General features: G+C 41.2%; 63 protein-coding genes and 2 tRNA genes (2 of these 65 running past the window's edge). 60 read left to right on the forward strand and 5 right to left on the reverse strand.

The features are described 5' to 3' along the window. The 45 genes from WC788_03295 to WC788_03515 form a co-directional block, all read left to right on the forward strand. Positions 1–170: the end of a fibronectin type III domain-containing protein gene (locus tag WC788_03295; GenBank protein MFA6096624.1), read on the forward strand. 2665 nt of this gene lie to the left of the window's left edge; only the last 170 of its 2835 coding nucleotides appear in the window; its start codon lies beyond the left edge, outside the window; its stop codon occupies positions 168–170. 339 nt (positions 171–509) lie between these two features. Further along, on the forward strand, positions 510–1685 hold the full coding sequence (locus WC788_03300; protein MFA6096625.1) for an NADP-dependent malic enzyme: 1176 nt from the start codon (positions 510–512) through the stop codon (positions 1683–1685). A gap of 193 nt (positions 1686–1878) precedes the next feature. Continuing rightward, positions 1879–2820 (forward strand): PstS family phosphate ABC transporter substrate-binding protein, encoded by a 942-nt coding sequence (locus WC788_03305; GenBank protein MFA6096626.1) that lies wholly within the window; start codon positions 1879–1881, stop codon positions 2818–2820. A gap of 1 nt (position 2821) precedes the next feature. Next, entirely contained in the window at positions 2822–3709 is an 888-nt protein-coding gene (gene pstC, locus WC788_03310) for a phosphate ABC transporter permease subunit PstC (protein ID MFA6096627.1), read from the forward strand. Next, the gene (gene pstA, locus WC788_03315; GenBank protein MFA6096628.1) at positions 3706–4563 is read left to right on the forward strand and encodes a phosphate ABC transporter permease PstA; all 858 of its coding nucleotides are present in this window, start codon (positions 3706–3708) and stop codon (positions 4561–4563) included. The genes pstC and pstA overlap by 4 nt, the downstream gene beginning before the upstream one ends. A gap of 9 nt (positions 4564–4572) precedes the next feature. Next, on the forward strand, positions 4573–5397 hold the full coding sequence (locus tag WC788_03320) for a phosphate ABC transporter ATP-binding protein (GenBank protein ID MFA6096629.1): 825 nt from the start codon (positions 4573–4575) through the stop codon (positions 5395–5397). Next, a complete protein-coding gene (locus tag WC788_03325) occupies positions 5394–5564 on the forward strand; it encodes a hypothetical protein (GenBank protein MFA6096630.1) in 171 nt (56 codons plus the stop codon). The genes WC788_03320 and WC788_03325 overlap by 4 nt, the downstream gene beginning before the upstream one ends. A gap of 37 nt (positions 5565–5601) precedes the next feature. Continuing rightward, positions 5602–6171 carry a sigma-70 family RNA polymerase sigma factor gene (locus WC788_03330; GenBank protein MFA6096631.1) on the forward strand — a complete coding sequence of 190 codons (570 nt, stop codon included), beginning with the start codon at positions 5602–5604 and terminating at the stop codon, positions 6169–6171. Further along, positions 6158–6910 (forward strand): hypothetical protein, encoded by a 753-nt coding sequence (locus WC788_03335; protein MFA6096632.1) that lies wholly within the window; start codon positions 6158–6160, stop codon positions 6908–6910. Before WC788_03330 ends, WC788_03335 begins: the two co-directional genes overlap by 14 nt. 19 nt (positions 6911–6929) lie before the next feature. After that, positions 6930–7778 (forward strand): hypothetical protein, encoded by an 849-nt coding sequence (locus WC788_03340; GenBank protein MFA6096633.1) that lies wholly within the window; start codon positions 6930–6932, stop codon positions 7776–7778. 97 nt (positions 7779–7875) lie between these two features. Then, positions 7876–9438: an exodeoxyribonuclease VII large subunit gene (gene xseA / locus WC788_03345; GenBank protein MFA6096634.1), complete on the forward strand. Its 1563-nt coding sequence runs from the start codon at positions 7876–7878 to the stop codon at positions 9436–9438. 16 nt (positions 9439–9454) lie between these two features. Then, positions 9455–9667, forward strand: a complete 213-nt coding sequence (locus WC788_03350; GenBank protein ID MFA6096635.1) for an exodeoxyribonuclease VII small subunit — start codon at positions 9455–9457, stop codon at positions 9665–9667. A 22-nt stretch (positions 9668–9689) separates the two neighbouring features. Further along, positions 9690–10871: a glycoside hydrolase family 1 protein gene (locus WC788_03355; GenBank protein MFA6096636.1), complete on the forward strand. Its 1182-nt coding sequence runs from the start codon at positions 9690–9692 to the stop codon at positions 10869–10871. Between the two features lie 62 nt (positions 10872–10933). Then, on the forward strand, positions 10934–11839 hold the full coding sequence (locus WC788_03360; protein MFA6096637.1) for an EamA family transporter: 906 nt from the start codon (positions 10934–10936) through the stop codon (positions 11837–11839). Positions 11840–11844: 5 nt separating this feature from the next. Then, positions 11845–12858, forward strand: coding sequence for a cellulase family glycosylhydrolase (locus WC788_03365; GenBank protein MFA6096638.1), 1014 nt, complete (start codon positions 11845–11847; stop codon positions 12856–12858). Next, the gene (locus tag WC788_03370; GenBank protein MFA6096639.1) at positions 12855–13775 is read left to right on the forward strand and encodes a magnesium transporter CorA family protein; all 921 of its coding nucleotides are present in this window, start codon (positions 12855–12857) and stop codon (positions 13773–13775) included. The genes WC788_03365 and WC788_03370 overlap by 4 nt, the downstream gene beginning before the upstream one ends. A 138-nt stretch (positions 13776–13913) precedes the next feature. After that, positions 13914–14108: a preprotein translocase subunit SecE gene (gene secE / locus WC788_03375; protein ID MFA6096640.1), complete on the forward strand. Its 195-nt coding sequence runs from the start codon at positions 13914–13916 to the stop codon at positions 14106–14108. Between the two features lie 31 nt (positions 14109–14139). Next, positions 14140–14685 (forward strand): transcription termination/antitermination protein NusG, encoded by a 546-nt coding sequence (gene nusG, locus WC788_03380; protein MFA6096641.1) that lies wholly within the window; start codon positions 14140–14142, stop codon positions 14683–14685. Positions 14686–14719: 34 nt separating this feature from the next. Continuing rightward, positions 14720–15145, forward strand: coding sequence for a 50S ribosomal protein L11 (rplK, locus tag WC788_03385; protein MFA6096642.1), 426 nt, complete (start codon positions 14720–14722; stop codon positions 15143–15145). Positions 15146–15162: 17 nt separating this feature from the next. After that, positions 15163–15558: a DUF4430 domain-containing protein gene (locus WC788_03390; protein ID MFA6096643.1), complete on the forward strand. Its 396-nt coding sequence runs from the start codon at positions 15163–15165 to the stop codon at positions 15556–15558. A gap of 20 nt (positions 15559–15578) precedes the next feature. Further along, positions 15579–16142, forward strand: coding sequence for a DUF6580 family putative transport protein (locus tag WC788_03395; GenBank protein ID MFA6096644.1), 564 nt, complete (start codon positions 15579–15581; stop codon positions 16140–16142). Positions 16143–16542: 400 nt separating this feature from the next. Further along, positions 16543–17220 (forward strand): 50S ribosomal protein L1, encoded by a 678-nt coding sequence (gene rplA / locus WC788_03400; GenBank protein ID MFA6096645.1) that lies wholly within the window; start codon positions 16543–16545, stop codon positions 17218–17220. A gap of 118 nt (positions 17221–17338) precedes the next feature. Continuing rightward, positions 17339–18463, forward strand: coding sequence for a 2'-deoxycytidine 5'-triphosphate deaminase (locus tag WC788_03405; protein MFA6096646.1), 1125 nt, complete (start codon positions 17339–17341; stop codon positions 18461–18463). Between the two features lie 53 nt (positions 18464–18516). Next, positions 18517–20019, forward strand: a complete 1503-nt coding sequence (locus tag WC788_03410; protein ID MFA6096647.1) for a thymidylate synthase — start codon at positions 18517–18519, stop codon at positions 20017–20019. Positions 20020–20466: 447 nt separating this feature from the next. Further along, positions 20467–21159: a deoxynucleoside kinase gene (locus tag WC788_03415; GenBank protein ID MFA6096648.1), complete on the forward strand. Its 693-nt coding sequence runs from the start codon at positions 20467–20469 to the stop codon at positions 21157–21159. Between the two features lie 10 nt (positions 21160–21169). Further along, positions 21170–21601 carry a dUTP diphosphatase gene (dut, locus tag WC788_03420; protein ID MFA6096649.1) on the forward strand — a complete coding sequence of 144 codons (432 nt, stop codon included), beginning with the start codon at positions 21170–21172 and terminating at the stop codon, positions 21599–21601. A gap of 143 nt (positions 21602–21744) precedes the next feature. Further along, entirely contained in the window at positions 21745–22977 is a 1233-nt protein-coding gene (locus WC788_03425; GenBank protein ID MFA6096650.1) for a glycosyltransferase family 4 protein, read from the forward strand. Between the two features lie 11 nt (positions 22978–22988). Further along, on the forward strand, positions 22989–24194 hold the full coding sequence (locus WC788_03430; GenBank protein MFA6096651.1) for a glycoside hydrolase family 57 protein: 1206 nt from the start codon (positions 22989–22991) through the stop codon (positions 24192–24194). 20 nt (positions 24195–24214) lie between these two features. Next, positions 24215–24502, forward strand: a complete 288-nt coding sequence (locus tag WC788_03435; protein MFA6096652.1) for a hypothetical protein — start codon at positions 24215–24217, stop codon at positions 24500–24502. 59 nt (positions 24503–24561) lie between these two features. Next, positions 24562–24942, forward strand: coding sequence for a response regulator (locus WC788_03440; GenBank protein MFA6096653.1), 381 nt, complete (start codon positions 24562–24564; stop codon positions 24940–24942). A gap of 478 nt (positions 24943–25420) precedes the next feature. Beyond that, positions 25421–26755, forward strand: coding sequence for an ABC transporter ATP-binding protein (locus WC788_03445; protein ID MFA6096654.1), 1335 nt, complete (start codon positions 25421–25423; stop codon positions 26753–26755). A gap of 19 nt (positions 26756–26774) precedes the next feature. Further along, positions 26775–27989 carry an FtsX-like permease family protein gene (locus WC788_03450; protein MFA6096655.1) on the forward strand — a complete coding sequence of 405 codons (1215 nt, stop codon included), beginning with the start codon at positions 26775–26777 and terminating at the stop codon, positions 27987–27989. A gap of 24 nt (positions 27990–28013) precedes the next feature. After that, positions 28014–28415 carry a response regulator gene (locus WC788_03455; GenBank protein MFA6096656.1) on the forward strand — a complete coding sequence of 134 codons (402 nt, stop codon included), beginning with the start codon at positions 28014–28016 and terminating at the stop codon, positions 28413–28415. Positions 28416–28461: 46 nt separating this feature from the next. Then, the gene (locus WC788_03460) at positions 28462–29097 is read left to right on the forward strand and encodes a tetratricopeptide repeat protein (GenBank protein ID MFA6096657.1); all 636 of its coding nucleotides are present in this window, start codon (positions 28462–28464) and stop codon (positions 29095–29097) included. A gap of 144 nt (positions 29098–29241) precedes the next feature. Beyond that, positions 29242–31047 (forward strand): glycogen/starch synthase, encoded by a 1806-nt coding sequence (locus WC788_03465; GenBank protein MFA6096658.1) that lies wholly within the window; start codon positions 29242–29244, stop codon positions 31045–31047. Positions 31048–31061: 14 nt separating this feature from the next. Next, positions 31062–32003, forward strand: coding sequence for a DUF4931 domain-containing protein (locus WC788_03470; GenBank protein MFA6096659.1), 942 nt, complete (start codon positions 31062–31064; stop codon positions 32001–32003). 4 nt (positions 32004–32007) lie between these two features. Continuing rightward, positions 32008–33027, forward strand: a complete 1020-nt coding sequence (locus WC788_03475; protein MFA6096660.1) for a Gmad2 immunoglobulin-like domain-containing protein — start codon at positions 32008–32010, stop codon at positions 33025–33027. Between the two features lie 18 nt (positions 33028–33045). Beyond that, positions 33046–34878: an amylo-alpha-1,6-glucosidase gene (locus tag WC788_03480; GenBank protein ID MFA6096661.1), complete on the forward strand. Its 1833-nt coding sequence runs from the start codon at positions 33046–33048 to the stop codon at positions 34876–34878. Between the two features lie 55 nt (positions 34879–34933). Then, positions 34934–36109, forward strand: a complete 1176-nt coding sequence (gene porA / locus WC788_03485; GenBank protein ID MFA6096662.1) for a pyruvate ferredoxin oxidoreductase — start codon at positions 34934–34936, stop codon at positions 36107–36109. An 8-nt stretch (positions 36110–36117) separates the two neighbouring features. Continuing rightward, entirely contained in the window at positions 36118–37080 is a 963-nt protein-coding gene (locus tag WC788_03490) for a hypothetical protein (protein ID MFA6096663.1), read from the forward strand. A 65-nt stretch (positions 37081–37145) separates the two neighbouring features. Then, on the forward strand, positions 37146–37829 hold the full coding sequence (gene pyrH / locus WC788_03495) for a UMP kinase (protein MFA6096664.1): 684 nt from the start codon (positions 37146–37148) through the stop codon (positions 37827–37829). A 74-nt stretch (positions 37830–37903) separates the two neighbouring features. Continuing rightward, a complete protein-coding gene (locus WC788_03500; GenBank protein ID MFA6096665.1) occupies positions 37904–38554 on the forward strand; it encodes an L-threonylcarbamoyladenylate synthase in 651 nt (216 codons plus the stop codon). A gap of 5 nt (positions 38555–38559) precedes the next feature. Further along, the gene (locus WC788_03505; protein MFA6096666.1) at positions 38560–39750 is read left to right on the forward strand and encodes an MFS transporter; all 1191 of its coding nucleotides are present in this window, start codon (positions 38560–38562) and stop codon (positions 39748–39750) included. Further along, entirely contained in the window at positions 39747–40553 is an 807-nt protein-coding gene (locus WC788_03510; protein ID MFA6096667.1) for an undecaprenyl-diphosphate phosphatase, read from the forward strand. The genes WC788_03505 and WC788_03510 overlap by 4 nt, the downstream gene beginning before the upstream one ends. After that, the gene (locus tag WC788_03515) at positions 40550–40810 is read left to right on the forward strand and encodes a SemiSWEET family transporter (protein MFA6096668.1); all 261 of its coding nucleotides are present in this window, start codon (positions 40550–40552) and stop codon (positions 40808–40810) included. Before WC788_03510 ends, WC788_03515 begins: the two co-directional genes overlap by 4 nt. A 78-nt stretch (positions 40811–40888) precedes the next feature. Here the strand turns inward: WC788_03515 and WC788_03520 are convergent, their stop codons facing one another. The 3 genes from WC788_03520 to WC788_03530 all read right to left on the reverse strand — a co-directional run bounded on the left by WC788_03520 (position 40889) and on the right by WC788_03530 (position 42596). Continuing rightward, positions 40889–41284, reverse strand: a complete 396-nt coding sequence (locus WC788_03520) for a hypothetical protein (GenBank protein ID MFA6096669.1) — start codon at positions 41282–41284, stop codon at positions 40889–40891. Between the two features lie 95 nt (positions 41285–41379). After that, entirely contained in the window at positions 41380–41862 is a 483-nt protein-coding gene (locus WC788_03525; protein ID MFA6096670.1) for a hypothetical protein, read from the reverse strand. Positions 41863–42104: 242 nt separating this feature from the next. Continuing rightward, complete coding sequence (locus tag WC788_03530) at positions 42105–42596, reverse strand: hypothetical protein (GenBank protein ID MFA6096671.1); 492 nt, start codon at positions 42594–42596, stop codon at positions 42105–42107. Between the two features lie 185 nt (positions 42597–42781). Between WC788_03530 and WC788_03535 the strand changes: the two genes are divergently transcribed. After that, complete coding sequence (locus tag WC788_03535) at positions 42782–43162, forward strand: hypothetical protein (protein MFA6096672.1); 381 nt, start codon at positions 42782–42784, stop codon at positions 43160–43162. Between the two features lie 75 nt (positions 43163–43237). Then, positions 43238–43636: a hypothetical protein gene (locus WC788_03540; protein MFA6096673.1), complete on the forward strand. Its 399-nt coding sequence runs from the start codon at positions 43238–43240 to the stop codon at positions 43634–43636. 38 nt (positions 43637–43674) lie between these two features. On the opposite strand, the gene WC788_03545 is transcribed toward WC788_03540, so the two are convergent. Then, a tRNA-Leu gene (locus tag WC788_03545) sits at positions 43675–43758 on the reverse strand. A 255-nt stretch (positions 43759–44013) separates the two neighbouring features. Here WC788_03545 and WC788_03550 point away from each other — a divergent pair. The 8 genes from WC788_03550 to serS all read left to right on the forward strand — a co-directional run bounded on the left by WC788_03550 (position 44014) and on the right by serS (position 51527). Beyond that, entirely contained in the window at positions 44014–44775 is a 762-nt protein-coding gene (locus tag WC788_03550) for a ParA family protein (protein ID MFA6096674.1), read from the forward strand. A gap of 11 nt (positions 44776–44786) precedes the next feature. Continuing rightward, positions 44787–45665: a ParB/RepB/Spo0J family partition protein gene (locus tag WC788_03555; GenBank protein ID MFA6096675.1), complete on the forward strand. Its 879-nt coding sequence runs from the start codon at positions 44787–44789 to the stop codon at positions 45663–45665. 83 nt (positions 45666–45748) lie between these two features. Beyond that, positions 45749–45819, forward strand: a tRNA-Pro gene (locus tag WC788_03560). Between the two features lie 37 nt (positions 45820–45856). Beyond that, entirely contained in the window at positions 45857–46900 is a 1044-nt protein-coding gene (gene rlmN / locus WC788_03565; GenBank protein ID MFA6096676.1) for a 23S rRNA (adenine(2503)-C(2))-methyltransferase RlmN, read from the forward strand. Between the two features lie 136 nt (positions 46901–47036). After that, positions 47037–47498, forward strand: a complete 462-nt coding sequence (gene greA, locus WC788_03570; protein MFA6096677.1) for a transcription elongation factor GreA — start codon at positions 47037–47039, stop codon at positions 47496–47498. Positions 47499–47633: 135 nt separating this feature from the next. After that, positions 47634–47990: a hypothetical protein gene (locus WC788_03575; protein ID MFA6096678.1), complete on the forward strand. Its 357-nt coding sequence runs from the start codon at positions 47634–47636 to the stop codon at positions 47988–47990. A 117-nt stretch (positions 47991–48107) separates the two neighbouring features. Further along, positions 48108–50195 (forward strand): lysine--tRNA ligase, encoded by a 2088-nt coding sequence (lysS, locus tag WC788_03580; GenBank protein ID MFA6096679.1) that lies wholly within the window; start codon positions 48108–48110, stop codon positions 50193–50195. 24 nt (positions 50196–50219) lie between these two features. Further along, the gene (gene serS, locus WC788_03585; GenBank protein MFA6096680.1) at positions 50220–51527 is read left to right on the forward strand and encodes a serine--tRNA ligase; all 1308 of its coding nucleotides are present in this window, start codon (positions 50220–50222) and stop codon (positions 51525–51527) included. Between the two features lie 18 nt (positions 51528–51545). Here serS and WC788_03590 read toward each other — a convergent pair whose 3' ends face one another. Next, a complete protein-coding gene (locus WC788_03590; GenBank protein ID MFA6096681.1) occupies positions 51546–51887 on the reverse strand; it encodes a hypothetical protein in 342 nt (113 codons plus the stop codon). Between the two features lie 41 nt (positions 51888–51928). Here WC788_03590 and WC788_03595 point away from each other — a divergent pair, with 41 nt between their 5' ends. From WC788_03595 to WC788_03615, 5 genes are all read left to right on the forward strand, one after another. Continuing rightward, on the forward strand, positions 51929–52876 hold the full coding sequence (locus WC788_03595) for an alpha/beta hydrolase (GenBank protein ID MFA6096682.1): 948 nt from the start codon (positions 51929–51931) through the stop codon (positions 52874–52876). 148 nt (positions 52877–53024) lie between these two features. Next, positions 53025–54581 carry a UDP-N-acetylmuramoyl-tripeptide--D-alanyl-D-alanine ligase gene (murF, locus tag WC788_03600; GenBank protein ID MFA6096683.1) on the forward strand — a complete coding sequence of 519 codons (1557 nt, stop codon included), beginning with the start codon at positions 53025–53027 and terminating at the stop codon, positions 54579–54581. A 79-nt stretch (positions 54582–54660) separates the two neighbouring features. Beyond that, positions 54661–55917 carry a DegT/DnrJ/EryC1/StrS family aminotransferase gene (locus tag WC788_03605; protein ID MFA6096684.1) on the forward strand — a complete coding sequence of 419 codons (1257 nt, stop codon included), beginning with the start codon at positions 54661–54663 and terminating at the stop codon, positions 55915–55917. 6 nt (positions 55918–55923) lie between these two features. Continuing rightward, positions 55924–56952: a peptidoglycan bridge formation glycyltransferase FemA/FemB family protein gene (locus tag WC788_03610; GenBank protein ID MFA6096685.1), complete on the forward strand. Its 1029-nt coding sequence runs from the start codon at positions 55924–55926 to the stop codon at positions 56950–56952. A 16-nt stretch (positions 56953–56968) separates the two neighbouring features. Beyond that, positions 56969–57671, forward strand: the 5' portion of a protein-coding gene (locus WC788_03615) for a hypothetical protein (GenBank protein ID MFA6096686.1). Its footprint extends 290 nt past the window's final position; the window shows 703 of its 993 coding nt (coding positions 1–703); its start codon is at positions 56969–56971; its stop codon lies beyond the right edge, outside the window.

Here is a 57671-nt window from a genome sequence, read left to right on the forward strand (position 1 = left end):
CCGAGAACGGAAGCGACGGAAATATCAGTAATGAAACGGCAAAAAACAACGAGATCGAAACGAAGGTGGCGGGATATCAGACATATCTGAATTATATTCTGATTTTTGCCATAATTGCATCGGCAATATATGGATATGGCTATTATCGAAAAGGTAAACGGGAAGAATAAAACTCCAGAATCTCAACGTCTTTAAGTGGAATAGATGCCTTCAGATGCTATAAATGCTCCGCAGGAGAAGCGGAGTGTTTATTGTGATGCCAGAACCTGCCTTTCGGACAAGCAGTCGGCATGGTTGAGTTTATTGTGATATTTTGCTTCCGCATAAGAGAACCGTTTAATTCACCGTGACAGGAAGCGTCTATGGAGTTCAAATTTCAAACAAATATATGATCCGTTCCAACACTCGATTGCCCGGGGAGAAATAACTGTTTTGCTAATTGCTATTTATATTATTTGATTTATTTGATATAATTAAAAAATAGCGCAATTTATATTTTAACAACTTTTATGAAACAATCAGATTACAAAAAATCATTGGCATTGCACAAAAAACATGGCGGGAAACTTGAGATCAGAAGCAAGTTCAAACTGGACAACAAAGACGACCTTTGCCTCGCTTACACTCCTTGCGTAGCTGAAGTCTCAAGGGAGATCGCAAAAAACAAAGAACTTGCAAAAATTTATACATTGAAGAAAAATACGGTCGCTATAGTTTCCGACGGAAGCGCTGTGCTTGGGCTTGGAAACATCGGCCCCGAGGCCGCGATCCCTGTCATGGAGGGGAAAGCCGTGCTTATCAAGAAGCTCGCGGGAATCGATGGTTTTCCGATCTGCCTGGACACTCAAGATCCGGAAGAAATAATCAAAACAGTACGAATGATCGCTCCGGTGTTCGGTGGAATAAATCTCGAGGATATTTCCGCGCCAAAATGTTTTTATATAGAGAGCCAATTGCAGGACGTAGGGATTCCCATCTTCCATGATGACCAGCATGGAACTTCAATTGTGGTCACAGCAGCTTTGATAAACTCGGCAAAGGCGCTCAAAAGAAAAATATCAGACATGAAAATAGTCATCTGCGGCGCGGGAGCTTCAGGAACAGCCATAACAAAAATGATCCATGCGACTTTGCAGCCGAAAGATATCGTCGTCTGCGACAGCCAGGGGATAATCAGCCGGAGCAGAAGCGACCTGAATCCCGTCAAAATGAAGCTGCTTGAGATCACGAACAAACAGAACATTTCGGGATCGCTGCAAGATGCTCTTCCTGATGCAGATGTTTTTATCGGAGTATCCGTCGGAGGGATACTGAAACCGGAAATGATCACTCTTATGAACGCCGATCCGATCATCTTTGCGATGGCAAATCCGGTGCCGGAGATCATGCCTGATTTGGCGATCAAAGCCGGCGCTTCGATCGTGGGGACCGGAAGAGGAGATTTTCCCAATCAGATCAACAACGTGCTTTCTTATCCCGGCGTTTTCAAAGGACTGCTGTCATCCGGACTCACAAAGCTTACCGACGACATCAAATTAACAGCTGCGAAAGCTATCGCCGATTGCGTGAATAAGCCCAATAAGAACAAGATCCTTCCGAGCGCTCTCGACAAAAGGGTGCCTAATGAAATCGCGAAATCAATATACGCATATAAAAAAACAAAGCATAGGATCGATAGCAAGTAAAGGTCTGCCCCCGCCTCAAGAGACGAAGAACTGTCTTTGTGCTAAAAAGCATTTCTTATTATCAAGCCCTGGTTTTAAAATAGTTTTTATGCTTAAGATGACGACTGATTTTTTTGACGTTTCGACTTTTTAAATGTATAATAAATTCATATAGCTTGAACTGTTTAATATAACGCTGTTAATTTTAAAAACAATGAATAAATTAAATCTGATAGTGTTAATCTTTTTAATAAGCTGTGTCATGGCTTATATTTTTTTTGGCAATAATGCGAACGATATTAATAATCCGCAAAATACTCAGAATGAAAGTTTGGCGATGAAAGGATCCGATACTGAAGTTCAACTGGTTTCTAATCTCGCCGAAGCATTTACTGTGAAAAATTCCAATGCCGATATTTCTGTAACTGGCGGAGGAAGCGGAGTAGGCATAGCCGCCTTGATCAACGGCGAAATAGATTTGGCAAATTCATCGCGGGCAATGAAGCAGGATGAGATATCTCAATCTGCGAACCGTGGTCTTGATGTTCAGGAGTTTATCCTGGCAATTGACGGTCTAACTGTTATTACTCACTCTGAAAATCCTATCAATCAACTCTCCATAGACCAACTTGGAAAAATATACAAAGGGGAGATTAAAAATTGGAAAGAAGTGGGTGGAAATGACACTCCAATCGTTCTTTATGGGAGACAGAGCACCTCGGGAACCTATAACTTTTTTCGAGATTCGGTTGTTAACAGCGATTATTCTTCAGAGATGAAAACCATGGAAGGCAATCAGGCTATTGTCGAAGCAGTCAAGCAGGATACAAATGGCATTGGATATGTTGGTGTTGGTTATGCTAAAAATGACAAAGGAGAACCACGACAAGATATTAAGATTATATTACTCCATGGAGTTGGAGAGCCCCCCGTTTCTCCGCTTGATGAACTTGCTGTCAAAGATGGCCGATATCCGATCGCTCGACCAATATTTCAATATATACCGCGTCTTCCCCTGAAAAATTCTATCCTGGAAAGATATCTCCAATTTGAGGCGTCAAATGAAGGGCAAATAATAATTGAAAATGCCGGTTTTTACTCACTCAATGACGAATATCGCAATAAAAATCAACAATTGTTCAATAAGATCAAATAAAGTGAACTCTAATCATAGTTCGATCAATATTTCAGAAAATCTTCCCAAGTGGGCCTTTGGTTTTATGGCCACTCTTACAGTTGTGATTTTGTTCGGGATCTTTATATTTTTGCTCATAAGCGGTCTGGGAACATTCAGGGAGATCGGGTTAGGCGAATTTTTTTTGGGAACCGATTGGAATCCGACCGCATTCAATGCTCCGTCCTGGGGGATTCTGTCTTTAGTCGCTGGCACAGTTATGATCAGTTTGCTGGCAATTTCGATTGCCATTCCTTTTGGTTTGTCAATCGCGATATATCTTTCCGAAATAGCTTCTCCTAAAACAAGAGAGATTCTAAAGCCGCTTGTGGAAATGATCGCCAGCATCCCATCGGTAGTACTGGGTTTTCTGGGACTGCTGTTCGTGGCTCCCCTTATCGCAGGGATATTTCATTTAACGAATGGACTGAATGCATTGACCGCTTCCATTCTGGTTGCAATCGCAGCTTTGCCGACCATTGCCAGTATCTGCGAAGATGCTCTGTCGAATGTCAATCAGAGGTTCAGGGAAGCGAGTCTGGCCCTGGGAGCCACCAAATGGACAACAATAAAAAGAATAGTTATCCCTGCGGCGAGTTCCGGTTTGATCGCAGCTTGTATGCTTGGCCTGGGAAGGGTCATTGGTGAGACAATGATCGTACTCATGGTTGCCGGCAACAATCGGGCATTTCCACATTCTTTTTTAGATGCAGTGAATCCTATGACGGCTAATGTCGCCATTGAAATAAAAGAAGTTGTGGTAGGGAGTCTTCATTGGCAGAGCCTATTTATGATCGGATTTGTTCTTTTTATGATGACTTTTGTGATAAATTTCATAGCAGATTTATTGATTTACAAAAAATCATTATGAAAATAAAAAACATTACATCGGAGTCAATATATTTTTCTATATTTCACGCCATGACACTTATAGGAATAGGGTTGCTCATTTTGACTCTGATTCTGCTGCTTTTGTCCGGATACTCCGTGATCGATCAGGATTTTCTGACAAGGAACTGGCAGCATAGGGACATTACCCAAGGGGGCATATTTCCTGCTATTTTGGGATCTTTATATTTGGGACTTGGCGTAATAGTGATAAGTTTTCCCCTGGGAATAAGTACTGCGATATTCCTTACCGAATATTCGAAAAATAATCTATTGAACAGAATAATTCAGCTGGCTATCAGAAACCTGTCCGGCGTGCCCTCTGTAGTATACGGCCTGTTTGGACTCGTGGTTTTTGTAAACATTTTATCCTTCGGCTCTTCTCTCCTTTCGGGGGTTTTAACGTTATCACTCATGACCATACCGTGGATCATTACGGCTTCAGTGGAGTCTTTCCAATCCGTACCGCAAAAATTCCGCGAAGCAAGCCTTGCGCTCGGAGCAACCCAATGGCAAACGATCAGAAAAGTAGTGCTTCCATCAGCTATTACCGGATGCATAACCGGAGGAATTATAGGCGTAGCTCGAGCGCTTGGTGAAACAGCTCCGCTTATTATGGTCGGAGCTACTTTTTATCTTTCAAAGCTTCCTTCTTCTCCCCTTGATAAATTTATGGCTCTTCCTTATCATACATTCATTTTAGCAACCCAGCATTCCAGTCCGTATGCCAATAGTTATGCGGCGGGCACGGCATTCGTATTGATAATGCTGACTTTTTTGTTGAGTTTGGGCGCGATCATTCTGCGCTTTCATTTTAGAAGTAAAAAAGATTGGTAAACCAAATTTATGCACAAAACAGTCATTTCAGTTCGCAGTCTTAATATCTGGTACAGTGATTTTCATGCAATCAAAAATGTCAATATGGATCTTCCTGAAAATCAAATAACTGCTCTCATCGGAGCGTCTGGCAGTGGAAAATCAACATTCTTACGATCCCTGAACAGGATGCTCGATATCATCCCTAGCGCGAAAATAGAAGGGGATGTGATTTTTAAGGGAGAAAATATTCTTGATCAGGATTCTGATGTAGTCTCACTGCGCAGAAAAATCGGCATGGTATTCCAAAATTCAACGCCTTTTCCTAAGTCAATTTTTGAAAATATCGCGTATGGCCTTGAATTACAGGGTATCAAAAAAGAATCCCGCGGATTTTGGAAAATGTTCAGTAATCAGAAATATGACTCACTTGAACTGGAAAAAAGCAGCCATCCTCTGGACAAAGCAGTTGTTAAGAGCCTTAAGGAGGCAGCGCTTTGGAAAGAAGTCAAGGACAGACTGCATCAGTCGGCATTCCGGTTATCCGGCGGACAGCAGCAGCGTCTATGCATCGCCAGGTCCTTGGCAGTGAAACCGGAAGTGTTGTTATTGGACGAACCTTGCTCGGAGCTTGACCCTATCTCAACCAGAAAAATCGAGGAGCTTCTCACTTTATTGAAAGAGAAATATACTATTGTCATCGTTACCCATAATCTATATCAAGCAAAACGAATTTCGGATCATGTCGGTTTTTTTCACATGGGAGAATTGATGGAGTTTGGAAGTGCTAAAGATATTTTTGAACATCCTAATCAACCCATTACAAAGGAATATGTATGCGGAGGTTTTGGATGAAAAATCGGCAATATATCATAAAGCTCAGCGACTGCAATGAGATCAGTGCGCTGAAAAGAACTTCTCATGCATACAAAGTCGGAAGCAAAGTTTCAATCACCTTCTATCCGGACAATATACTGATATTCGATAAGCCGGTAAATCTCGATTCGGAAATGTCTGTTTAGAAAGTCACATTCAGCACTCTCATTCGTTATTATCAGTATGGAAAAAATCACAGAATACAACACGAAGCTTTTGATGAATTTGGCAAAAAATGGCGACAGTGAAGCATTTGAAGCCGTTTATTGCAGATATTTTACACCCATATACAGATACATCCTGTGCGGCGTCAGAAACAGGGAGATCGCAGAAGACATAGCTCAAACGGTATTCCTGAAAGCATTCAAGATGATAGAGAACTACAAAGACAACGGATCTGATCCTGCGCCATACTTTTACACAATTGCGAAAAATGCGGTTATCGACCACTGGAAAAAGAAAAAAGACATTCTTTACGGCGACGATCCGGAAAGAGTAAACACTATTTCCGATGTTTCGAAAAACCCCCTTGAAAAGATCGAGGACAACGAAAAGGCGCAAGAACTGATGGAATGCGTTGGAAAACTGTCCGAAGACCAAAAAGAGATCATTACCCTGAAATTCATTTGCGATCTTTCTAATCGCGAGATATCCGCTTATACGGGAAAAAACGAAGATGCCATAAGACAGCTTCAATGCAGAGCTCTGAGGTCGCTAAAAAATATATTAAAAACAACGCATGAAAATAAATAACGAGAGCGACGTTCAAATAAACAAAGCCATCACGCTCAGGGAATCCGGAAAGAGCGATGAGGATATATTCAGGATGTTTCCCTCGCTGAAAGATGAAATATCCGAAATTTTCGAGATCATCGATATGCTGTCACAAAACGGAAAAAAAATGCTTCCCCCAAAAAATCTTTTGAAAAAGGTGCTTGTGAACGTACCCAGACAAAACAAGACTGAAAGCATTCTAAAGCAGGGGGACAGGACGTTTCCACGGCATGCAAACAACAAGCCTTTCGATGAGGAACCGTATCAGCAGAAAAGTCGAGCATACTTTAACATATTAAATCTAATTTCAAACACCATGAACAAAAAAACTGCTATGGGCATGGGAATTGTCATTCTCATGCTGGTTTTTGCAGTCGGCGCTTCAGTTGCACTGAAGGGCAAACGGGCAAAGAACTTAAACGATCAAAATATCGCCATAGAAAATGAGATCAATGCCGAAAAAGATTCTTTTGAACAGGACAGCGCGGACCTTGACGAACTGGCCAGCGACAATTCAGCTGAAGAAATAGGAACGGGACTTGCGGATATTGATAAAGAGGTCGAGACCGCATCCATAACCTCGGCTGCCGAACTGGAATTATTCGAGAAAGAACTTGCCTATGACCTCGACGCTTTTTCATCGGACCTGGACAGCACTTCCGGGATCGAAAATGACAATTCGCTAAACACACTATCTGCCGATCTTGGCGGAGTATAATAAATAATTATTTAAAAATATGAACAAACAATTATCAAAATTACTTCTCGTGGCGATGTTGTCGCTTGTTATAACTCCAAGCGTACATGCCGGAACCCTGAAAGATATCGACGATAGAGCAAAAGTAAATTATGAGCAAGCCAGACAGACATATCTTAGCGAAGTCGCAGCCTACAAACAGGCACGGCTGGACCTTCAAACAGCGAAACTAAAATTGGCAAGATTTAAAACAGTTGAGAACAAGGCCGCCTACAAAAGCTCCGTGCAGAAGTTCCTTTCAAACTCTGTTTCTGCGCTCATCAAATATCTCGAAGCATTGGAAAATAAGGCGTCAAACGTCCGAGGAATATCAGAGACCGAAAGAGCGGACATAATCGCTTATATCGATGTTGATATAAATTGGCTCAAGGAGAGGCAAACTGCCCTTTCCGGAACGCTTACGGACGAGCAGCTGAAAAGCGAAGCGATTTTGATCCGCGATTATTGGAAAAATATAAAAACCACTTTCAAAAAAGGAGTTGCGGATATCTGGATCGCACGAGTTAATTATGTCATTTCAAGAGCCGAAGAATTATCGACGAAGGTATCGGATAAGATCGAAGAGCTCAAAGCCGAAGGAACAGATACGGCCGAATTAGAGGGATGGCTGGCCGACCTGAATTCAAGCATAGCATCAGCAAAGGATAAAGTTGCGCTCGCAAAGGAAAAAAGACAGAACATCAGCGATGTTAATTTCGATCAGATGGTGGCGGAAATACACAGATTCGTCAAAGATGCGAATCAATATATAGTAAAATCCCATGCCAGCCTCGTAGAGATCGTCCAGGAAATGAAAAAAATATCTGGAACGGGAGAAGCCAATCAATAGATGTCACGAAAAACAAAGCACTTCAAATATGCTTTGTTTTTTATTGAATTTAGGTTATAATTTAAAATATATGAGAGGCTGCCTGATAAGTTCATACATGAATATAAATATACTAAAAAAACTGAAACAATGGAGAGATGAGACTGCAAAGAAAGAAGGCGTTGAAAATTACCGCGTGATCCCCAACAGCGCCATCGAGGAAATTGCAAGGTTGCTGCCAAGGTCCAAAGAAGAGCTCACCAACATAAAAGGCATCAAGGATAAAAAGTTCTATAAATACGGCCGCGACATATTCGACATAATCGGAGATTCAAAAGACGGACTCGGTAATTCAAGGGACGCTTCCGGAAATATATTCTCAAAATTCCTATCCGATAATTCAGTTTCCGCAGATCGTTCGACAACTGATCAGGAAAAAATATATTCCGTAAGCAATTATCTTGATTTTCTGAACGAAAAACTTTTCATGTCGGGACGCATCAGGATCAGAGGAGAGATTACGAGCGTCGATATCAGAGAAAAGGTTGTCTACTTCAGCTTGAAGGACGCAAAAGACGAAAGCGTTATAAACTGCCTAATATTCAAGTATAACTACAAGATTTCCGGAATATCACTTGAGCCCGGAGCTGAGGTTGTTATCACCTCGATCCCGGAGATATATAAACCTATGGGAAGACTGAGCCTGAAAACCAGTCTTATCGAAATAGCAGGCGAGGGGACTCTCAAAAGATCGTATGACGAATTGAAAGCAAAATTGGAAAAAGAAGGATTTTTTGCGCCGGAACGCAAGAAACCGATCCCGAAACTTCCTGAAACGATAGGCCTTATAACCTCGAACCAGGGCGCCGCGATCGGTGATTTCATGACGAATATCGGAAATTACGGATTTAAAATAAAATTCATAAATACCAGCGTTGAGGGCAAGCAGGCGATCTTTGATCTTCTTAATGCGATCAGAACTGCACGAAAAATGGACAACATCGACGTTCTGGCGATCGTCAGAGGCGGAGGAAGCCTGGAGAGCCTTCAGGCATTTAACAATGAAGTTCTTGTCAGGGAATTGCTCACGTTGGATGTGCCGGTCGTGTGCGGAGTGGGCCATGAAAAAGACATTTCGCTCGTTTCTCTGGCTTCGGATGTTTCAGTTTCGACGCCGACTGCAGCGGCATTTGCAATACGCGAATCGTGGGATGATGCAATGCGGGAATTCGAATATGCAAAAGATACGATCATGAACTCCTATGGCAAAATACTGTTTGAGAATAAATATAATTTTGAGAATAATATACGATATGGGATCCGAGGCGGACTGGATAAGATAGTTGTCACATTCATGGGAATAATATCCGCCATAAGGTCATGCGAACAAAAAATATCTTCTGCGATCTCGCTGAAGAAGGAACGCATGGATTCTCTCGGAAAAGACATCATCAACGAATATGAAAAGGTCTTGCGACGCTCGGATGAGATGATCAGGGCAGCGGAATCTGCTGTCGCTTCAAATGACCCGAAGCGCCAGCTCCGTCTCGGCTATAGCATTTCCTATGCGGGCGGAAAGATCTTGCGCAGCGTTAAAGATGTTTCAAAAAATGACATCATAAGAACCAGACTATCCGACGGAACAATTGACTCGACAATCAAAGATATAACGGATGATTAATAATTTAAATATTTATATGGAAAAAAATAATTTATCGGAATCTTTGAATAAACTCAATAAGATCGTTCAGTGGTTCGAATCACAGGAAAATATCGACATTGAAAAAGGCCTTGATAAGGTGAGGGAAGGCATGGCATTGATCAGATCGAGCAAGGAAAAATTCAAAAAGATCGAGAATGAATTCGAAGAGATCAAAAAAGAATTCAGCGAGATCGAAAAAAGCGAGTAAACCGATTAGCGAGAAACCAGTTATGGCTAAAATACTAAAATTTCCGGATGGATTCAAGTGGGGCGCATCCGTGGCATCGTATCAAGTCGAAGGCGATATCAATAATTGCGATTGGTCAGTTGATTTTCCGGCGGGAAAAGCATGCCAATATTATTCGAAATATGAAGCATATTTCGACACTGCAAAAGAATTGAACCAGAATATCCACAGATTCTCATTGGAATGGTCCCGCATACAGCCCGAAGAGGGAAGATTTGACAGATCCGAGATCGAGCATTGCAGGAAAGTTCTTATGGCGCTGAGAAAGAGGGGGATCATGTCCATGCTGACCGTCTGGCATCTGACGCTGCCCATCTGGTTCTCGAAAATGGGAGGATGGGAGAACCCAAGATCAAATGCCTATTTCCAGCAATATTTGAAATTTGCCGCCGAGGAGCTCGGAGATCTTGTGGACTATTGGATCATATTGAATGAACCCGAGATTTATATTTCGCTTGCATACTTCCTGGGAAAATTCCCTCCGCAGCGCAGGATGAGTCCGAGATCGTTTTTTGTTTACAAAAATCTTATCAATGCTCACTGCACAGGATATGATACTATCCATGAAATAATCCCAAATGCAAAGGTCAGCTCAGCGCTGAATCTGACATATGTCGACTCATTTGAAAAGCGATCCACCTTGAACAACATATCCGCAAAGATCTGGAACAAATTCCGAAATGGATTATTTATAGATAATTTAACCGGAAAGCTGGATTTCATATCCGTTAATTACTATTTTCACGACAGGATCAGATTGGACATAAGAAGATTTCCGCATATACTCAGCGTCCAAAATGAAAATAAGAACGTTTCCGATATCGGATGGGAAATTTATCCCGAGGGTATTTATCACGTTTTAATCAACCTGAAACGTTATAATTTACCGGTTTTTATTTCGGAAAACGGACTGGCGGACAAAGAGGATGCCAAGCGGACAAAATTCATCATAGAACATCTGAAATTCATCCATAAAGCGATCGGATCGGGAGTGGACGTGAAAGGATATCTGCATTGGTCGCTGATCGATAATTTTGAATGGACTTTCGGCTTTACTCCGAGATTCGGCCTCGTAGAAATGAACTATGACACGATGAAGACCAGGATCAGGCCTAGCGCATACGAATATGCAAAGATCTGCAAGGAAAATGCGCTGGACGTTTGAAATATATAACATAGGCCTTTATGACCTTGAGCTGAAATTTTATTTTTAAATTTTGATTTATTATGTCTTGGATACTGATAACAATATTCGCTCATCTTCTTTCTTCAGTGGCGTACATCTTCGACAAGCACATAGTTACGGACACGAAGCTCAAGCCGATCAGCTATACTTTCTATTCGGGAATATTCCAGATATCATATATAGCCCTGATCCCATTCGTCGGATTCGTCCTGCCGGAAAATCCCATGATGATCCTGCTCGGAATCGGGGACGGAGCGCTTTTCATACTTGCTCTCCTTGTATTTTATAAAGGCTTGAAACTGGGAGAAGCTTCCAGGGTAATTCCGGTGGTCGGAGCATCTATCCCCATATTTACAGCATCGCTTGCATTCATTATACTTAACGAGAACCTTGATCAAAGACAATTATTAGCGTTCGCATTCCTCGTCCTTGGCGGATCATTGATCTCCGCGAAATTCAAATCCAGAAAACTGTACGCCATAAAAGGACTTGCACTTGCGATAACTTCCGGATTTCTGTTCGCATTATATTATACGCTGATGAAACTCCTTTATTCAAATTCTCACTTTGCCAGCGGTTTCATTCTGATACAGATCGGCGGATTCCTGGGGGCACTTCTTCTTGTCTTGATCAAAAAAAACAGGCCGGAGATATTTTCAATATCGAAGGGAAGTACGAAAAGCTCAACCAGCCTGTTTATCATTGCGAAAGTCGTCGCCGCGGTTGCTGCGCTGATGCTTAATTATGCGATTTCGATCGAAGGGAGCAAAATAACCGTGATCAACGCCCTTCAGGCGGTTCAATATATTTTCTTGCTTATTTTCGCCTTCATTCTGGCAAAAAAAATGCCGTCTTTCCTGAATGAACAATTCTCCAGATCGATCGCGGCGCAAAAGATCGTTTCAGTATTTATCATTGCAATAGGCCTTTACTTCCTAGCTTTTTAATTTTTATGAAATTGAGATCCTGGTCACTGAAATTCAAACTGTTTTATGCGGCTATTGTCATTATTCTGATCCTGATAATACTATTTGCAATGCCCCGAAACGGGGGAAATGTGACTTACGGAATAACTTATAGCAAGGATTTTGCAATTCATCTCAGCCTTGACTGGAAGGAAACGTACATTGCACTGCTCGATGATCTGGGCGTGAGGCAATTCAGGATACCGACATACTGGACTGAAACTGAAAGCGTGAAAGATTCATATTTTTTTGACGATATCGACTGGCAAATAAGCGAAGCAAAAAAAAGAAATGCGAAGATCATTTTGAATGTGGGCCAAAAACAGCCGCGATGGCCGGAATGCCACATTCCCGACTGGGCGATGGCTCTAGGCGCCGAGAGGCGGCAGGAAGAACTTCTTGAAATGATCAAACTGACCGTGGACAGATATAAAAACAATGACACGATCTCGAGATGGCAAGTTGAGAATGAACCATATCTTCAGTTCGGCAATTGTCCCAAATTCGATGAAGATTTCCTCGACAGGGAGATCGCGCTTGTAAAATCCATTGACAATACAAGGCCCGTCATAATATCTGACAGCGGCGAACTTGGAACATGGTATGGCGCCGGCAAACGCGCCGATATCCTTGGAACGACGCTATATAGAATAGTTTGGGATAAGTACCTCGGCTATGTGAAATATCCGATCTCGTCGCTTGTCTACAGGATCAAGGCGGCGGTCATCATGCTCACCACGGACGTAGACAAGATCATCATCGTAGAGCTGCAGGGGGAGCCTTGGGGCCCGAAAATGATCATAGAAACGCCCATCGAGGAACAATACAGGTCAATGGGAGTCGATCAATTTAAGAATAATATAGAATTCGTCAAAAAAGTGGAATTCTCGGAAGCATATCTCTGGGGCGGAGAATGGTGGTATTGGCTGAAAACGAAACATAACGACCCGAGAATATGGGATGAAGCCAGAAACATTTTTCAAAATAATAGTCAAAAATGATCAGCATATATAAAAAAACCCTCAAGGATAACCAACTTCTCAGCATCAATGACATCGAGAAAGGATGCTGGATATCAGTGACGGATCCGAGCAAGAGCGAGCTCGCAGATCTTGAAAGAAAGATGAATCTCGATGCCACCATCATGGAAGACGGCCTCGATGACAATGAAATACCGCGGATCCATCTGGAAAACGGAACATTTTATCTCATCATCAGGTTTCCAATGGAGGCGGACGGCAATATCATAACAGTGCCTCTTTTGGTTTGCGTTACAAGCGAAAACATCATTACAATGTGCAAAAGAGAGAGCAAGGTAATCGCAAAATTCATCGAAACCAAGCTGTCTTTCTGCACTACGCAGAAAACCCAGCTTCTTTTGAAGATCATACTTGAAATATTCGGCTGTTATGAGAACTTTCTATCCAGGATACTCAAAGATATCAAGCATAAAAAAATAAAGATCAACAATCTCAACAACAACGACATACTGTATCTTGTCCAGGAAGAAGAGACGCTGAATGATTTTGAAATGTCGCTGGCTCACAATATAAACGTATTGGAAAAGATATTGAGCGGAAGATATATAACGCTTTACGAGAAAGACAAAGATATAACCGAGGACCTGTTCATGGACAGCAAGCAGACGCTCGAAATGTCAAAAGTGGCGCTGAAATCGATCAGAAACATCCGCGAAGCATATTCGACAATACTCTCAAACGAATTGAACAAGGTTATCAAGGTCCTGACCGGGGCGACTATAGTTATAACAATTCCCAATATAGTCGGGAGCCTGTTCGGAATGAACGTTGCGGTTCCCTTCGCAAATGACAGCCTTGGCTTCTATTATATCCTGCTCATCATTGCCGTTCTTTCGCTACTCATGTATATAGTGCTTTTCAGGAGAAAGTGGATCTAAAGCGACACTTTCCGCGATCCTTCGCAATACTTGACTAACATTCGAATTGGATGTATCATACAGTTGTAGTTTGAAAATACGCATAAATAGCCCTCGGTGAGGCTGTTTTAAATTAGAGAATAATTAAATATATTGCATATGAACATAATTAAAAGCCTGAAAAACTATATAGTTGACGTGAAAACGGAAACAAGAAAAGTCAGCTGGCCGACAAAAAAAAGAGCCACCAGAGATTCCGCGATCGTTGTTTTTATAAGCGTCGCGATGGCTGTTTTTTTGGGTGGTGTAGATTATCTTCTGACATATCTCATAGAGACATATATAGTTAAATAGAACTGACTACTTTAAGTATTAAGAAAATAATATGCCAAAACAAGTTGCTGATTTCGGAAAAAATTGGTATGTACTTCACACTTATTCGGGATATGAAGACAATGTGTGCAGGAATCTGAAACAGAGAATCGAATCGATGGGCATGGAAGATAAAATATTCAATGTTCTCGTTCCAAAAGAAAAGAAGATCAAGATCAAAAACGGAAAACGAAAAGTCATAGAAGAAAGGATATTTCCCGGCTATGTGCTCGTTGAAATGATCGTAACGGACGACTCGTGGTATGTGGTAAGAAACACGCCGAACGTTACAGGATTCGTCGGTTCAGGAACAACGCCGACTCCGATCTCCGATGAAGAAATGACCTCGCTGAAACGCAGAATGGGCGTCAAGGAGCCGAAATATAAGATAGATGTTTCTCAGGGAGACATCGTCAAGGTCATCGACGGGCCGTTCAAAGATTTCGACGGAAAAGTCGATGCGATAGATGAAGAAAAAGGAAAGGTTAAAGTGCTGGTTCAGATGTTCGGCAGAGAAACACCCCTTGAACTGGATTTCCTTCAGATCAAGAGAATATAATAAGTCGTAATAAATATTAACAACAATTAAATATATGGCAAAAAAAGTTTTAAAACAGATAAAGCTGCAGATACCGGCGGGAAAAGCGAATCCGGCGCCACCTATCGGCCCGGCATTGGGACAAGCGGGAGTCAATATCCAGGAGTTCTGCTCGAGGTTCAACAATGAATCCAAAGATAAGATGGGAGATGTCATACCGACAATCATTACAGTATATGAGGACAGATCTTATACATTTGTCATGAAAACCCCTCCTGCATCAGGTCTTCTCAAGAAAGCCGCAGGAGTCGAGAAGGGCTCAAAAGAACCCCAGAAAGATAAAGTCGGGAAGATCACAAAGAAACAGCTGGAAGAAATTGCAAAAGTAAAAATGCAAGATCTGAATGCGAACGATCTCGAGGGTGCAATGAATACGATCGCAGGAACAGCAAGGAGCATGGGGATCAAGATCGAAGAATAACCAGATTAATCGTAAGCATGGTCATGAAGCCGCTCACAAACAAAGCAAAGGTCATAATACTGCTTATTGCTATTGCGATCATTGCAGTTGCTGTCGTATTTTATACAAAGAATACAGCTTCTAAGAATAAGAATGACGCAAAGACGCTCATATCTTATTCAACCAGCAAAAACAGCTCGACGGTTTTTGACGCTCTTACGGAGTACGGCAAAGCCAATAACATAGAGATAAAATCAAGCATCGACAATCGGTATGGAGTATTTGTTGAAAGCATCGGCGGAATTAAAAACGGAGATGAAGGAAAATATTGGCAATACTATATCAATAACACGCTTGGCGATGTCGCCGCAGACAAAAAAGCAATAGGCAAGAACGATGTCGTCGAATGGCGATTTGAAAATGTTCCATTCTAAATAAAAATAATTTGATCAAAATGCTGAATATCAATGCGAAAACAAAGTTTATCTGTGCAATGATATTGATCGGCTCGGGAGTGACGGGAAGATTTTTGCTGGTAAGCTATTCCGGGATACCGAACCTTGAAATAATATCGGCACTGTCGCTCATTGCAGGAATATACATCGGCGGTGTTTATGCGGCGATCGTTCCTATTTCAATCGTTTTTCTGAGCGATCTTGTTATCGGAAACAACTATATTTTCGTTTTTACATGGACAGCATTTGCGATCATAGGAGTATTCGGTTCTTTGTTCAAAGATAAATTCAAAAGCATAAAACTCGGCAATTCAATTGCGCTTGCGATATTATCGGCAACATTTTTCTATGTTTATACGAATTTCGGATGGTGGCTGATGTCGGGAATGTACGAACACAGCTTGAATGGGTTGATCAGCTGTTATGCCGCAGGTCTGCCGTTTTTCAGAAACAATATTCTAGGTAATCTGATCTTCGTACCTTCTTTCATATATATGTTCCAGATGCTTTGGAAACATAGCCAAGCCGATATAGCGCTCAAAGCAATCAAGCATTATAACTAATTTATTATGTAATACGGTCGCAAGGTTGCATTTTGAAAGAAAGACATTATGAGCCTTGAAACCATCCCGAAGCTGAGAATGTTCGGGAATGTAACAAGGAAAAGGCGCTAATATAAATGTATTAGAAAAAATACGAGGGCAGGAATGAGGAGCTGAAGACGGAAATCAACAGGATCAGAAAATTTGCCGCACTTCCTAAAAACGAGGCAAAAAAAGCGGAGTGGGAACGCAGTCCCGAGATCATACAGAGAGCATATGATCATCCGCGGGAAGAGAAATGCGATTATGAAACACGCGATATGGACGGCGATCATTGATGGAAAACAATTAAGTCTTTATTATATAATTAACATCGTGGGAGTGCCTTTAGCGGGTACGATTGAACCACTAATCAAACAATATGTACAAATCAAAACGTTACAGAGAGATCAAAAAAAGAATAGACAGCGATAAGCGATATAGCCTGGACGAAGCGGTAAAGCTTTTGGTGAAAAACGCTACAGCGAAATTCAACGAAAGCGTGGAAGTCCATGTCAGAACCGGCATCGATCCAAAAATGGCAGATCAGCTTATCAGGGGAACCGTGGTTCTTCCGAACGGAACCGGCAAAGAAAAGAAAATAGCTGTGTTCGCCGAAGGGGAAAAGGCAATGGAAGCAAAACAGGCCGGAGCCGACCTGGTCGGAGGCCAGGATCTGATCGACAAGATCAAACAGACCAAAGAAACCAATTTCGATATTTCAGTCGCAACGCCGGATATAATGAAAAAAATGGCTGTAATTGCAAAGGTCCTTGGACCGAAAGGGCTTATGCCTTCTCCGAAGACCGATACAGTCACATTCGACATCAAAAAGACGGTTGAACAGCTCAAAAAGGGCAAGATCAGCTTCAAGAACGACGATACGGGCAATATCCATCAGCTTGTCGGAAAAATATCATTCGGCGACGAGAAACTGAAGGAAAATATCGCATTCTATATCCAGGCTATCAGAGAAGCCAGACCGGCGGGAGTTAAGGGAGAATACATCAAAGATATTATCATAACCTCAACTATGGGCGCAGGCATTAAAGTAAGCTAACTGAAATTGTTTTTTTATAGACATATTTCAAAAGAAACCGACAACATTAATCATTTGTCGGTTTCTATATAGACCGCAGCAGGTGATCCGATTAATCAAGGTAATATAAGTTTTCAAAATGTCCAAAACAAATATAAAAAAATCCGGAGCGATCCCTTCGCAGCTCATGAGACAGATGATATCGCGAGGCGAGATCGTGAAGGCAAAAAATGACAGCATTCAACCGGCAAGCATTGATCTATGCGTAAGCGATGAAGGATACAGAATGAAAGGGACATTCCTTCCCAAAAAGGGAGAGTCCGTGCGCGACATCATAAAAAATGAATCCCTGTATAGGATCAACCTCTCGAATCCGCTGGAAAAAAGTGGCGTCTATCTCATAAAACTGATCGAGAGCCTTGCGCTTTCTCCCGAGATCTTTGCGATAGCTTCGAGCAAGAGCTCAACCGGACGCGTTGATCTTCAGACCAGGCTGATCGTTGATGATAATTCGCGATTTGACGACGTGCCCTGCGGATACGAAGGAGAGCTATGGCTTCAGGTCATTCCGAAATCTTTTCTGATAAAATTGAACAGCGAAGATAAATTGAATCAGCTCCGGTTCTTCAATGGAGACGCAAAGCTGTCACGCGATGAACTGCTGAAGCTTTACATATCTGAAAATCTTCTCGTCGATGATAATTTACGACCCATCGATTCAGATCAGAAACTTACTCAGAACCAAGGATGCAATCTGACGATGTGCATCGACCTTGAAGGATCCGGGAATTCGAACATAATCGGATATAAGAATCTTCTCGTGGACCAGGTTTTGGATTTTTCAAAAAGAAACTACTATGATATGAATGATTTTTTTGAGCCCATAGCTAAACCGAGAGATGGAAAACTGATCTTGGAAAAAGGATCGTTTTATATTTTTTCAACCAAAGAGATGATCAGAGTACCGCGGAATTATTCCGCCGAAATGATCGCTTATGACATTTTTACGGGAGAATTCAGGAGCCACTATGCGGGATTTTTCGATCCCGGGTTCGGATATGGCGAAAAAGGGGAAATAAAGGGACGGCAGGCCGTGCTGGAGGTGAGATCCTTTGACAGCAATTTTATTTTTCGCGACGGACAACCGATATGCCAGATGAATTATGAGAACCTCGTGGAATCGCCCGATTTTGTCTATAGCGAGAAGATCGGATCTCATTATGCAAACCAGAAAGGTCCAAAACTGAGCAAACATTTCAAATAGAAAGCGGGAGGATCGATTTTGTTTTTATCTGATACTATGTTAATTGATCTACTATGAGCGATTTAGGCAATAGCAAGTGGCCGTTATACAAAGACACAATGCTTATTTTTGGCAATCCCAAAAGCCAGGTTGGCATCTGCACGCTATGGACAAAAAAAGAGCTCGTTGCCGAAAAATTGGATCAAAATAAGTTTGCCGTCATGGGCAATCTTTATTCGCCGAGAAAAGGGATCAGTTTTTTATTTCGCAATCTGCTCGCAAATCCCAATATACGCCACCTGATCATTTTGGGCCTCGACAATTCCAAAAGCGGCCAAGCGCTAGCTGATTTTTTTGATGGCGGATTTGAGAGATTCGAAGATGAGAAAACCAATACCATATATTGGAAAATAAGGAGCGGAGTCGATAACCGGATAGATTACGAAATCGACAAAGCCGCGCTGGATCTGCTGAGAGTAAATATTAATTTTATCGACTTGAGAAAAGAAAACGATCTTTCAAAAGTGCAAAGCATCATCAACAATTTAAAACAAGACCTCGAGTCTTACGCCTCAAAGCCGCTTCTTTTTCCGGATCCCGAGAAAAGCGATATAAATATGTATCCCTCCGAGCCAGCTGTCCATGTCGTTCGAGGCGCAAAAATTTCCGAAGTATGGGTTAAGATCCTTGATGAAATAATCAGATTCGGAGTAACTGACAAAACCTCATATCAAAACCGGCAGAAAGAGATCCTGGACCTTACGTCGATCATAACCGACGAGGATCCGGAAAATTTGCAAATTCCCGAATGGCTCCCGAATGACCGCGATCATCTCAGGAACTATCTGCCGACGATCCTGACCGCAAAATGCCCGGCTGGAGCTTCTTATACATATGGATCCAGAATGCGCAGCTATTTCGGAGTTGACCAGGTCCAAAAGGCTGTGGATGAGCTCCTTCATGAAAAATACACCAGAAGGGCCGTGATCAATCTTTTGGATCCGAGAGTGGACTGCAACAGCAAAAATCCTCCTTGCCTGAACCATTGCTGGTTCCGAATTCAGAATGACAAAATATATCTTGTAGCAACGATCAGAAGCAATGATATGTTCGAAGCGTGGCCGGAAAATGCATTCGGCCTGCGCATGCTTCAATTTTTGGTGTACAAGTCCATTCTTGCCAAATATCCCGAAGTAAAGCTTGGGGATCTCGTCATCCATTCCCAATCCGCTCATATATACGATGACTCTTGGGATGAAGCGAAGAATATCATCCAGAACCATTATATTGAAACAGTCAAGCATCCAAGGAATGAAATAGATCCAAGGGGGAATTTTCTCATTAAAACCGATGACGACGAGATCATTGTCGAACATTATTCGCATGACGAGCTTCTTCTTTCATCGTATAAGGGAAAAAATGCCATGTTGATCTATCTGAGGATATCCAGAGACAGAGCCATCTCCAATATCAATCATGCTATTTACCTCGGAACAGAGCTTCAGAAGGCTGAGGAATCGATAAGATTGCGGATTCAATATGAACAAGATAAAGACCTGAAGTATAAACGAAAATAAACCCATCTCCGCCGCCTGCACCGGACGCAAACAGCCACATCAATACAATGACGATTTGACGAAATGCCGGTGTGTGGTCTATACTGAAATCAGGAATGATTGCATGATAAAAAACGATCGAAAGCAAATAATTCTAAATAAAAAAACCCTGGTCCGATTATAAAGAAACAAATAAAAATTAGATTTAAATCAACGATTGTGCTTTTCTATTGTGCATTATTGTTATGAACTGAGCCTATCCATCATTTGATTTGGAAGGTTTTTATTTTATGCAAATTCAGATCTTGCCACAAGAATTATGTATGCTCGAATCAGGAATCGGTGCGATTTTAGTTCTTTTTCATTCGAGGAATATAATGCATGTTGAATTGGCGCCAACGAGGCGAGATCCTGACTTCCGAAGTTATGCGCTATCTGTTATAATTGTACTATACAATATCAAATCAAATGAAGAACTATAACCCTAAAGGCAAATTAATCGTGATTGATGGCATTGACGGAGCGGGAAAAGCCACTCAAACGAAACTTCTTCTGGAAAAACTCAAGGAGTCGGGCAAGGCCGCAGAAACCATGGACTTTCCTCGATATTATGATAATTTCTTCGGGAAACTGATCGGAAGATTCCTGAATAATGAATTTGGAGACGCGCCGAATGTAAATCCATATCTTGCATCCGTCCTTTATGCAGCAGACAGATTCGAATCAAAGGAAAAAATATCCGCCTGGCTGAAAGACGGCAAAATAGTCATATTGGACAGATATGCTTCTTCGAATCAGATCCATCAGGGAGGAAAGATACATGATACAATTGAAAAGGAGACCTTCCTAAAATGGCTTGAAGAAATGGAATTCGAAGTGTTTAAAATACCGAAACCCGATGCGATTATCTTTCTCAATGTGCCTTACGATTATTCCAAGGACCTTTTGAAGAAAAAATCGGCACGAGATTATATAAAAAAAGCCAAAAACGACAAAGTCGAGAAAGATAAACAATATCAGACATCTTCATATATCCAATCACTGGACCTTGTAAAAAAATACAATAATTGGCTGGAAATAAATTGTGTTGAAAATAATGAATTGCTCCCGCCTGATAAAATAAGCGATCTCGTCTGGAATAAATTGAAAAATATTATTTAATACCCCGAGAATGAAAACAATTGGAATTGTGAAAGTGAATGATGATGCCAGGATCCCGTCATATGCTCATGCGGAAGATGCGGGAATGGATCTTTTTTCAAACGAAAATGACTATATGTTGAAAGCTGGAGAAAGAAAAGGCTTTTCGACCGGAATAAAAATGGAGATTCCCGATGGCTATGCAGGGCTCGTCTGGGATAAAAGCGGCCTAGCTTTCAAAAATGGCATTAAAACGATGGCTGGGGTTATTGATTCGACTTATAGGGGAGAGATAGTGATAATTATGATAAATCTCGGAGATTCCGGATATCTGGTGGAGAAAGGCTCCAAAATAGCACAAATGATAGTACAAAAAATTGAGCATTTCGAGCTTTCTGTTCAGACTTCCATTGAAAATACATCCAGAGGAGAAAAAGGATTCGGAAGTACCGGTCTAAAATAATGTTTATTTGAATACACACAGTATTGATTTATGAACATACGTTATCCACATGACATTGATTTTGTAGTTTTTTGATATTGTGTTATAATTATATTTAGTTTGCGACGAGCTGTCTTTCTAATGATACTAATAAAATAAAAAACATGAAGGTTCTCATGTTTGGATGGGAATTTCCTCCGTTCAACAGCGGAGGATTGGGAACCGCTTGCTATGGAATAACAAAGGCGCTGTCCGGTAAAGGCGTTCAAGTAAATTTTGTAATGCCCCGGACTGTCAATGTTAAAGAAGACTTTCTGAACCTGATTTCCACCAATCTACCAAAAATAAAAATAAAAGAAATAGATTCTCTTCTTGTTTCTTATATAACGTCTCAGAACTACAGGAGAAGGTTTTTGGAGTTGGATAAAGACGTTAGAACGTTCTATTGCAGCAATCTTATCGAAGAAGTTTACAGATATGCGGTTGCGGCGGAAGGCATCGCAAGAGATGTGCGGCATGACATAATCCATTCTCACGATTGGATGACGTTCCCGGCCGGCATAGCGGCAAAGAGAATCTCGGGAAAACCTCTTGTTGTGCATGTGCATTCCACGGAATTCGACAGGTCTGCCGGACATGGTGTAAATCCCGAAGTTTATAAGATCGAGAGAGAGGGGATCGAGAAGGCCGATCGGGTGATAGCAGTCAGCAGGTACACAAAAGACAAGATCATGCGAAATTATAATATTGACGGAAGCAAGATCGACGTTGTATATAATGCGATTTATAAAAATGAATTCTCTTCCCAATCCGATTGCAAGAGCCAGTTCAATTTTATGGGAAAAAAGATCGTGCTTTTCCTCGGAAGACTTACATTGCACAAAGGACCCGACTATTTCCTTTCTGCCGCAAAGAAAGTATTGGACAGAAATAATAATGTAATTTTCGTGATCGCTGGATCCGGGGACATGGAACACCAGGTGATCGAACAAGCTTCCGAAATGGGAATTGCCGATAAGGTTCTGTTTACGGGATTTCTCAGGGATGCTCAGCTCCGGAAGATCTATAAGATGGCGAATTTATATGTGATGCCGTCCGTTTCCGAGCCATTCGGGATCACCCCGCTTGAAGCGATCGCCAGCGGAACTCCGGTGATCGTTTCGAAACAATCCGGCGTGAGCGAGGTGCTTGATCATTGCCTGAAAGTCGATTTCTGGGACGTGAATGAAATGGCCAACAAAATCATATCCGTATTGGAAAACCAGGAGCTTGAGGATTGCCTGTGCGGCAACAGCTTCAAAGAGATCGATAAATTGAGATGGGAATTTTCAGCAGACAGAATAATTGATATCTATAACAGCTTAACAAGAGCAAACGCCATACATCATGGCCAATAAAAACTAAAACCATGCCTTCAGTGTGTTTTTATTTTCAAGTTCATCAGCCTTTCAGAATAAAAAGATATTCCGTTTTTGACATTGGGTCCGATCATAATTATTTCGACGACACTAATTTGAATGAAAAAGGAACAAGAGCGGTCATCGATAAGGTATCAAAAAAGTGCTATCTCCCCACAAATGAGATCCTATATGATTTGATCAGAAGAAATCCGGAATTTAAAATAAGCTATTCATTTTCAGGAACAGCAATTGAGCAGATGGAAATGTTTGCGCCCGAAGTATTGGAATCATTTGTGAAACTCGCAAAAACGGGAAATGTTGAGATCCTTGATGAAACATATTATCACTCACTATCATTTTTCTATTCTGACGAAGAGTTCATCAGGCAAGTCGAACTTCACAGGAGCAAAATAAAGGAAGTATTCGGACTCGAACCGAAAGTATTCCGTAACACTGAACTTGCCTACAACAATGAGCTGGCCGCCTTGATTGAAAGTATGGGATATAAAGGGATAATTGCCGAGGGATGGGATTATTATTTGGGGCATAGATCGCCGAACTTTCTGTATAAACCCAAAGGCACGCGAAAGATCAAACTTCTGCTTAAAAATTATAAGCTTTCAGACGACATTGCATTTAGATTTTCAAATAAAGGCTGGGCGGAATATCCGCTCTATGCACCGAAATTCTGCCAGTGGGTGAATTCGATAAACGGCAACGGAAATACGGTGAACCTATTCATGGATTATGAAACATTTGGAGAGCACCAGTGGGAGGACAGCGGAATATTCAATTTCCTCAGAGCGCTCCCAAGCGAGCTCCTGAAGCATCCGGATAACAACTTCAAAACGCCTTCGGAGCTGGTCGATTCATACAGCACCATGGATGAAGTGGATGTACATGGCATATTGACATGGGCGGACACTGAGAGAGATCTTTCCGCCTGGACGGGAAATTCAATGCAGAAATCAGCACTCAGAAAGATCTATGAAATCGAAGAAGATGTGATCAATGCCAATGACAAGAAGCTTCTCGATGACTGGAGGAAAATGCAGACCAGCGATCATTTCTATTACATGTGCACAAAATGGTTCTCGGATGGAGACGTTCACAAGTATTTCAGTCCATACGAATCGCCATATGAAGCATTTATAAGCTATATGAACGTATTGAACGACTTCAAAATTCGATTATTGGAATTTAAAAATAATTAAGTAATAATAAAAAAAACAATATGGCAAGAAAAACACAAAAACCGGATCTCGTTACAGTCGATGGGGATCTGTGCTTCTGGATCAACAACGGCCCGGCCCTGAGAAACATGAAGGATCTCTCGGATGCGCTCAAGAACATCAGCGAGGAATCATATGCCTATCATGTGAATTCCGAAAAAAATGACTTCGCGAACTGGGCATTGAATGCGCTTCAGGATGAGACGCTTTCATTAAAGCTATCTAAATCAAAAAACGTAAAAGCAGCCATCAAGGCGGTGGATGACAGATTGAAAAAATACAACGTATAGTCAATTCATCATTGCCTGTACGAGAATATTGTATAACTTTCTATCATTAACATAGAACTATGTCAAAAAAGATAGCTATTATTGAAGATGACATCGAGATAAGTGATATGTACAAGATCAAACTGGAGCTCGGCGGGTATGTGATTGTCAGTGCAGAAAATGGCACCGATGGATTGAAGTTGATAAAGTCAGAAAAGCCTGACCTGGTTTTGCTTGATCTTCTGCTTCCAGAGAAGGATGGCTATGAGGTGATGGAAGAACTGAAAAAATCCAATGATCCATACATAAAATCACTGCCTATTGTGGTCATTTCAAACCTATCGAACGAAGACGACATCCTTGAAGCCAAAAATCTGGGCGCTACGGATTTTCTCGTAAAAGCAAAGATCAATCCGGCAAGTGTTTTGGAAAAAGTGAATCTGGTGCTTCAAGCTAAATAATTTTGTTAGAAAAAAAGGATCGAAGAAGTAAGCTTCTACGGCAATGTGTATATAACACAATAAAATGAAGCTTCTTGTTTTATATAAAAAAATAACACTGAATAATAAGGATGAAGCAAGAGCAAGAGCTTGTCATCACCAAACAGAAACAGAACATTGTTCTGATGTTTTTTGTTGTTTTGCATCTATGTATTCATAAAGGCATAGGGACATCGACCAGGTTACTTTGCCTTATTTTCTGAGACTCCTCAGGAAACCTCCTCGCCTTCTCTAAATTCAGAAAAGGTTTGTTTATGATCTGTAATAATTCCTATTACCGATACAAGAAAAAATTGAGATATGGATTTAAACCAGATAATATATTTTTAGGAATATTAAAGAAGAAACATATCGATTGCTTTTGTTAAATTACATAATTATGCTATAATAAATTAGATTATCGAAACAAACTAGATAATGTCGTTTTGTAATGTAAACAATGCCACACATAAAAATCGAAAATGCATGCGTCATATATAATGAAGGATCCGATAATCAGGTCAATGCTTTGATGGATGTAAATTTTGAGATCAAGCCTCAGGAATATGTCATAATATTCGGACCTTCAGGTTGTGGAAAATCCACATTATTGAACCTGATCGCGGGACTTGAAAAACCAACAAGAGGCAAGGTTATTATCAACGAACAGGACATAAGTCAGATGGATGCCAATGAATTCGCAAGATTCCACTGTACTTCGATCGGAATGGTATTCCAGGCGTATAACCTTCTATCAAGCTTGAGCGTGATCGACAATATACTTCTTCCGCAAATATTCCTAGGTAACGCCAACAGAAAAGAAAGAAGAGAGAAAGCGGTCAAGCTTTTGGAAAAATTCGGCATAACGTCGCAAGCCAACAGGATACCAACCGAACTATCCGGAGGCCAGCAACAGAGGATTGGAATAGCAAGAGCCCTTATCAATGATCAGCCGATATTGCTTGCCGATGAACCAATCGGAAACCTTGACTCCAAGTCTGCGCAAAACGTTCTGAAGATCTTTGACGACCTGAACAAGATCGACAAAAAGACTTTTATAATGGTCACCCACAATCCCGAAAATCTGGAATATGCCGACAGAGTTTTTTATATGAAAGACGGACGCATCGAGCATGAGGTTGTGAACAAGAAAAAAAATAAAAAGAATACAGAGAAAGGCGGCGCGAAGGAAAGGGAATTCGAACTTTTGATGAGATCGTTTCCCGGACTTTCGGAAGCTCAGCTTCATATGCTTATGATCCCGTTCAAAGCGAAAATACTTTCCGAATATCTGCTGACAAAAACCAACGTAGATCAGAATCAGAGGCTCGAAGAATTTATCAGAAACAGAATAATTGGAAAATTCAAAAGAGAAGAATTGAGATTAATGCTCGACAGATCGATCGAAGACGGAGGCGTGGGGCTTGACGAAAGAACGGCTACGGATTTTTCACACGGAGTTGAAAAAGTGCTGGACAACGCAGAGATCATTCAAAGCGATCTCAGCGGCATTTCATCCAAGCTCGGATATAAAGACTCCAGACTTAAAGCAAAACTTTTTGTCCGATATTTCAAAAGAGCATTTCTCGACAACACCACGCGGGAACAGATCAATCGGCTCGAAGATCTTTTGGAAAAACGATTGCTGAATGAAATAGGACATGAATTATTCGCCGAAAAGCTTGACTTGCCGTTCAAGGAGGGCGGAGTGGGACTGGACAAGAGAGTAGTCAGGAAGCTCATCAAGGAGTTTGAGATAACATTGCTTGTGAAATTCGGCATAAAAAAAGAATAACCTTTAATGTGATATAAAAGTGCTAACAAGAGATATCCTACAACTTGCAACGAGGGTATTCAAGACGAACAAGCTTAGAACTCTTCTTACGATCTTGGGTATCGGCGTGGGAATCGGAACAATATTGTTCTTGGTGTCTCTCGGATTCGGCTTGCAAAAACTGATATTGGAGCAGATTACAACATCCGATGCGCTTTCGACGCTGGACATATTCTCCGAAAACGCCGAACTCGTCGACCTCAACCAGGAAACTTTTCAAAAAATAGAGGCGACTGCGGATGTGGTCGAAGTCAGCCCGATGCTGAACATCCCTGCGCAGATCGAGATCAACAGCTTGAGTAGCGGAATAACAGTTAATGCGATCAAGGCGTCATATTTGAAGCTTTCCGGAATAGAAATGAAGGCTGGAAGATCATTCACCGATGGAGAAACGAACAAGATCATAATATCGTCCGCGATCCTGAAGTCTTTCAACATCGAAAACGACAGCGATGCAATTTCTTCAATTGCAGCGCTGAAATTATATCTTCCAAGGAAAACCGACGAATTATCGCCAGCCGCATCCGAAGATGTCGAGGAGGTAAATCTTCCAAATGATTTTGAGGTTGTCGGAATCGTAGATGATGATTTCTCGGCGTTCGCATATGTACAGCTATCAGACATCGACTATCTGAATCTTCCAAGTTTTTCCAGGGCAAAAGTTAAAATTTCCAATCAAAATAAAGTTGAGGGGGTGCGCGAAAAATTGATAAATATGGGATTCAGCGTTTCATCGCTCTCTGATACGATCGATGAGGCCAATAAGATATTCCAGGCAGTCCAAATCGTTCTGTCCCTGTTCGGAGCCGTCGCACTTATAGTATCTGCAATCGGAATGTTCAACACTATGACCATTGCGCTTCTGGAAAGAACGCAGGAAATCGGCGTTATGAAATCGCTTGGAGCCTCCAGGAGCGATATTTGGAAGCTGTTCCTCGTCGAGTCCGTGCTTATCGGATTCCTCGGAGGCGTCAGCGGCATAATGCTGGGGGTGGGAGCGGCAGCGGTCTCCAATTTCGCAATCAACAGGCTTGCATCGTCTTTGGGCGGAGAGTCCGTAAATTTGTTCTTTACTCCGATCGAATTCGTTATAACCATCCTAAGTTTTTCGACAATAGTCGGATTCATGACCGGACTCTATCCCGCAAGACGCGCCTCAAGGCTCAATCCACTGGACGCATTACGATATAAATAAATTATCGTTATAAAACAAAAACAAATGAAAAATTCACCAAAAGTAGCGTTAATCGAAGATGACATCGATCTCTTGGAAATGTTCAAGTTGAAATTAAAGCTGGAAGGCTTTAACACCGTAACGGCAGAGGACGGCGTTGCGGCCATCAAACTCATCCAAGATGAGATACCGGATGTTATCCTGCTCGACATGCTGCTTCCACTGAAAGACGGATTTGAGGTCCTAAGAACAATCAAGGGATCCGGCGACCGAAAGATCAGATCGATACCCATCATCGTAATAACAAACTTATCAAGCGACGAAGATATCTATGAGGCAAAAAAACTGGGAGCGTCGGAATATCTAGTAAAAGTGGACATAACTCCCGCTGACGTCATATCGAAAATAACAGATATGCTATACAAAAAAAGTAATAAAAAACGATAGTACATAAATTATCTGAACATTTAATTTATTATAATAAAACAAAAATATGAAAAAATTTAAAAAAGAAGCGTATATCGAGCAATACGAAAAAAACTTGGCGATCTTCGGGCTGTTCGTCTTCATCGTATTTGGTGTGATCTTCATGACCTTTCTCTTGCCAAGCATATACAATATCAAGAACAACCCGAATACAGCGCCTGATAACAACGCATCCGTATCGACATATAATACGAAGCAGAACCTGAACAGCTATAAGTCCGGTTTAGCATCCGCTAAAAACACAAACTACTCTGAGGCTTTGAGCTTCTTCGAAAGCGCCGTTGAAAAAGAGCCGAATAACATAGAATATCTCACGGAGCTTGCGATGACGCATTATCGCTTAAAAAATTATGATAAGTCAACGGAGATCTACAACAGAATAATAAGCCTTGAAAAAAATAATGTTTTTGCGTATAATAGTATTGGGAACAATTATTGGATCAAAAAGGATTTCACAAACGCGGAAACATCTTTCAGAAAAGCAATACAGATAGATCCATATTCGATCCCAAGTTACAGCAATCTTGCGTTAATGCTGGACGAGCTTGGAAGAAAACAGGAAGCGATAAATGTCTTGAGCCAGGGGCTGGCGGCCAATGAGAACAACTCAGAACTGAAAATATTACTCAGGATCCTGCAATAACGAATGCAGGCGATTCGCGTGATTAGCGGATAGTCAGAAATACAGCATTCGTTTCACATGAACGGCCGGCTTGGTCTATAATATTCAATGTTTAAAATTCAAACCAAGAAATAATCACTTTTTTCCGTAATTATCAATACAAAAATGACAATTCAAAAAAAACAAATAAAGGCGGATATGCTTTTCGAGATGTCGTGGGAAGTATGCAATAAAGTTGGAGGCATCTTTACGGTTTTGAGCTCCAAGGCGAGGCACATGAAAGAATACTATGATGATAATTACTTCTTGGTCGGTCCATATATCGCAGAATCTACAAGATCATCCTTCAAGGAAGAGTCTGTACCCGAAATATACAAAGACAGCTACAACCAATTAAAGGAAAAGGGGATCATCATCCACTTCGGAACTTGGCTTGTAGAAAGCGAACCTCAAGTTATTCTGGTTGACTACAGAAACTACTGGTCTGCAGTAAATGAGATCAAAAAAGATATATGGGACAACTACGGTCTTGATTCCTTGAATAGTCCTTATGACTTCAATGAACCGGTCCTATGGAGCTGGGCTGTGGGAATATTAATGGAGAACATCATGAAGGTCCATTCGAAAAAGACCATTGTTTTGCATGCTCATGAATGGCTTTCGGGCGGAGCGATCCTATATTTGAAGAAGAACAAGATAAACGTTGCAACTGTCTTTACGACGCATGCGACAACTCTTGGCAGGACCATAGCCGGGCACGGAGGCGATCTTTATTCGATTCTCGATAAAATAAACCCGAGAGATGAGTCATATAAATATGGCGTGAACGCCAAACACGACCTTGAAAAAATAACCGCGCACGCTGCGGATGTGTTTTCGACAGTAAGCCAGATCACCGCGCTGGAATCGAAGTATATATTGGAGAAAGATGCCGACGTGCTGCTTCCAAACGGCCTTGATATGTCGAAATTCCATAGTTTTGAAGAACTGACATTGAAACATAATGCCTATAGAACAAAGCTCAGAGAGTTTGTCTTATATTATTTCTACCCATATTACAATATAGATCTGAAAAACAGCTTGTTCTTCTTTACGGCCAGCAGATACGAATTTCACAATAAAGGCCTGGACATATTCATCGAATCGCTGGGAAGGCTGAACGATAAACTGAAAAAGGACAAGAGTAAAAAAACCGTCATTACATTCTTCTGGATACCGGCGTCCATAAACAGCATCCGGCAAGACCTCATCGAAGCAAGAGAATCTTTCCAGGATCTGAAAGATCTACTCGAGGAAAATCAGGAAGAGATCAAAGAAAATCTGTTATATACGCTATCTTCACAGAAAGAGATCAATGAAAAAAATATTATAGGCAGCGATTCATCCCTGGAACTTAAAAGGAAGATAATGCAGCTTAGATCAAAAAGCGGGAGAGCGCCAGTGTCAACTCACGAATTGATCGACCCGGATAACGATCCGATAATGAAAGCGTTCAAGCAGGCAGGCCTTCTTAACAGCGAAGAAGACAGGGTCAAGGTTATTTTTTATCCCATCTATTTGAGCGGTGCGGACGGACTTAGCGATCTGGACTACTATCAGAGCATTCAAGCCTGCCATCTTGGAGTATTCCCTTCTTATTATGAACCCTGGGGCTACACCCCGCTCGAGACCGCGGCGCTCGGCGTCGGTTCCCTGACAAGCAACTTATCCGGATTTGGACGGTACTTTTATGAAAAATTACACGACATTGAATTGCCGGGCATATATATTCTTGATATAGAAAAAACCAAAAGGGAGGAAATGATGAATACATTCGTCGATATCCTGTATAACTACACCAATCTGGACAAAAGAGGCAGGATCGACAACAAGATCCAGGCAAGAAAGGTAGCCTTTATGGCAGATTGGAAGATATTTGCGGAAAATTATATCGACGCCCACAATATGGCGGTTTCAAAAATCAATAAATAACTCACGCACAAAACATGATCGAGCTTCGAAAGGACTATATACTTGACAGATGGAGCTATATTGCGCTTGATCGGGAAAACAGGCTGAAGCAATTTAAGGAAAGCGGAGACAGCAAGACGGAGGGCGTTTGCTTCTTTTGCCCGGGAAATGAAAACATGACTCCTCCCGAAATTGGCCGGATCGGTACAGCGGATTCGTGGAAAATAAGATGGTTTCCAAATAAATTTCCAATTACCGAGAGCAGCGTCCAAAGCAATATCGATTTTGGCAAAAAGTTTTTTACAAAAGGAAACGCATTCGGATATCATGAGGTGATCGCGGAGACTGCTGACCACAAAAGACAGCTTTGGGATCTTGATGAATCGGAATTATGCGAACTATTAAAAGTATATGGGTCAAGGATCCGTGAATTATCGAAAAAAGATGGAGTTAAATATGTCCAGCTGTTTAAAAATAGCGGAAGCGAAGCGGGAACTTCCATTATACATTCGCATACGCAGATAGTAACAACAAGCATGATCCCGGAGTCCGTAGTTGAAAAAATAGCAGCCACAAAAAGATTTGAGTCATGTCCATACTGTGAAATCATAGAGATCGAAAAGAACAGTGAAAGATTCATATATGAAAACGATGATTTTATTGTTTTTGCGCCATTTGCACCGAGATTCAACTATGAAACATGCATATTTCCGAAGAAACACTGCAAGGGAATATCCGATCTGCAAGAAAAAGAATATGCAAATTTGGCTTCCGCATTCAAAAAAATCCTATCAAAACTTGCATTACTGAATGCACCATATAATTTCTGCCTGCATCATTCTACGGAAAGCGCAGATCTGCATTTTCACTTTGAAATAATGCCGAGACTGAATAAGTGGGCGGGTTTTGAACTGGCTACTGATTCATATGTAATTACAGTGTCACCGGAAAATGCAGCTAAGTTTTTTAAAGAATAATCGCATGATGAAAAAACCGCTTATATCATTATCCGACATACCCGATGCGATCATGGGGCTTTGTCTTATATTCGGAATCGGCTCGGTTTTCGGATTGCTCGTCTTTGCGTCATTCGAGATCGAGAGGACTAAGGTTTTGGAGGCAAGAGAATCGACATCTCTCGAAGGTGAATACTTCGGGAATAAATTCATACTGGTTAAAACTCCATATAAAAATTCAACGATAAGCAATCCCGCTTATGTTTCAGGAATGGCCAATGTCTATGAGGCTAACGTCAGAATAAGGATCAAGGAAGAGGGCAATGTGCTCGCAGACACCTTTCTGACCGCCGAGGGAACAGCGGATGATCTGTATGACTATAATGGCGATATCATGTTCTCGTTTCCCGAAAAGCCCAATGGCTCGATAGAGATATTTGAAGAAAATCCGAAAAACGGAAAGGACACCTATAAAGTCATTATTCCGGTAGTGTTCGAGGATCACTCTGAACTGATCAAATGGAATGTTTTCAGCGACAGCGCAAATGGATATAGCTTTGAGCATTCATCCGAACTGACGGTAATTACAAACTCCGAAAAAGAAACGGTAATCTCACACAAAACACCATACAGACACGCTAATTTGTGCATTAATGAAAAGAATAGGGACATAAACCTAGATGATATTACTGATTTTTATATGTCGATCGGTTATATGAATGATAATGCCCTGAATTCGATCCGCGCAAGTGAAGACATTGCGGATCTGAAAGACGAAGGTTTGGAAGCTACCGAATTTGGAGGAAAAAAAGCATATTACATCGACAACACTGAAAGCGGATGCGGAACTACTGATTATTTCATGGAGCTTTCCAAAGACGAAACGATTATCATCAAAAGGCAAACAGTTCCGGAATTTTCAAAAAACATCGGATCATATTCATCGCTGAAAAATTCTATCATACCCGCGAACGACATGATATCGCCCTCAAAAAATGATTATATATTCGATCATATCGTATCGTCCATTCGAAGTATTAATTAATTTTATACAAACAAATACATGCAAATAACGCATGAATACAAAAATACAAAAATAGTCAAAAACACCGATGAAAGCACGGGCCTGATCCTTGGAAATGACATGGGTAATTATTATTATATAGCCAACCAGGATGAAACAAGATATCAGGGGTTTTTTTATTCCGATTGCAAGAATGTCAGAAATGAATTTATGGTGTATAAGATCATCGATTCGATTAATATGATCGATTCCGGGAAATTAACCGAGATCAGAAATGGTTTTTTTGAAGTAAGCCGGAAATATGAGAATGGCATCAGTGAAAAATATTTTTTGCCTAATGGCCATAATGCACTTTGCATCAAGACAAGCAGAACAAGCAAAGCCGAAATAGTGCTTGATATCAGACATCCCTATGATTCCAGGCTAATGGGAAGATTTTATGAGATTGAAATCAAAAACGATTGCGCTCTCATAAAATTTACGAAACGCAGGGACCAGAACGAAGACGGACTTGCAGATAAAAAGGAATATTCGCTATATCTTGCCATTAAAACCGACAAAGAAGAATACAAGAGCATAGGCCAATTCTTTTCAAAATACTATCAAAAAGATCACAAACGCAATTCAACTCCTTGGGACAGGTTTGTTTACAAAGCCGTTGAAATTGAATTCAGGGAAGCGGTTTTGGCAGTCGGAAGAACCCAGAAGGAAGCCATGGACGAGGTTTTGAGAGTTTACAAGAATTTCGACAAATTATATGAAAAACAAGCCGACACTGTGCACAAGAAATTAAAGTTTCCGAAGATAAGCGATGAAGAGATAAAGATGGCATATTTGTGCGCGCAAAACTCCATTTACACAATGCTTGTTGAGGCTAATATGAAAAAGGGAGCATATGCGGGCCTTCCCTGGTTTTTCCAATTTTGGACCCGAGATGAAGCAATATCGCTCTTGGAGATCCATAAATTGAAAGAAGATCTTTCACTTGAGATCATAAACAAGCACATCAGGTCGATCACCGGCGACGGGCAATTGCCAAAACAAAGATTCTATGGAGCATCGGAAAATGTGCTGAAAAGCGCAGATTCGCTGGGCTGGCTGATGGATCGAATAAAAAAATTAAATGATGCCAAAAAACTTCCCGAATACCTTAAACTGGAGATCATAGACACGATCGAGAAGGTCATACCCGACCTGATGCAAAAAAGAACGATCGATGATCTTGCCATCAATTATAACAACGAAACCTGGATGGACAGTATCGAAAGATCCGGTCAAAGAATTGAGATACAGGCAGGAAGGCTGAAAATATACAAGACCCTATACGAACTGACTCGGAATGATCAATATGAAATACTTGAAAGCGAGTTAAGAAAAAAAGTCCTGAGCAAGTTTTATGAAAATGGCATCCTCCTGGATAGCCCTTCCGATAAAACGGCGAGGCCGAATGCGTTCATAGCGGCCTATTTATATCCCGAACTGCTGTCAAATGAACAATGGGAAACATGCTTTGATAAACTTCTTGAAAGGTTATATCTTCCGTGGGGAGGCATCTCCACCGTTGATATAAAAAGCGACATGTTCATCGCCCACGACACGGGAGAGAATAGTTTAAGTTATCACAATGGCAACAGCTGGTATTGGATAAACAACCTTGTTGCGTTAGTTCTGTATAGGATCAATGCCCATAAATATTCCGAATATATAAACTCGATCATGGAAGCTAACACGAAAGATATCCTCTATGAAGGCATAGCCGGACATCACAGTGAAGTAAGCAGTGCCGAAAAAAAGACATGCTCCGGATGCAATGCGCAATTATGGAGCAGTGCCATGTATCTCGAGGTTTTTGACGAAATGCTGAACAGCTGATCATGATATGTTGTTTTTGATATTTTATTTTTAACTTTTTGTTATGGTGATGGCGATGAAAAAAAAGCATTATTACAAGGCACTAACCGGCGGACAAGCGGTTGCAGTGGCGATGAAGCAGATAAATCCCGACGTGGTTGCGGCATATCCTATCACTCCGCAAACACCTATTATCGAAACATTCGCTCAGTTTGTTGCTGATGGAAAAGTGGACACCGAACTCATAGACGTCGAATCCGAACATAGCGCAATGAGCGCCGTTGTCGGCGCATCCGCAGCCGGGACAAGGGCCATGACGGCAACTTCTTCCCAGGGACTTGCACTGATGGCTGAAATCGTTTACATTGCTTCCGGATCAAGACTTCCTATCGTGATGGCTGTTGCAAATCGGGCGCTTTCGGCTCCGATCAATATTCATTGCGATCACACAGATTCCATGTTCCTGCGAGATGCATCATGGATACAGCTATACAGCGAAAATGCCCAGGAGGCATATGACAACACGCTGATCGCAGTCAGACTTTCGGAACATGATGACGTTCAACTGCCGGTTATGGTCATGCAAGACGGTTTTATTACTTCTCATAGCGTTCAGAATGTCCTTATATTGGATGACGCCAAGGCAAAAAAATTCATCGGACCGTTCAATTCCCATTCGCCCCTGCTTGATATGAAAAAACCCGTTACCATCGGCCCGCTTGACCTGTTTGACTACTTTTTCGAGCACAAATACCAGCAAGCGGAGGCAATGGAAAAAAGCAAAAAAGTATTGAAGCAGATAGACAGCGAATATTACAAAATGACAGGAAGAAAGTATGAATTTATAGAAAAATATAAGACGAATGACGCAGACTATATCATAGTCGTATTGAGTTCAACCGCAGGAACCGCAAAGGTTGTCGTCGACAATCTCCGAAAGGCAAAAAAGAAAGTCGGACTCATCAAGATAAGGTGCATGAGGCCTTTCCCGAATAACGAGATCGCCAAAGCGCTCTCGGGCGCCAAGGAAGTTGCCGTATTGGACAGGTCTATATCATTTGGAAACTACAGTCCTGTGTTCACAGAGATCAGATCTTCACTTTACGAAGTTAAGCGCAAACCAAAGCTTTATAACTACATATACGGCCTTGGAGGCAGAAACATAGGACTAAATGATATCGAGAATGTATATAATGATTTGATGAAACACAGAAATAATGATAAAATAAAATACATAGGCTTAAGAAAATAACGAAAACGATGTATAAAAGCATAAACGATCTGGTAATAGATACAAAATCGCTGCAGATACAGGGAGCATCAAGTGTGGCAAAAATTGTCATTGACATCCTTTCAGGCAATAAAGACAATCTGTTGAAAAAATCCAAGACTAAAGATGAATTCATCGAAAGCATCAAAGATGTGGCATCAAGGCTGGCATTGGCCGAACCGACGCAAACAATGGCTCAAAATATCCTCGGATCTCTTATTGTTGAACTTCAGGACGACAAGATCGTAAGTCTCGAAACCTGTGTTTCAGCTTTTGACAAAACACTCAGTGATATTGAGAAAAAGATCATCGAGAACGAAAAAAGATTCATCGAAAACGGAGTTGCGCTTATAAAAAGTCTCTCCAAAAAAAGCCGCACCGCGAACATTCTGACACACTGCCATTCATCGGGCGTCAGGAATGTGCTTAAGGCTGCCAATGACGCCGAAGTTCCCTTTAAGGTCTTCAATACCGAGACGAGGCCGGTTTTCCTCGGCAGAGCGACTGCAAAAAAAATGGTTGACGAAAATATGGATGTCACAATGATAATCGATAGCGCAGCGCCTTTCGTTATAAGCGGAAAAGCCGGAGATAAATTCAAAACCGATGCAGTTCTCCTGGGTTGCGACACCATGACGATAAACGGCGACGCAGTGAATAAGATAGGAAGTTATGGCATTTCTCTTTCGGCGTATTTTAATAAAGTTCCTCTGTATATCGTCACAAGCTTGCTTAAGGCGCGAAAGGGTGTTTATAATATACTGGACATTCCGATGGAGATCAGGCCGTGCAGCGAAGTATGGGATGATGCACCCGCCGGACTCAATATAATAAATTTAGGGTTCGATGTCATACCCAGTGAATTTATTACCGGCTACATTACGGAATTCGGCATAATAAAGCCCGGTGACATAAAGAACACCATTTCAAGAAATTATCCGAGACTATTGTAAATACCGATTAAGACATTATCTCAATAGTCCTTTTCGGGACTATTTTTAGAACTATAAAAAGACCTATGCGAAACAACATTTTCATATTGTCGCTCGGAGGATCATTGATAGTGCCCGGTGAGGTAGATCATGAGTTCCTAAAGGCATTTGTCGCGCTGATCCGCAAAAAAACGCAAACGGGAAATAGGTTTATTATTGTCTGCGGAGGAGGGGGAGTCAACAAGCTCTATAACCAGGCAGCAACCAAAACAAGAGCAATGACCAACGACGAACTGGATTGGATCGGTATTTATGCGACCCGATACAACGCGGAATTCATCAGAATTCTTTTTTCGGACCTGGCCTATGGAAAAGTTGCCGCCAACCCTCACAAAAAATTCAAAACAAAAAAACCGGTGATCATCGGCGCGGGATATATGCCCGGATGGTCAAGCGATTATGATGCAGTATATCTGGCCAAAACATACGGCGCAAAAACAGTCGTAAACCTATCCAACATAGATTATGCATATGACAAAGACCCGAAAACATTCCCTGATGCGAAAATAATCGAAAACATAAGCTGGACCGATTTCAGAAAAATCGTGGGAAATGAGTGGAAACCGAGAATGAACACGCCCTTCGACCCGATCGCAAGCAAAGAAGCGCAAAAGTTAAAACTTAAAGTGATCGTGATGAACGGAAAGAATATCTCAAATCTCGAAAATCTAATTGACGGAAAAGATTTCAAAGGCACTATTGTCTCATAATTGTTGGTTTTTGCCCTGCATTGAACTATTCTGAACATATAATATAACGCGCATCCTAGTAAAAATTATCGCATATGGAACTGTTGTCGCTGGATCTGAACAATAAAGAAAAATATGATGACCTTATAAGCAAAGCCGCCTTCTCTTTGAAAAGCGGCAAGGTTTTAGTGTACCCGACAGATACGCTATATGGACTCGGGGCAAACGCCTTTGACGCAAAAGCGATATTGAATATTTTCAAGATCAAGAGACAAGACCGGAGCAAGCCGATATCAATTATCGCAAGAGATATACCGATGGCAAAAAAAATAGCCTGCATAGATTCAAGGGTTGAAAAAATACTGAAGAACATCTGGCCGGGACCGATCACAATAATCCTAAGAAAGAAAGATATAATTCCTCATATACTGACGGCGAACGGCGAAACAATAGGAGTGAGAATACCTGCTTTCAAATTCGTAAACGACCTTATGAGCTCGATAGATTTTCCGATCACAGCCACAAGCGCCAACATATCAGGCGAGAAAAACCTTCTTGCTCCCAAAGATATCTTAAGCAAGTTCTTTCAAGGCGAAAATTGTCCCGATGTTTTTATTGATGCCGGAAAAATTAGAAATCCGGAGCCTTCAACGATAATTGACCTGACGACTCAAACGCCCAAAATAGTCAGAATAGGCGTTGTCGGTAAAGAAAAAATGCTAGATATTTTTAAGAAATTCATTTAGTGAATATGTCCAATATTTTCGTAGATCACTTTTTAATGCACAGACTGAAACGGGAGATATCGGAGCTATATGCGACTATCACCATCAAGGACTTTGCATTTTCAATGATGGCGCTTTATGAACCGATTTTCCTGTTCAAACAATTTAATTCGATCTCTGTCGTTTTTTTGTTTTACACGATAGTCTATGGAATGTATTTTATCTTTCTCCCTCTGGGAAGCAAACTGGCGGCAAGATATGGTTTTGAGCACTGCATGTTTTACAGCATACCATTCGCGATATTTTATTTTTTGACATTATCCCAAGTTCCCGGACATAAAGAATTGATCATTCTATCCATATTTCTCGTTACTGCATATAAGATCCTTTTCTGGCCCGCCTATCACGCTGATTTTGCGCATTATAGCACTTCAGGCTACAGGGGAAGGGCGCTTAGCATGCTATCGTTCGTTTCCACCTTTTCGACGATAATCGGACCAATAATCGGCGGATATATCCTTTCAAGATTCGGATTCGAAGTCCTTTATCTCACAGTATCGATCATAAGCCTTGCGTCAATTATCCCGCTGTTTACTACGAAAGAACAATTTCAACCTCACATATTTTCATACAGAAAAGCCCTTGAGCGGATCTTCACTCCCCATGATCACTATAAAAGAAAAGACTTTTGGGCTTATTTCGGCTTTGGAGAAGAGATCATAGGAGCGGTCGCTTGGCCGATATTCATATTCCTGATAATTGAAAAGTATTACCTTATGGGTATTATCATAGGCATTTCAACTATTGCCCTTTCGTTTATATCGCTTTACGTCGGAAAACTTTCCGACACACTCGATGTGGGCGGCAGAAAAAAACTGCTCTATTCAGGCGAAGCTCTGAGGTTCATATCTTGGTTCCTGAGGCCGTTTGCGGCGAATTGGCTCGGTGTCCTGCTCATTGACGTTTTATCTTCAGGTTCGAAGATCGGAATAAATTATCCACTGATGACCTCTGCCTACAATAAAGGAGACGACCATAAGGGATTTTTGAAATATATGACTTTTTTTGAAATGTCATTGGCAATGGGCAAGATGCTGATCTCATTTTTTGCTTTAATTATTACACTCCTATTCGCGGGCTACGACATGTGGCTTAGCCTTTTCTCATTAGCGGGATTCTGGTCCTTATTATTCATTTGTAAATATAAAAAAGCATGACGGACATTCTTCAGTCAATCTTTCTCGGAATCGTGCAGGGGGCTTCGGAATTTCTTCCGATATCAAGTTCCGCTCATCTGATCCTGATACCGAAAATATTCAATTGGCAAGACCAAGGCTTGGCTTTTGACGTAGCCTTGCATCTGGGTACGCTGTTTGCAGTTTTGACATATTTTTTCAACGACTGGAAACAGGTGATCGCTTCATCGCCGCTATTCAAGATCAATAAATCCCCGAGACTGTTTGATTCCCTGAGATCTGATCCGCTTTTTATTATCATCATTTCAACCATACCCGGTGCATTATCCGGGATCCTGCTGGAAAAGAATGCAGAATCTGTTTTCAGAAATCCGATCCTGATCGCAGGCACCCTGTTCCTTGGAGGTTTGATATTATTCTATGCCGATCGAACCGGCAAAAAGAATTCGAACAGCATAACGCTCAAAAAAGGATTAGTGATCGGATGCGCTCAGGCTTTTGCGATCATACCGGGAATATCCAGAAGCGGAGTCACCATAGCAGCCGCGCTTATCATGGGATTCGACAGAGTTTCCGCAGCACGATTTTCATTCCTGCTTTCAACACCGATCATCCTGGGAGCCGGAATAAAAGAACTTCCCGTGCTGATGGAGCGGGGGATCGATGCCGGACTTATTTCAGGGATCGTATTTGCATCACTGAGCGGATATCTTGCCATAAAATACATGATCAGTTATCTTGCAACGCGGAATTACGACCTATTTGTCGCATACAGGATCATTCTGGCAATATTTATCTTTATTTCATTCATGAACACACAATGAACAAAACCTACATTAACAAGATCGGATGGTTTGCATCATTAATGGCGGTCTTGATGTTTTCATCATACATAGACCAGATACGCCTGAATTTATCCGGGAATAAAGGTTCGATCATCCTTCCCATTGCCACAACGGTCAATTGCATATCCTGGTCAGCCTATGCAATGCTCAAGGAAAAGAAAGATTGGCCGCTTTTTGTCTGCAATGCGATAGGAATTGTTTTTGGCGTCATCACTGCCATCACTGCTCTTGTCTAAGCGATAAAAAAACAGCTCAATCTTCATAATTGATGCCGTTTTTTTATTCTAAATCCCTTACTATTCGCTTAGCCTTCATCATATTCCTATCTCAAGTTCATCGCGATCCTCCTTGATGCAGGATTTTTTGATCAATTCGGCAACCAGATGCACTTCTTTATCCGTCTTGAGCCCCAACTCCTGCGGCTTCATCACAAATATTTCGCTTGAAACTGCGCTGTCAAGATCGCTTGAGCCAAGATGAACTCCTTTTGCTTTTTCAACCTGCACCCGATCTGCAAAATCTCTTATTTTATTGATCACCCTCGACACATTGTCTTCGCCCATCAAATGTTCTATATTATGCCTGATGTCGTCGAAATCAATCCTTATCTGATCGCTTCCATTGTCAATCACTATTTCTTTCTCACTAAGAAACTCCATCTCACCTCCACTTGATGGATCCGCAAACTCCATGCTGTCTTTGAACTCCATATATTTGCAACTTATTGATTATTTTGTCTGTGTGCTAAATCCGATGAAATAATAGCATTTTTCTTCCCAATAATCAAATAAAAAAAGAGTTTATATTATGAATTTATAAACTCCCAGAATATTTTTCTTGCGCGTTCTATGGTCAGATCGGTCATTTTAACACGTTCTATCTGATCTTTGTTGCGCTTGCCTTTATTATATTCCTCGATCTGTTTATCGTACAAGGGATATTCAGTTTCGCATGTTCTGCCAGTTATCTGATAAATCTTATTTTTAAAAATCATCCCCTCCAGCCCATGTTCATCAATCGGCAAAAATAATATAATCGAATCAAGACATACGATCTTCGGTTTTCTGTTGAATGAACCGAAAATAAACATCTCATCTTCACCGATCTCGTCCGATATTTTTTTTATTTCTGCAGCCGAAAGATCGCCATGACCCAAGAACTCAGCACTCTTCCTGGCTCTTGATATCAAGCACCAGGACGTATCGTTCATACCATTTTTATTCTGTCCCATTCTCAGACCGAATTTTGTCTTTTTTCTAAAGTGTTTCACAATGAACTCCAAGCTCAAGATATTCACCTCCAAGGATAAATTTGATAACTAAAACCATTATCAAACAGAGTATCATAGCATATACAGCTTACTATGTCAACCCTTAGCTCATTCTATGATGAAGTAATTATAAAATAATGACCCCAGCTCCGCTACCAGCTTGACTTTACATAACTGGTCCTGTACGGCCAGCGTCGCCGAAGGCTGACGGCGAGGCGAGTAGGCAAGTACTGGCACCATAATAAAAAGGGATATCATATTTATTTTCCGATAGTCCCTTCAATAATTACCTTTGCCTCCGCTAATGTTATGAACTTTATATTTATCGATGTTTTTTTTGAAAGAATCGGGAATCGTGCCGACTTTGCCTTAAAGTCATCAAATTCTTTCCCTTCTTTCCTTGAAACAATAAGCACTTCGTTCCTTTTTAGCAGATATGCCAATCTATTGATCTCGGAAGTATCTTCCGTGTGATCTGTGCCAAGGTAGATCCTAATCAGCTCTTTTTCATTCAAGTCTGTTGCGATCTTTTCGATATCTTCTTCCAGAAGGTCCAAACAGCCCTCTCTTTCTCCTTTTTCATTATATAAAATAGCATTTTCTATCACACAGCCTTTTGTTCTGATCATTCCATAGGTCAAACCAAATCTTAACTTCTGGCCCAGATCGAATTTCTTTATTCCAAAGTTTTCCAGAGTTTTTTCACCTACGACATTGAACAAATAATTCATTATTTTTTTTCCGATTGTCACGATAATCGCTCCTGTTGATCATTGAAAACATTATCAACTAAAGAGTATATCATTTAGCTTGCAATATGTCAATATATATAGGGGGCATACCAGCCGAATGGAACAGGCTGCCTAATAGTATTTGCAAGAAAGCTAAGCTTATTGACAAATACAGAAAAATGTGATAGTTTCCATGCAGGAGGAAAATGACCGACCAAGATAGAATTAATAATATTGAAGAACTGAAAAAAAATATTCTTGCCGATAAGAATATCGATCCCGACAAGCAAAAAGACGCATTACGCGGTCTGGAAAGAACTCATACGGCGCTTTCAAGAACTGACGAATACTACGTAACTCAAAGAAAAATAAAAAAGATTGAAAGTAAAATGACAACAATATTTTCACTGCTTTTCCTGATAACTTTCTTTGTTTCTGCATGGGGTATTCCGAATGTCATCGCCCGTTCATCCGACCCGATTTTCTATATAGCAATGATTGCGCTTGTGCTATGGATGACCAGTTCGTCAATTGCGCCAATAATATATAAAATGCAGCAAAAATTATACAAACCGAAAAGTGCCTGAAAGCACTTTTTTTCTAGCCTTAGAATGGTTGACATTTAGCAATAAATATGCTATATTTTTCCACAGAGGTGTTTTATGGCAAAGACCAAATTAGAGCTATGTCGCGATCTTGATAGTGTGATAAAAGAAATCGATAAAGGCATAGAAGGACTTCCTGAGGAAACGGGCAGGATAATAAGAAAACGTCTGGTGGAATCCGTGTATGAAACCGATAAACCTGACGCATATTATCCGACAAGAAATAGAATTATAAACGTGATAATGTATGTACTCACGCTCGTTCTGGTAATTGAAACGATAGTTATTTATGCTTTGCGTGAATCGCATATGCTGAACGCAGATCATATTGTTTACATATTCGGAGCAACATTTATTTTATTATTTTTTGTGCCAAACAGTGACAAACTCACAGAAAAAATACTAAGGTCGGATAACTTGACCTTAAGAAAAATATTCATACCGCAAAAAAACTGAGCCAAAAAAAGCTCATTTTTTATTATCCGCCAAATTTGTGCCGGAGGAGGGAGTCGAACCCTCATGAGTGTTAGCCCACACGATTTTGAGTCGTGCGCGTCTGCCAATTCCGCCACTCCGGCATGGATAATTCAAAATTTAAATATCAAAATGAAAAGTTATACTTTATTTAAAGGGGAGTTCGATCTGTTTTATCAATATTTTTGATTTTAATACTTGCATTTTGCACTTTATGTGGTCCCTTGACATTTTCAAATCATTCTGCCATTCTAAATTTACAATAATTAGCCGGAAATGAAGTCTCAAATGGGTAACAATATAAGAATATATTAATCTGGCAATTTGTCAATTCATGATATTTATAATATAATAAAAATATGAATATTATATCATTAGTTAACCAAAAAGGAGGAGTAGGGAAGTCTACGACCACGATGAATTTGGGAGCTTATTTGGTTTTGCATGGAAAAAAAGTCCTGCTCATAGACATGGATTCTCAGGCAAACCTCACCACCGGACTGGGCTTCCGTCCGGAAAATCTTGAGAAAAACGTTTATCAGGCCATATCCGGAAAGATAAGACTTGAGGATGCGGTTGTTACAACCTCGCTTCTTAACCTTGATCTCATTCCCGCGACACCGGACCTTGCCGCAGCAACCATAGAGCTGGTTGAGACTGTTGACAGGGAATATGTTTTTTATAATGCTGTGAAAGTTATCAGCAGCAAGTATGACTTCGTGCTGATCGATTGCCCTCCCAGTCTCGGGCTTTTGACGGTGAACAGCCTCACGGCTTCGGACAAGATCATAATTCCGATACAATGCGAATATTATGCACTTGAGGGATTGAAACAGCTGTTGGAATCCATCAATCTCATCAAAGATAATCTCAAAGATAATATACAGATATTGGGCGCGGTGCTCACCATGTTCGATAAGCGAAACCAGCTGTCGCATCAGGTTGTCAAAGAGGTCAGAAGACATTTTCCCGGACATGTTTTTGATGCGATCATACCTCGAAATGTAGCATTAGCTGAAGCGCCAAGCTTCGGGAAAACGATCCTTCAATACGCCCCCGATAGTTCAGGAGCCAAGGCATACAATTATCTTGCCAAAGAGGTGATCATTAGAACAACATAAACAAAATAAACATGATGAAAAAAAGCAGCTTGGGAACGGGACTTTCATCTCTGATCCCCAGCAAGATAAACAAAAATGAAACAGGAAGCGATTCGTCGAAGCATTCTCACGGCCAGGACGAAGTTCTCAAAATACCCATCGAGAATATCGTGCCAAATCCGAATCAGCCCAGATATTATTTTGACGAAAACAATCTTAAGGACCTTTCTGAATCCATCAAAGAACATGGCGTGATCCAGCCTATAATCGTAACGAAGATCTCAGATAATAAATTCGAGCTTATCGCCGGCGAACGAAGACTCCAAGCGTCCAAATTGTCAGGTCTCAGAGAGATCCCGGCGATCGTAAGAGTGGCCACGAATCAGCAGAAACTCGAACTTGCTCTTGTCGAAAACATCCAAAGACACGACCTCAATGCCATAGAAGAGGCAAAAGCATATCGCAAGCTTCAGAACGAATTCAATTTGAGTCAGGATGATGTCGCAAAAAAAACCGGCAAGAACAGATCGACTATTGCGAATATAATCAGACTTCTCGAACTTCCGATCGAGATTCAAAGAGGAATAATTGAAAGAAAAATCACATCGGGCCATGCTCGGGCCATTTTGGGACTTGATAATCCCGAAAAACAAAGAGCTCTCTATGCCTTAATATTGAAAAACGACCTTACCGTCAGAGAAGCCGAGAACAAAGTCAGAGAAGTATCAGTTCATGCGCATAAAAGGAAAATCACAGAGAACAAAGATCCGAGGATTCAGGATATCGAGGATAAGGCCCAGCAGAAACTGGGAACAAAGGTCAAGATCAACAAAAGCGGCCCCACAGGCAGAATATTCATAGATTTTTTTTCAGACGAAGAATTCGACAAAATAGTGGGATTTATCAGCTGATATTTTCAAAATCAATTGGCTGAGGAAGTTTAGCTTTATCTGAGTAGGCTTTTTTATTTGACAAAACATATCATAATTTGAGTCGGGGTGTAGTATAATGGTAGTACGCGAGCATGGGGTGTTTGTAGCCCGAGTTCGATTCTCGGCACCCCGACTTAGACCATGAGATCTATTTTGGAACTGGAAAAAAAGTGACGATCAAGCATGCAACACATATTCCGCCGAATAACAATGCTCATATGGACCTGCAGATACTATACGAGTTAATTAAAAACGAACCTTCCTTCAGATTAAAGCAGATCAAAAGAGCTCTGTTTTTTGATGTGATCGAAGATTGGGACCAGGCAACAACGCTGCCAAAGAGCCTCAGGGACGATCTCAAGGATAAATTTCCAATCTCGATCAAAGCAGAATGCCATGTTTCAAAAGATAATTCAACAACAAAAGCGCTTATCACGCTGGACGACGGAGAAAAGGTCGAATCCGTGCTGATGAAGCATGGGGACGGAAGAAACACGGTCTGCCTCTCCTGCGAAGTCGGATGCCCGCTCGGATGCGAATTTTGCGCAACGGGAAAGATGGGCTTCAAGCGCAATCTTACATATTCCGAGATCATTATGCAGCTCTTATTTTTTGAGCGCCTATTGAAAAAAGAAAAGGGGAGAGTTACAAATGCCGTATTCATGGGAATGGGAGAACCTTTTTTGAATTATGATAACGTCATGGAGTCCATACGGACCATGAACAGCGAAGAATGCTTCAACATCGGAGCTCGCCATATCTCGATCTCCACGGCCGGTTTGACGGACGGGATCGAAAAACTTTCAAAAGAAAAATTACAGGTCAATCTTGCCATTTCATTTCACGCTCCAAATGACGAACTTAGAAGCCGGCTTATGCCCATAAACAAAAAATATCCGATCGGCGATATCATGGCGGCCGTCAGAAAATATGCGAATGCCACCAAACGGAAAGTCATGTTCGAATATGTCATGATCAGCGGCGTGAATGACGGCGAAAAAGAAGCGCGGGAACTTTCCAAACTGATGAGACACCGCCTATTCCTCGTCAACCTGATCTCCTATAATCCGACCGGCCTATTCAGTCCCTCCGAGGGAGAAGCGATAAAGGTATTCAAAGATATACTTCTGAAAAATGCCGTGAGCGTGACTCAAAGATATAAATTCGGCGTCGGAATAGATGCGGCCTGCGGACAACTTGCTTGTAAGAAATAAATTAATATGACCGTTTTTTGGCTATAATCACGCATTATTATGACTATTGACAAACTAATTAAATATGATATCATTAGCTTAATAAATTTTTCCCAGCCTTATATGCGGGGATTTTTAAATGGAATAATAAAACAAAATGGCTAAACAATTCATTACGAAAGAAGGATTAGATAATTTAAAGGAAGAATTGAACTATTTGAAAACAACAAAAAGACAAGAAATTGCCAAAAGGATACAAGATGCGAAGGAGCTCGGAGATCTGAGCGAAAACGCCGAATACTCGGAGGCGAAGGAACAGCAGGCGCTGAACGAGGCAAAAGTATCCGAGATCGAAGAAACTATCAAAAGCGCAAATGTCATCGACGACAGGCATGCGAAATCAAATGTCGTGCACATCGGATCAACGATAAATGTCAAATGCGGAAAATCCGACCGTACGTTCACAATAGTCGGTTCAAACGAAGCAAATCCCCTCGAAGGGAAGATATCAAATGAATCGCCGCTGGCAAAGTCTTTTTTGGGACACAAGGCCGGCGACAAGATCACGGTTGAAACGCCCAAAGGAAAAGTTGTTTACTCGATAATCAGTGTTTCCTAGAAGAGTCCATCTGATACAAAACAGCAGGTTATATAGGCCTGTTTTTTTGTATCCGGCAACATCATAACATCCATAGGTCAGATTTTTTGACTTTTTTGATCTTGCGGTTATAATTACCAAAAAGGAGGTTGTGAAATGTTATTTGAAGCATTAAGGATCGTCGGAGTCATTATCAGGAACATAATCAGCACAAACGATCCATGGCTCTTCTATTTAGGAGTTTTTGCGATCAGTTTCATCATCATGTTGATATATATGGCGATCATAGACCTGGCCGAATGGCTTCTTGAAAGCAAGGCATGGTTTTGGATCAGCCTGCTGGGGAAAGGAATAACTCCGGAATATCCCGTGAAATTTGATAAGATCAGGAACAGGGGATGCTATCCCATAGAAGCAAGCAGCGGTCCTTATCGCACTTCGCTCGTAAAAATAGTCCTGAAAATGGAACTTGGACACACCACGTCCTATGTCAATGTTTATGCCACGCCTTGAAAACACAAGGCTTATTTTTTTGACTAAATGAGACTAAAATAGTATATTTATTAATAGAATATAAGAAAAAAAACGGCATCATTTATGCCGTTAATGTCAAGTTGTTAAATCACAAAAATGATAAATGAAATTAGAGAAGCGCGCATAAATAAGCTAAAAAACTTGATCGATTTAAAGATCGATCCTTATCCGGCAAGGTCCAAGAGAACGCATGTCATTGCGAACGTTCTCAGAGATTTTGATAATATTCTGAACTCGAATGAAACGATATATCTTTGCGGAAGAACGAGAACCGTACGAGAGCATGGCGGACTTACATTCATGGACCTCGAGGACGAGAGCGGAAAGATACAGCTTTTTTTCAAAAAAGACGAGATTGGGGAGGAAAAATACGGATCCATAAACAATCTTGACATCGGAGATTTCATTGAAGCTCATGGCAATGTGTTTACGACAAAAAAGGGAGAGAAGACGCTCAATGTCCTGGGCTACAAGATCCTCACGAAATCGTTGATGCCGCTTCCGGAAAAATGGCATGGCCTTTCGGACGAGGAAACAAGATACAGAAAACGATATCTCGACCTGGTCATGAACAAAGATGTAAAACGGCTTTTCGGAACAAGAACGAAATTCGTGAATAATGTCAGGGAATTCTTGAACAACAACGGCTATACTGAAGTTGAAACTCCAGTTCTTGAAAGCATTCCGGGCGGAGCGGATGCAGAGCCATTCATTACGCATCATAATAAGCTTGATATAAAATTATACCTCAGGATCTCGCTTGAATTGCATCTGAAAAGGCTTATTGTCGGAGGATTTGAAAAGATCTATGAACTTGGAAGGGTTTTCAGGAACGAAGGGATGAGCACCCAGCATCTGCAGGAATTCACCATGCTTGAATTTTATTGGGCCTATGCGGACTATGAGGATCTGATGAAATTCGTCGAAGAATTCTATGTCACAGTCATAAAGAAAACATTCGGAACTCTTGAGATCAAATATCAGGGAAAGATCCTGAATTTCAACGCACCGTGGCCAAGATTCGATTACAGACAGATCATAATCAAAGAATCAGGCATCGATATCGACAAATATCCGACCAAGGAAGACATGCGGAAGATTTCCCTCGAGAAGGGGATAAAAGTAGATCCGAAAGCGGGCAGGGGCCGGCTTATTGATCAATTATACAAAAGGCTCGTCAGACCGAAACTTTTCCAGCCATGTTTTCTCATAAACCATCCGCTTGATATTTCACCTCTGGCGAAGAAAAAAGATGAGGATAAGGACAAGGTCCAGAGATTCCAGGTACTGATCGCCGGCGCTGAGGTCGGCAATGGTTTTTCCGAGCTTAATGATCCGATAGACCAGAAGGAACGCTTCGAGGCGCAGGCAAGACTCCGCGAAGAGGGCGATGCCGAAGCTCAGATGATGGACGAAGATTTCGTCGAGGCCCTTGAATATGGGATGCCGCCAACCGCAGGATTCGGCGTGGGTATCGACAGATTCCTTGCAATACTCATGGACCAGAAAAGCATAAGAGATGTTGTTTTCTTTCCAATGATGAGACCGGAACAGAAAGTCGAAAGTGGGAAGTCGAAAGTGGAAAGTAATGTCTCGAACATAAATTTGGGCATTGATTCAACAAAAGCAAAAGACATAGTTGATAAATACATAACGGATAAAAATACTAAGCTGCATTCGATCGAAAGCAAGGTGATTATGGAAGGAGTGGCGGAACATCTAAAGCAAGACAAAGAGAAGTGGGGGATAATCGGGCTTTTGCACGATATAGACTGGGATCAGACGAAAAACAATACGGCTGAACATTGCATAAAATCTTCGGAGATCCTAAGGGCTGAAGGCGCAAGTGATTTTCTTATCAGTACCATTGAGTCTCATGGATATGGTTGCGTAAAGAATCCAAAATTTAACGGAAAATCCAGATCCACTGACCTTGAACATCTTTTGGCTGCGTCGGAAACGCTAACCGGACTGATAGTGGCATCAGCCATCATGCAGCCCGACAAAAAACTTGCAAGCGTAAAGTTAAGCTCTCTCAAAAAGAAATTTAAAAGCAAGAGTTTCGCCGCGAATTGCAACAGGGAGATCATAAAGGAATGCGAACTCGCCGGAATAAAACTGGATGAATTCCTGGAGATTGGATTGGAGGCGCTTCAGGGGATAGGCGGGGAATTGGGAATGTAGGGTCTAAATTATAAATATAAAATTATGCTCGACATAAAATTCATCAGAGAAAATAAAGATAAAATAGAAAAGGCCGCAACCAGCAAGCATATCAAAATTGATATTGATGCGCTCCTTGCAGTTGATGATGAAAAAAGAAAACTTCAGAAAAATATTGACGATCTTAATACTCAGAGGAACAAGCTTGCGAAGGATGCAAAAACGGGCAAACCTTCTCAGGAACAGATCGAAAAAGGAAGGAAACTTAAAGAAGAAGCCTTCAAGAATGAAACTGAACTGAAAGAAGTGGACAAGAAATTCCTTGAATTGATGGTAAAGGTTCCAACGATCCCGTCAGAGGACACTCCAACCGGAAAAGATGACAGTGAAAATGTGGTGGTCCACAAATGGAAAGGGCCTACGAATTTTGACTTCAAGCCGAAAAGCTATCTTGAGCTTGCGTCCGACCTGGACCTGCTGGACCTCGAACGTGGAACAAAGGTCGCGGGATATAGAGGATATTACGTAAAGAACGAAGCGGTCCTTCTGCAGATGGGAATGATGATGTTTGCGCTTACGAAACTTATCGGGAAAGGATTTACTCCGATGATACCTCCGACGCTCATAAAAGAGTTCGCGCTTTTTGGAAGCGGCTATTTCGGAGGAAAGGAATATAATCCCGACAGGGACGAGATCTATAAAATTGCAAACGATGAAAAACTTTCGGACGGCACCGTAAAAAAAGAGAATAAATTCCTGGTAGGAACGGCGGAGCCATCGCTTCTTGCATATTATGCGGACGAGATCCTGGAGGAAAAAGATCTTCCCATCAAGATCTGTGGATTCTCGCAGTGCTATAGGAGCGAGATCGGAAGCTATGGAAAAGATACGAAAGGCATATATCGCGTACATGAATTTATGAAAGTGGAGCAGATCTGCATCACGAAAGCGGATGCAAAAGAATCCGACAAGTTGCAGGAAGAGATGATCGGCATCTCAAAAGAACTTCATGAAGATCTCGGTCTTCCATATCGGCAGCTTCAGATCTGCACCGGAGATATGAGCGCAGGGAAATACAGACAATACGACCTCGAAGCATGGATGCCTTCGAGAAATGGATACGGGGAAACAGGATCATGCTCAAGTTTTCTGGACTGGCAATCACGCCGGCTCAATGTGAAATATAAAAATAAAGACGGTAAGAAAAAATACGTTTATATGCTGAATAACACTGCGCTTCCAAGCGTCAGGCCGATGATCGCGATCATGGAAAACTACCAGCAAAAGGACGGCAGCATAGTCGTTCCGGAAGTTCTCAGGAAATTTGTCGGAAAGGACATAATAAAAAAATAAAGCATGACAATTTATGCTTTATGATATTTCAGCTGCTTCCCTGGAAACAACTTTGTTGTTATATATTTTGAAATATTGCTCATATTTGTAGTGAATGTATAACGCTGTACCCAAATTAACATACAAAATATACTCGACAACCCTGCTTCCCAGCCACACATTTTCATAGAAAAAATAATGGTAATTAAGAAGATATACCGCCATTACTGCGTAAGTGGAAAGATGGAAAAGATACAACGCGTGAGCTTTCCATTTTTGAGAATTTACGGTCCTAAGAAACCACCAGGCGAAAGATGCGCCGAATGTAGATAGTACGAATATTCCTGCCCATAGAAGCAATATTATCAACGACCAATCCATTTTTGTAACCTCCTTTTCTAATATCTAGATTATATTAACAAATGACTGCAAATGTCAACAAAATCTCGGAAAGAGACGTGCGAATAAACGATTTGAATGTTCACTACAGAACAGCCGGCAACGGAGAACTTGCTGTAATTTTTCTTCATGGATGGGGGATCGATTCCGAAAGATATACTGAAACCGCAGAATACATGCTTCGCGAAGCCGAAAGCTGCGGCCTCAAGGCTAAAATCATCATTCCCGACCTTCCCGGATTCGGTAAAAGCGATGAGCCGAGATCGGACTGGAATTTGGATGATTATGTCGAATTCACGGATAAATTCATTGAAACCGCAACCCGAGGAAGAGGTTTTGAACTTATTAAGAATATAATGAAAAATATTAACTTAAAGAGCCTTGCTTCTGGAGGTCTGACCTCCAGTAAGGAGGTCAGACCTCCAGTGAAAATAATTCTGCTCGGACACTCGTTCGGCGGAAGAATTGCGATCAAATATGCGGTGAAATATCCGGAGAAGATCGAAAAACTGATATTGACAGGGGCGGCAGGGATCAAACATCCCCTGAAAGTTAAGCAGAAGGTATTGTCTGTCATGGCGAAAATTGGGAAAAAGATCTTTTCCGTGGCGACACAAACTAAGCTTCCAGTTGGAAGATTAGCTTCAGCAAGTAAGGATTTATTATACAGGATCGCAAGAGAGAAAGACTATAACTCTGCCAGCCCAAGAATGAAGGAGATCATGAAAAACGTCATCGAGGAAGATATCGGGCCAATACTGAATCACATAAAAACACCGACTCTTCTTTTGTGGGGAAGAGATGACCACTCAACGCCGCTTTCGGATGGCAACACGATGCACGAAAGCATTCGGGGTTCTATAATGACGGTTATTGATAATGCGAATCACAGCCTGCCATATCAAAAACCGGAAGATTTTGCAAAAATAGCCATCAGCGCCATAAAAAACGAAGCGCAACGCGCTTCTTAAAAGACTTCGGATAGTATCAAACATGTCATAATCAATCCGACGCCTATGGATATCCCGCCGAATCCCGTTCCGAAATAAATTATTGTTTTTTCAATTATTTCATTCGTGTTTCTCGCCTCTAAATAAAATTTAATCGGATTTACCTCTAATGTCAAATTTAGTATTCATATTGATAATATTATTTGCTTTCAAGATATTCCGCGACATCTTATTTTATCTATGGCTCTGGCAGATAAAAGAATATCGGACGGACAGGATGCTCGCACACCTGAAAAACGATCACGAAATGAATAAGAACGGAATTATGTATTTGATCGCGTTTATCCTGATGTTATTGCCACAGATTTTCCAAGAAGACTTCCGCGCTCTGCTGCCGGTCATCATATTATTCTTTGTATTTACAGACTTTTATATCATTAAAGAGATCCGGGACCACGCCTTCAAGCGCCCGGTGCCGACCCTTAAAATCGCGACGATCGCGATCGGAACCGTTCTTCTCATAATCATGCTGACATATCCATTCATAGGGAGTGGCATGATCAATGAAGCCGAGATACCTCTTGTCATCTATATTCTTTTGCCGTCCATAATTTCTCTGGCCGTATTGCTGATAAATCCATTTTTCGATCTTCAGAAAAAACGTATATTGATACATGCGGCTGCAAAAATGCGTTCATTGAAAAAAGTGCGGACCATTGGAATAACCGGAAGCTATGGCAAGACCAGTACGAAAGAATTTTTATATTCGATATTAAGCGATAAATACAAGACCGTTAAAACCGAAGGAAATAATAACACAAACATCGGAGTCGCCTATACGGTTCTGAACAAGGTCGATGACGATTTGGATTTTTTTGTCTGTGAGATGGGCGCCTATAAGATCGGCGAGATAAAAGAAATCTGCGGGATAGCACGGCCCGAGATCGGCATACTGACCGGAATAAACGAACAGCACGTGGAACTGTTCGGTTCGTTGGAAAATACGATAAAAGCGAAATTTGAACTCATCGAGTCGCTTCCGGAAAACGGGCTGGCCGTGATTAATGAAAAATTAAAATATCAAAATGATAAATTACATTTTAAGGTTAAAAAATCAACATACTTTAGCTTGGCTACAGTAAATAGCATCAGAGTCCATCGCGATTATTCGGAATTTGAATACAAGGGAAAAATATTCAGATTGAATCTGCCAGGAAAGCATTATATAGAAAATCTTATGTCTGCTATAATTGTTTCGGAATACCTTGGAATGAATGTTGATGAAATCAGTGATTCTATTTCAAGAATAAAGCCAACCGAATATCTGATGAAAAAACTGGAAGGAACTAACGGATCGATTTTCATTGATGACAGCTATAGCGCTAATCCAGACGGCGTTTTGGCAGCTCTTGACTATTTATGTGAAGCTTTTCCGGATCACAAAAAAGTCATCGTGTTTCCAGGATTTATCGAATTAGGAGATGAGTCTGACGATGCCTACTGTAAATTATTCAAACGAATTTGCGAGGTCTGCCAAACAGCCTATCTCTTAAATAGCCGGATGCGGAATGCGGAATGCGGACATTCTAAAACGAAATTCATCTTTGAAAAAGATTTTACGAAGACTGCAGACATGCTAAGAAACATCCTGGATAAAAACACAGTAGTACTATTCGAAAGCAGAGGCGCAGGAGCAGTGATGCGAAAATTTAAAAACTTAAAATAAAAAAAGGGATTGTTACAGTTATAATTTTCAATTCTCAATTTACAATTTTAGTTAAATCGTAAACAATAACTGGCTAGCCATGTTCAAACGTTTCCAACCTATAGCTGCGGCCCTTGCGCCGAATTATACATTCCGGGATGTTTTGATCGCCATGAAATACGTCTATTTGCCATGGAAATGGGGATCGTTGAAAAGAGGCAACAACCAAGACAAGCTCGAGCTCGCTTTCAAGGAATTTATGGACGCCAGATATGCGATCAGTTTTGACAGCGCAAGATCCGGTTTTTTTGCGATCCTGAAATGTCTCGGAATAGGAGAAAATGACGAGGTGCTTCTGCAGGCATTCACGACAGTTGCGTTGCCGAATGCTATAATGTGGTGCAAGGCAACACCGATCTTCGTCGATATTGATGAAAAAACATTCAACATGGATCCGGGTCTTATTGAAAAACATATCACAAGCAAGACAAAAGCAATCGTTGTCCAGCACACCTTTGGAAATCCCTCAGATATGGACAGGATCCTGAGCATCGCGAGAAAACACAATCTGCTGATCATTGAAGATTGCGCTCATTCACTGGGCGCGGAATACAGAGGGAAAAAAACCGGCACATTCGGAAATGCAGCCTTCTTCAGTTTCGGAAGAGATAAAGTGATCTCGGCCGTATCCGGCGGAATTGTCATCACCGCAGATTGGAATTTGGGCAGATCGATAACGGATTTCAGAAATAAGCTCCCATACCCATCCGATAAGCATATTTTCAGGCAATTGCTTCATCCTATGATCACAACGAAATCACTGAAATTATATAATTTCTTCGGAATCGGAAAGTTTATGATGTATGCCATGGCAAAATCCGGCATTCTGACCAAGGCCTATGATATCAATGAGAAGAAAAACATCATGCCACACGGGTTTCCGGCGAAAATGCCCAATGCTCTTTGCGAGATCGCTCTTCATCAGCTCAAGCTCGCCGATGAGTTCAACGATCACCGCGCCAAGATCGCCAGCCTATATACTCATAGGCTAAAAGACGAGGGAGAACTTTCACTTCCCGAAACGACGCACGGTGCAAAAAATATTTTTCTCTGGTATACGATCCTGACTGAAAACAAAAAACAAACTATTGCCAATGCAAAGCTGTCAAACATATTTCTGGGCGACTGGTTTCCGGCACCTGTCGGACCCATCGAAGTGGATCTCGAGAGATCCGGATACCGACCCGGAAGCTGTCCCATAGCCGAAAAAGTTAGCTCAAAATGCGTCAATCTTCCGACGAATAAGAACACGAGCAAAGACGACGCGATCAAGGTCATCAATTCATTAATTCAATAGCCAATCATGGAAATAAGAGAAATATCAAACAAGGAAGAATGGGAAAAATTCATCCTAAACGAAAGTCCCGATACATTCCTGCAAAGCTGGAACTGGGGAGAAATAAACAGGAACACAGGCGATAGGATATGGAGATTTGGGATCTATGAAGACAATATTCTGCGATCGGCTTTTCTGGTCATCAGAATAAATGCAAAAAGAGGATCCTTCTTGTTCATCCCGCACGGACCGATCGAAAATAATTTAAAAATGAAAATTAAAAATGAAAAATTGTGGAACACTTTTTTTGAATATTTGAAACAATTAGGAAAGCGAGAAAGGGTTGATTTTATACGAATAAGTCCGATCCTTGAAAATAATGAACAGAATCTCGAGATATTCAAATCCGCCGGGTTCAAAGATGCGCCAATCCACATGATGCATCCGGAGATGACCTGGCTTTTGGATATATCTAAAAACGAGGATGAGATCATGAAGGGCATGCGCAAGACGCATCGCAACCTCATAAGAAGAGCTGAAAAAGAAGGCGTAAAAATAATTCAAGGAACCGATGAAAAATATCTGAAAGCATTCTATGATATACACATGGAAACCGTAAGACGCCATAAATTCGTTCCATTCTCCTTCGACTATATACAAAAAGAAGTGGATCTTTTCAAAAAAGACGGACAGGTGTCCATATTTTCGGCGGTTTATAATGAGGAAATTATCTCATCGGCTATAATCGTTTTTTATGGAAATGAAGCATTCTATCACCATGGCGCTTCTTCCTCGAAATATTATAAGGTTCCTGCGTCATACCTCGTACTCTGGAATGCGATCAAAGAGGCAAAGGGCAGGGGGTGTACGATATTTAATTTTTATGGCATCGTCGAGAACAAACCCAAGCATCCATGGACAGGGCTTTCGAATTTCAAACAAGGTTTCGGGGGATATAAAAAAGAATTGGTCCATTGCCAGGACTTTGTTCTGAGAAAAAAATATATCATCAACTATTTCGTTGAACACATGAGAAAGTTGAAACGCGGATATTGATTATTTGAGCTTTAATTTGCCTACTACAATGTTCATATTCAGAAAAAAAAGACGGCCTTCCGGACGGTTCAAAACACCGATCTATCTTAAGAACCGCAATTTTCACTATTTCAGCAAAAAAAGAAGCACCATCAATTACAAGATGGTATCTGTGTTATTTCTACTTCTCCTTTTTTCCTATTTCTTTTTCTTTTCGGGATTCTTCAAGATCAAGAACATTGTTATTGAAAATAACGTCAATCTGAAAAAAGGCGATCTGATAAGATCAACCGAGGAAAGCATTTCAATAAAATTGATCGGTGTCATCCCCTCGGATAATTTTTTTATTGCAGATGAAAACTCCATAAGATCTTTCCTTGTCGACAGATATCCCATGCTTGAAAAAGTGGAAATAAAAAAAAGTTCATACAACTCGCTGACCATTGATGTCAAGGAAAAGGGATCGAGGATCATTTGGTGCAGACCGGAAAACTGTTTTTATCTGGACGGGAATTCTGTCGCGCTTGCGAACGCTAAAGAAGAATTGAAACTGAAAGACAAACCGATCAAGATATTCGAACAAAAAGAGATCGAAGAGGAGATAGGAGATGAACAACCGGATAAAGCCGCAAATGCCCCCGAAAAAGCAACCATATCGACTACAGACCCTTCCGCGGAAAACAAACCCGATGAGGCAAAAAGAGAACCTGAAACTGCAGTTGAAACTCCCATAAACATCG

It is taken from the genome of Candidatus Paceibacterota bacterium (assembly GCA_041661265.1).
Classification (GTDB): domain Bacteria; phylum Patescibacteriota; class Minisyncoccia; order JAHIHE01; family JAGLIN01; genus JBAZUT01.

Bases quoted from the DNA above. Each gene is read 5' to 3' on its own strand.
- WC788_03320 (MFA6096629.1), top strand. From the start codon at position 4,573: ATGCACAAAACAGTCATTTCAGTTCGCAGTCTTAATATCTGGTACAGT.
- WC788_03350 (MFA6096635.1), top strand. From the start codon at position 9,455: ATGGAAAAAAATAATTTATCGGAATCTTTGAATAAACTCAATAAGATC.
- lysS (MFA6096679.1), top strand. From the start codon at position 48,108: ATGATAAATGAAATTAGAGAAGCGCGCATAAATAAGCTAAAAAACTTG.
- WC788_03505 (MFA6096666.1), top strand. From the start codon at position 38,560: ATGTCCAATATTTTCGTAGATCACTTTTTAATGCACAGACTGAAACGG.
- WC788_03430 (MFA6096651.1), top strand. From the start codon at position 22,989: ATGCCTTCAGTGTGTTTTTATTTTCAAGTTCATCAGCCTTTCAGAATA.
- pstA (MFA6096628.1), top strand. From the start codon at position 3,706: ATGAAAATAAAAAACATTACATCGGAGTCAATATATTTTTCTATATTT.
- WC788_03395 (MFA6096644.1), top strand. From the start codon at position 15,579: ATGCTGAATATCAATGCGAAAACAAAGTTTATCTGTGCAATGATATTG.
- WC788_03610 (MFA6096685.1), top strand. From the start codon at position 55,924: ATGGAAATAAGAGAAATATCAAACAAGGAAGAATGGGAAAAATTCATC.
- WC788_03540 (MFA6096673.1), top strand. From the start codon at position 43,238: ATGGCAAAGACCAAATTAGAGCTATGTCGCGATCTTGATAGTGTGATA.
- dut (MFA6096649.1), top strand. From the start codon at position 21,170: ATGAAAACAATTGGAATTGTGAAAGTGAATGATGATGCCAGGATCCCG.
- WC788_03325 (MFA6096630.1), top strand. From the start codon at position 5,394: ATGAAAAATCGGCAATATATCATAAAGCTCAGCGACTGCAATGAGATC.
- secE (MFA6096640.1), top strand. From the start codon at position 13,914: ATGAACATAATTAAAAGCCTGAAAAACTATATAGTTGACGTGAAAACG.
- WC788_03305 (MFA6096626.1), top strand. From the start codon at position 1,879: ATGAATAAATTAAATCTGATAGTGTTAATCTTTTTAATAAGCTGTGTC.
- serS (MFA6096680.1), top strand. From the start codon at position 50,220: ATGCTCGACATAAAATTCATCAGAGAAAATAAAGATAAAATAGAAAAG.
- WC788_03340 (MFA6096633.1), top strand. From the start codon at position 6,930: ATGAACAAACAATTATCAAAATTACTTCTCGTGGCGATGTTGTCGCTT.
- WC788_03365 (MFA6096638.1), top strand. From the start codon at position 11,845: ATGAAATTGAGATCCTGGTCACTGAAATTCAAACTGTTTTATGCGGCT.
- WC788_03455 (MFA6096656.1), top strand. From the start codon at position 28,014: ATGAAAAATTCACCAAAAGTAGCGTTAATCGAAGATGACATCGATCTC.
- WC788_03480 (MFA6096661.1), top strand. From the start codon at position 33,046: ATGCAAATAACGCATGAATACAAAAATACAAAAATAGTCAAAAACACC.
- WC788_03405 (MFA6096646.1), top strand. From the start codon at position 17,339: ATGTCCAAAACAAATATAAAAAAATCCGGAGCGATCCCTTCGCAGCTC.
- WC788_03520 (MFA6096669.1), bottom strand. From the start codon at position 41,284: ATGGAGTTCAAAGACAGCATGGAGTTTGCGGATCCATCAAGTGGAGGT.
- WC788_03595 (MFA6096682.1), top strand. From the start codon at position 51,929: ATGACTGCAAATGTCAACAAAATCTCGGAAAGAGACGTGCGAATAAAC.
- WC788_03410 (MFA6096647.1), top strand. From the start codon at position 18,517: ATGAGCGATTTAGGCAATAGCAAGTGGCCGTTATACAAAGACACAATG.
- nusG (MFA6096641.1), top strand. From the start codon at position 14,140: ATGCCAAAACAAGTTGCTGATTTCGGAAAAAATTGGTATGTACTTCAC.
- WC788_03330 (MFA6096631.1), top strand. From the start codon at position 5,602: ATGGAAAAAATCACAGAATACAACACGAAGCTTTTGATGAATTTGGCA.
- murF (MFA6096683.1), top strand. From the start codon at position 53,025: ATGTCAAATTTAGTATTCATATTGATAATATTATTTGCTTTCAAGATA.
- WC788_03475 (MFA6096660.1), top strand. From the start codon at position 32,008: ATGATGAAAAAACCGCTTATATCATTATCCGACATACCCGATGCGATC.
- porA (MFA6096662.1), top strand. From the start codon at position 34,934: ATGAAAAAAAAGCATTATTACAAGGCACTAACCGGCGGACAAGCGGTT.
- pyrH (MFA6096664.1), top strand. From the start codon at position 37,146: ATGCGAAACAACATTTTCATATTGTCGCTCGGAGGATCATTGATAGTG.
- WC788_03460 (MFA6096657.1), top strand. From the start codon at position 28,462: ATGAAAAAATTTAAAAAAGAAGCGTATATCGAGCAATACGAAAAAAAC.
- WC788_03425 (MFA6096650.1), top strand. From the start codon at position 21,745: ATGAAGGTTCTCATGTTTGGATGGGAATTTCCTCCGTTCAACAGCGGA.
- WC788_03335 (MFA6096632.1), top strand. From the start codon at position 6,158: ATGAAAATAAATAACGAGAGCGACGTTCAAATAAACAAAGCCATCACG.
- WC788_03465 (MFA6096658.1), top strand. From the start codon at position 29,242: ATGACAATTCAAAAAAAACAAATAAAGGCGGATATGCTTTTCGAGATG.
- greA (MFA6096677.1), top strand. From the start codon at position 47,037: ATGGCTAAACAATTCATTACGAAAGAAGGATTAGATAATTTAAAGGAA.
- WC788_03445 (MFA6096654.1), top strand. From the start codon at position 25,421: ATGCCACACATAAAAATCGAAAATGCATGCGTCATATATAATGAAGGA.
- WC788_03300 (MFA6096625.1), top strand. From the start codon at position 510: ATGAAACAATCAGATTACAAAAAATCATTGGCATTGCACAAAAAACAT.
- WC788_03605 (MFA6096684.1), top strand. From the start codon at position 54,661: ATGTTCAAACGTTTCCAACCTATAGCTGCGGCCCTTGCGCCGAATTAT.
- WC788_03515 (MFA6096668.1), top strand. From the start codon at position 40,550: ATGAACAAAACCTACATTAACAAGATCGGATGGTTTGCATCATTAATG.
- xseA (MFA6096634.1), top strand. From the start codon at position 7,876: ATGAATATAAATATACTAAAAAAACTGAAACAATGGAGAGATGAGACT.
- WC788_03355 (MFA6096636.1), top strand. From the start codon at position 9,690: ATGGCTAAAATACTAAAATTTCCGGATGGATTCAAGTGGGGCGCATCC.
- WC788_03510 (MFA6096667.1), top strand. From the start codon at position 39,747: ATGACGGACATTCTTCAGTCAATCTTTCTCGGAATCGTGCAGGGGGCT.
- WC788_03490 (MFA6096663.1), top strand. From the start codon at position 36,118: ATGTATAAAAGCATAAACGATCTGGTAATAGATACAAAATCGCTGCAG.
- WC788_03435 (MFA6096652.1), top strand. From the start codon at position 24,215: ATGGCAAGAAAAACACAAAAACCGGATCTCGTTACAGTCGATGGGGAT.
- WC788_03370 (MFA6096639.1), top strand. From the start codon at position 12,855: ATGATCAGCATATATAAAAAAACCCTCAAGGATAACCAACTTCTCAGC.
- WC788_03360 (MFA6096637.1), top strand. From the start codon at position 10,934: ATGTCTTGGATACTGATAACAATATTCGCTCATCTTCTTTCTTCAGTG.
- WC788_03590 (MFA6096681.1), bottom strand. From the start codon at position 51,887: ATGGATTGGTCGTTGATAATATTGCTTCTATGGGCAGGAATATTCGTA.
- WC788_03390 (MFA6096643.1), top strand. From the start codon at position 15,163: ATGGTCATGAAGCCGCTCACAAACAAAGCAAAGGTCATAATACTGCTT.
- WC788_03550 (MFA6096674.1), top strand. From the start codon at position 44,014: ATGAATATTATATCATTAGTTAACCAAAAAGGAGGAGTAGGGAAGTCT.
- WC788_03440 (MFA6096653.1), top strand. From the start codon at position 24,562: ATGTCAAAAAAGATAGCTATTATTGAAGATGACATCGAGATAAGTGAT.
- WC788_03575 (MFA6096678.1), top strand. From the start codon at position 47,634: ATGTTATTTGAAGCATTAAGGATCGTCGGAGTCATTATCAGGAACATA.
- WC788_03470 (MFA6096659.1), top strand. From the start codon at position 31,062: ATGATCGAGCTTCGAAAGGACTATATACTTGACAGATGGAGCTATATT.
- WC788_03415 (MFA6096648.1), top strand. From the start codon at position 20,467: ATGAAGAACTATAACCCTAAAGGCAAATTAATCGTGATTGATGGCATT.
- WC788_03555 (MFA6096675.1), top strand. From the start codon at position 44,787: ATGATGAAAAAAAGCAGCTTGGGAACGGGACTTTCATCTCTGATCCCC.
- WC788_03535 (MFA6096672.1), top strand. From the start codon at position 42,782: ATGACCGACCAAGATAGAATTAATAATATTGAAGAACTGAAAAAAAAT.
- rplA (MFA6096645.1), top strand. From the start codon at position 16,543: ATGTACAAATCAAAACGTTACAGAGAGATCAAAAAAAGAATAGACAGC.
- rplK (MFA6096642.1), top strand. From the start codon at position 14,720: ATGGCAAAAAAAGTTTTAAAACAGATAAAGCTGCAGATACCGGCGGGA.
- WC788_03500 (MFA6096665.1), top strand. From the start codon at position 37,904: ATGGAACTGTTGTCGCTGGATCTGAACAATAAAGAAAAATATGATGAC.